Raw genomic sequence first — 54,546 nt, forward strand, 5'->3', positions numbered from 1 at the left:
TTTCCGCCCAAGCGCAAGCTAAGATGCTAGACCAAAGCTTCACAATAACAAACGATGGTTCGATAGTATTGAGCACTTTGGCTAGACGCCGTGCGGTCTCCAAGGTCCGAATCTGGCTATATAGGCCTAGATCGTGAACAATTACTTCTTCCGCGAGCTCCGAAACCAGGCCGCCTTTTGCTTCATGTAAAACAACGTGGCACGTGATGCCTCGACTGACCAGTTCGTTGGCGAGCAGTACTGTCTGCCGTTCCGCGCCGCCATAACGCAGGTGCGGTTGAATGATGGTGATAGCTTGCACGTGAATTCCCCAGTTAGTTCGATATGCATCAAGGGTGCATAAAATTGCTTTGCTACGTTCGATGTAGCTGACGCGCCGGATTTCCGACAACAGTTGCATTGGTCGGCACACTCTTTAGTACAACGGAGCCGGCGCCCACAATGGCACCATCGCTTACCATGATCGGTCCAAGAATTTGTGCTCCGGCCCCAACATTTACGTTGTTTCCAAGGGTGGGAGGACCGTCGGGTTTTCCTTGAACCCCTCGTATACCCAACGTCACTCCGTGTCGCAGAGTACAATCGTGCCCAATTTTCGATTTTCCGTGAACTACAAGACCGGTTCCATGCATTATTCGCAAGCCTGGCCCGATGACTGTTTCGGGCGGAATATCTATCCCAATGATCCACCCGACAGCTACTTTATATATTGTTCGGACTGGAAACAAAAGTCTCCGCCCCATCCGTGGCAGGGAGAGCGACCAACTCGATATGCGATAGAGGACCAGGGCTGCCCTTACCTTAGTATTGCCCGGGTTAGCTGCCCAATCGCTCCGGCACGTTCGAATCAGGAAGCGAATTCCCTCGTTACGGGTAAACGGCGCGTCGTGGCTGGCAGTATTAGTCTTCATCAGCGAAGCGGCTAGAGCGGAATCGCGCCGGGGACCGTTGTCCAGTTAGCGAGGAAATATGAATTCCATCTTCTTCGTAGGACGACTCGAGAGACCCATATCCGTTCGTGGAATACGGCTGGCTTGAATTTCGGCTGTCCCTGCGGCGGGTGCCCTGCTGCCGTTGAACGTCTGACCCGTAATAGCTATACGAATAGGCATCCGGACCCTTGACAGGCAGCCTATTGAGGACCACGCCGAGTATAGGTGCGGCCACCATCTCGAGTGCGGATATCGAGCGTTGGATCTCAGCGGTTTTAGTCGCCTGCGCCTCTATTATTAGCACCACGCCTCCCACGTGCTGGGCTAGAACGGCAGCGTCCGTCACTGGAAGAAGCGGCGGCGCATCGATGACGACGATGTCATATTGCGCCTCCACATACATCAGTAGGTGCTTCATGGCTTCAGAACCCAGGAGTTCGCTGGGGTTGGGGGGAATCTGCCCTGAAGTCAGGACCGCCATTCCCTGCGGTCCCCAGGGTTGGAGAAGGTCCTCAACATCCGCGTTCCCAACCAGTGCCGTCGTCAGCCCTGCGTTTCGGTCTAGACCTAGATACTCACCGATCTTCGGCCTTCGTAGGTCTCCATCCACAAGCAGAACGGACTGCCCAGACTCGGCGAGAGATATTGCAAGGTTTGCGGCGGTCGTGCTCTTGCCTTCCCCCGGTGTGGACGAGGTCACCAACAGGGTCCTAGAGGACTGGCCAACGTGAGCGAACTGCAAGTTTGTGCGAATCTGCCGAAAAGCCTCAGCACGGATGCTCTGGCCTTGCGAGTCCGAGATAAGAGGCGACTTAGCCGCGTCAGTATCAAAGGCAACTCCGCCAAGCAGTGGGATGTCGGTCAATCGGCGCAGATCCTCCTCCGTCCGGATCGTATTGTCACTGAGGAACCTAATGATTGCGAAGGAGAGTCCAGCGAGGAGACCGGCAACAAGACCGATGATGAGGTTGTTACGCACATTTGGGGACGACGGTGATTCAGGTGCAGCAGCCGGACTCAATATGGTCAGCCGAACTGGAGAGGTTCCGCCCGTTTTCGGCTTTTCTAGTTCGTCAACGACCTGAACAAGGCTTGAGGCCACACCTTGGGCTATTGCCGCAGCTTGGACAGGTGACGCGTCCGAAGCTGAAATCTCGATGATTACTGTGTTGAGTTCACTGCTCGCTTTGACTTTCTTAGCCAGGTCCGCAGACGTGGTTGAAACACCAAGCGAAGAGATCACAGGGTCGAGGACAAGTGGCGTGGTGACTGTTTCAATGTATGACTGCACGCGTGCTTGACTGAATGTATTGCCCTGCTGTAGCTCAGAGACACTCCCCGTACTCTGAATCGCCACGAAGAGTTTCGTGCTCGCGGTGTATGTAGGTTCGACTACAAACGTGGAGACGCCCCCCACGAGCACACCAACAAACGTCAAAGCGCTAATTCCGACCCAGTGCCTACGGATGACCCGTAGATAGTCGCTAAAATTCAATCGAGGTCCCCCTGTAGAGCTCTGATATGAGCACGCCACCTGGCCTACTCCCAGAACGGCAAAAATGGTCGGCTACATCATCATACTGGGCGTCGTACAGGGTGGCACATTGTGGCAGAGTGCCTTCAGGTTCATCCTGGTTGAGGTGTGTAGCTTCAGGACCCAGCAGGTTTGAACTAGATCGCGAAGATCAGGCGCGGGCTGTTCCGTTCCCGGCTTACATTCCACTCGACAGGTGACGCGCATGAACATCTGGTTTGGTTCTTTGAGCTGTGTATCCCGGGCGTGGGTGGCGACGACTACTACGTCCGATCGAGTGGACTTCACGGTTGACCGATCTCCCGAAGTCGGAAGTTAGCCCTGAATCCCCTTCAGCATCATTGGATTGTTGACTGTAGCCCAGAAGCGCCAGCCCCACTCCGAAGAAGACAAGAGAATGGGTGTCCCCATACAGGGCAGTGTTATCGCCTTGCCCGTGAATGAAGATCCACCCAGCCATTGCAAGTAAACAACACGCTACTGCAGAATATCTGTCACGGCCGGAACGAGACAAGGTAATGCAGACAGCAAAGATTGCGCCAAAAAACAAAAGAAGAGCTGCAACACCCGGAATGCCGGTGTCGAGCCAAGTTTGCAAAATCAAATTGTGAGCGGGTCGAACGCTGAATCCAATTTCGCTTCCAAACTTTTCGTACTGCGAGAACCATCCACCGTAACCCAAGCCGAGAAAGGGGCTTTCCGAAAGGCCATCAATTGCGACATTCCACATCAATTGACGTGATCCGAATGTGTGGCTGGAATCCATGGCAAATTCGGGCACCTTGTCAAGAATATAAGCTAGACCGGCCTGCAGACCCAGCACGGCAACCATGATACCTGGAAGGAAGAGATGGGCTTTCTTAGCTGCTGCATAAAGCAGCACACATGCCCCCACCCATGCAACTCCGATGAATAGCGCTGTCTTAGATCCGGTCAACAGTGCCCCGGCGTACGCCATGACGGCCACAAGCAGATACGCCTTGGACTTAAACTTGAAGAATGAAGCCATGAACAAGGCCGAACAAACGCCCATGAACATGGACGCCGTGTTTCCATTTACAAAAAATCCACCCGCTTTCCCGTCGAGTACAACGTTGTTAAACAGATCCGAATATATCCGAGTGACGCCTTCTCCGGAAAAGTATCGCGCAATCGAAGATCGCAAGTAAGTTGATTCGATTTTTGGGAATAAGAAGAAAGTAGCAATCAAGACAGCGTGAAAACTGACGAACAACCCCGAGATATCCAAGACCTTGCGAAATCGATTTGGAGCAAACGTAAGGACATCTGTGGAGGCTACGAGCACAACAAGTAGAGTGAATGTTGTTCCGGCTGATCGGATGGCTTGGAGTGGATCCGGCGACCAGGCAGCAGAGAAGGCCTGAATTAGAACGATTGCCCCGATTGCGATTGTAAATTTGGGCAATGCTATTATTTTTTTACTAAGGAGAACGAACGGCGACATTATCAAGATCCACCATATCGACAAGGGCAGAAACGGCAGGACATACAATTGCAGTACACCCAAGACCATTGCGATCAGCAGGAACCAGAACATCAAATTCATTCGTCCTGAAGACTGCCTCCGTACGAACATCTGACCCGACATATGTGTCGCCTTTCATAAAAGCACGGGCGGCTCGCCTCGTTCTGTTTGGACCATGTCGCATACGTAGCCAGTCGAACAGGACTCTTTCGACCGTTCACGGGCGTCATTAGGTCCAGCAACGGCAGTGACAACACGAGGTTCGAGACGGATAAGCCCCAGTGCGCAACATTCGGAGAGCGCCTTCGAAGGCTGTACCCTGTGTGATGATGACCGCAGTATCAGTTTGCGGTATTTCACAACGAGGCACAATTTGGGGATCGAACTTGGGGACTGTGTCTGATTGGCGGGCCGTAGCATCTCGGCGTCTTAAGGTGGTTGACGGCCTGGTGGTCGCCTGGGCTGTGACGGGAGCTTTTGTGGTCCGGTTTGGAGTCGAACCGGACTTTGTCGTCTCGGGCCAAGAATTTAGTTACGTCTGGCTGTCCGTCGCTTTGGGGGTAGCGTGGTGGCTCATGTTGGGCGCCTGGAACAGCCGGCAAACTCGGATTCTAGGCTCCGGAGCCGACGAATATAAGAGAGTTGCCGCTGCCTCTCTCTGGCTTTTTGGCCTCTTGGCAATCGTGTCATACGTACTAAGAGTCGACACAGCTCGAGGTTACGTCGGGATAGCTCTGCCTGTTGGCCTGGCAGGGCTTCTGTTGGCTAGATGGCTGATCCGACAGCACCTAAACGTTGCCCGTCAGGATGGGCGCGCCATGTCACGACTCCTGATACTCGGCGGACCGAGCGCCGTAGCACATTTGGCCGCCTCGCTCGAAGGCGCCAGGCACGCTGGTTACCTCCCCGTCGCCGCTTACACACCAGGATCCCCTGATTCGGGATCCCTGCACGTGGCATCCGCGCTGCCGGTCTTGGGTCACAAGCCAGATACTTCGTCAATTCTTGAAGCTATTGATAGATGTTCCGCCGACGCTGTGGCGGTTTCCGCTGGCGTCCAGCTGCACCCACAAACAATCCGTCATCTAGGGTGGGAATTGGCCTCCAAGAATATCGGCTTGATCATGGCCCCGGCACTCACGGACATAGCGGGCCCTCGGATTCACACACAGCAGGTAGCAGGTCTCCCCCTTATTCATGTCACAACTCCGACCCTCGAGGGTGGCCAGCACATAGCAAAGCGCCTATTTGATATAGCAGTTTCAACCTTTCTGCTCGTCCTCGCCTCGCCTGTAATGATCATCGTTGGCGTCCTAGTCAAAGTTGGTAGCCGTGGGCCTGTGCTCTTTAGGCAAGAACGCGTCGGAATAGGCGGCAAGCCTTTCTACATGCTGAAATTTCGATCAATGGTGGTTGATGCGGAACAGCAAATATCGAACCTAGCTAGCCAGAATGAAGGCAGCGGCCTTCTGTTCAAGATACGCGACGATCCAAGGGTTACACCGGTTGGCAGGGTAATTCGCCGCTACAGCCTTGATGAGTTACCGCAACTTTTCAATGTGTTAGTAGGTTCAATGAGCCTTGTTGGACCGCGTCCCCCCCTTCCCCGCGAAGTAGAGGCCTACGAGCGTGACGTTCGGAGAAGACTGCTTGTGAAGCCCGGTCTAACCGGTCTGTGGCAAGTAAGCGGAAGGTCAAACCTTTCTTGGCAGGATTCGGTCCGCCTTGATCTTTACTACGTAGAAAACTGGTCTCTAGCTGGAGACCTAGTCATTCTCCTGAGGACATTCCGTGCCGTCTTCCACAGCACCGGAGCGTACTAGGCTTCCCTGCTAATAAACTTTCCCGGAAGGATTTCATAATGAAAATATCTGTAATTGGGTGCGGGTACCTCGGAGCCGTTCACGCCGCCTGTATGGCTAAATTGGGCCATGAAGTCGTGGGTATTGACGTAGACGAACGCAAGGTCACAGAACTCTCGGCTGCTAGAGCGCCTTTTTTCGAGCCAGGTTTGGAAGACCTTCTCAAGGACGTGCAATCAACTGGTCGGTTATCATTTTCCTCGGACATCGCGTCTGCGGAAGGTAGCGCAGTGCATTTTATCTGTGTGGGCACTCCGCAAAAGAAGGGTGAAAACGGCGCCGACATGGCTTACGTAGACGCGGCCGTGTCTGATCTCTTACCCCACCTTTCACCTGGCGACCTGGTAGTTGGCAAGTCAACGGTTCCGGTAGGCACAGCAGCACGCCTGTCAACGAAAATCCGAGAATCCCAGCCAGCCGCGCATCTGCTTTGGAACCCTGAATTTCTTCGTGAGGGTCATGCAGTTTCCGATACCCTCAATCCCGACAGGCTTGTTTATGGCGTCACGGGCGGATCAGAAGAACACCCCTCAGTTGAGACACTCGACTTGGTTTATTCAGCGCCTTTGGAGGCTGGAACTCCACGTCTCGTTATGGATTTGCCCACGGCTGAACTTGTAAAGACAGCGGCCAATTCATTTTTGGCAACCAAGATCTCTTTCATCAACGCTATGGCTGAGCTTTGCGACGCGGTGGGCGCTGACGTCACGCTCCTAGCGGATGCCATTGGCATGGATGACAGGATTGGCCGTAAGTTCCTAGACGCAGGGATTGGCTTTGGCGGAGGTTGCCTCCCGAAGGACATACGAGCATTCATGGCACGTGCCGGTGAACTAGGTGCGGACCAAGCTTTGACGTTTCTTCGAGAAGTTGATGCTATCAATATGCGGCGTAGAACACGGGTAGTGGAGATAACTCGAGAGCTATGCGGAGGCTCGCTGCTGGGTAAGCGGCTTACAGTGCTCGGCGCGGCCTTCAAGCCAAAAAGTGACGACGTGCGGGATTCACCAGCACTGAGCGTGGCTGCACAGTTGCAGCTGCAGGGGGCAGTCGTGACGGTCACGGACCCAGAAGCGCTGACCAACGCAGCCCGCCGGTTTCCAGAACTGCACTACGAAGAGTCAACCGAGGCAGCACTTCGTAGGGCCGACGCTCTGCTCCTACTAACAGAATGGCCGGAGTACCGCGATCTAGATCCTTACGACGCGGCGAGGTTAGTGGCTTCACCCAGGATTCTCGACGGGCGAAACGTATTGGACTCCAACAAGTGGCGTGCCGCTGGTTGGACTTACCGCGGACTCGGCCGCCCCTGATGACGGCCTTTGGCGTCCCTCAAGATTCGCCCACGAAGCACGGCATTGCACGTCCTACCAAGCCAAAGAGTCAACGGCGTTCGAAAAGGCTTTGGGTTGCAATCCTGTTATTGCTCTTAGTTGCGGTCGGGGCGGCCGCTTGGTTGGGACTTAGGGCGTCTTCCTTGAAGACTGAACTGGTGACGGCTGCTAGTCTCGTTTCTCAGCTGAAAGAGGATATTTCCAAGTCCGATGCAACATCGGCGGAAAGAACTGTCGCCAGTATCCGTGAGCACACCTCAGCCGCAAAACGAATGGCAGGAGATCCCCTATGGACCTTGGCCTCCGGCGTGCCGTTGGCGGGTCCGAATTTTAGTGCTGTAGCGGAGATCGCTCGGGCCTCCGATGACGTCGCTGTCTTGGGACTAAGTCCGTTAGTCAGCGTCTACGACTCACTAAACTGGGATACGTTGCTGCCCAGCAACACTGGTAACAACTTAGAGGCGATCAAGAGTGCAGCCCCAAAAGTGGCAGCATCCGCCTATGCGGTTCGTGCCTCGTCCGAGAGGCTCGAACGAATTGATGCGTCTTTACTTCTGCCTCAGGTGGCAGATCCTCTACGCCAAACCACGGACGAGCTGAACCGCGCGTCCGGTGCACTAGATTCTGCCGCTGACGCCGCACTCGTAGCACCACAAATGCTTGGCGCGAACGGTCACAGAGACTATTTGCTTATGATCCAAAACAGCGCCGAGACCCGAGCCTCAGGTGGTATACCAGGTGCTCTGGCGGTGCTGACCTTCGACCAAGGCAAGCTCACGCTAGGTTCTCAGAGTAGTGCGGCTGACCTCGGGGTCATGGCGCCAACGTTGCCGGTTGATGAGCAACAACAGCAGATATACACATCTCGTCTGGGCAAATATATGCAAGACGTTAACCTCACCCCTGACTTCCCTACAGCTGCCGGAACAGCACACGCGATGTGGAAGGCCAAGACTGGACAGGACGTTGACGGTGTAATTTCCATAGATCCGGTCGTGCTCAGCTACATCCTTCAAGCCACGGGGCCTGTCGCTATAAACGGTCCTGAACTCAAGGCAGTTAAGGCTGCAGGTTTACCAACAGAGCTTACCGGAAGCAACGTGGTGCCCACACTTCTTTCGGACGTGTACGCCAAAATACAGGAACCCAAACTACAAGATGCTTACTTCGCCGGGGTGGCAAAGGAAGTATTTGCCGCCCTTTCAGGCGGAAAAGGGGAAGCCAAAGGGCTAATTACCGGCATTACCAGAGGCACGGAAGAAGGACGCGTCCTTCTGTGGTCTACAAGTTCCGAGGAGCAGTCAGTCATCGCTAAGTACCCAGTCAGCGGTTCAATCGCTGGCCCGAGTGTCTCGCCTGCACAGTTCGGCGTTTACTTTAACGATGGAACCGGCGCGAAAATGGACTACTACGTCAAGCACACGGTCCAACTCGTAAGAGAGTGCCCCAAGGATGGTTACGAACAGACCACCGTCCGTGTCACCACGATTAACAGTGCACCAGCAGACGCGGCTACGTCATTGCCCGCCTACGTCACTGGAGGAGGCTACTTCGGTGTGCCTCCTGGATCGGTTCAAGGCAACATAATTGCGTACGGCCCTGTCCAGGCCAATATCGAATCCGCGAGCGTTGATGGGCATCGCACAGAGTTTGCTCCTTACCAACACGCTAACCGACCCGTCGGCGTCTTGGCTCAGCGTCTGGCACCAGGACAAAGCAAAACAGTGGAGTTCACTTTCGGAAAAATTGTTCAGCACACGGAACCTGACCTGGTTGTCACACCCACTGTGCAGCCAGTAAAGGACGTTGTCCTTCCCACGCAAAACGCGTCCTGCGATCAGGGCCAGTGACGGTCGCGTTAACACTATGTAAACCGACTGGATTGAGGTTGGTTACAACCTATCCGGGATGGTACCTTCTACTTGGGATATCTATCCGTAGTTCTGCACATGGTCTCGTGTGGAGGGGACATTTCCCCAAAATCGGGTAATCAAAACTGAAACGTCTCCGGGGGGACACACATGAAGAAAACACTCGCCGCACTCGCACTTGCCGGCTCAATCGCACTCGTTGGCTCCGCGCCCGCCATGGCCGCAACCTACCCGGCACTTCCGCCGGCGGTTGGTGTCTCTGACGGAACTCCCGCACCGGGCCAGACCTTCGTCTTCACCGCACAGGGCTTCCTGCCCGGCGAAACCATTACCATCACGATCACCGTGGCCACCACTGGCGCGGCAAACGCTGGCGGAACCGCCGTCTCCGCCAAGATCCCCGTGTTCCAGGCTCCGCAGACGCTTAGCGCGACCGCTGACGCCCAGGGCAAGATCTCCGTTCCGCTGGCAATCAGCGAAGCTGGCACGTACAGCATCACCGCCAAGGGCAACACCTCAGGCGTAACCGTCGGTCCCGTCACCGTCACCGTTGCAGCAGCACTGGCCAACACCGGCGGCAGCGGCAGCACCGTTGCAGGCAACGCCGGCGGCGCTCCGCTGGCCAACACGGGCGGCCTGGCCAACACCGGCGCCGACTCCGGCCTGATCCTGTGGACCCTGGTGGGCGCAGGCGCACTGGCCGCCGGCGCAACCTCCGTTGTGGTGGTTCGCCGCCGCGCCAAAGCTGAGGTTGCCGCCTAACCGCAGCAACTCCTAGCACCAAAGAAGGTGGGTGCATCTCCGGAAACGGAGATGCACCCACCTTTTGCTTTGGGGCTGATGCTGCGGGTTTCCGCAACCTTGACTTCGACAAGCTAAGCCAACGCTTGTTTTGTGGTAACTATTAGGGCTATGGGGAGACATTGGCGCAGGGCACCACGCGAATACGACTTTTCCATCCCGCTCCCCCGGCCACAGGTGCTCGGCTACGCCCTCCTCGTTCTCCTCGCGGCCTGCGCCCTCGCCACCGCCGCTTTTGCCCTTCTACGGACGTCCTGAGGCCCCTTTGAGAATCCTCAACAACCACCGGCTGTGGCAGCTCATCCTCGCGGCCATGGTGGTTCCGTTGGCGCTCGTCGCCTTCTGGCCGACACCCGTAGACCAGCCCATCTCAGGGCAGCTGGGCATCGTGTTGAATTTCCTCCACCACCACGGTATTCCCCGCTGGTTTAACTATGACTTCGTGGAACGGTCCGCCAACGTTGGCCTCTTTCTTCCCGTCGGATTTGTAGCCGCCCTGGCATTTCCCAACAAAAAATGGTGGCAAATCGGAGCTTTCGGAATGCTCGTTTCCGGCTGCATCGAACTGGGGCAGCTTTTGTTTCTTCACAGCCGCTTTGCAAGCCCGTCAGATGTCATGACCAATACGTCAGGGGCTGTCATCGGCGCCCTGGTGGCACTCCTGGCCATGCAAGAAAGGAGGCCCGTCGCCTTCCGGCAACGGGCCTCCCAAAAACAATAGAACGCCAAGACTACCCGACGAAGCCCTTCATCCAGGTCTTCAGGTCCTCACCGAACTCCACACGCTCGGACGCCAGCGTGATGACGGCCTTGAGGTAGCTCAGCTTGTCACCGGTGTCGTAGCGGCGGCCCTTGAAGACCACACCGTACACGCCCGAACCTTCGCCTTCGCCGGCTGCGAGGGTCTGCAGGGCGTCGGTCAGCTGGATCTCATTGCCACGGCCCGGAGCGGTGTTCTCCAGGACGCCGAACACCGAGTGGTGCAGCACGTAGCGGCCGATCACGGCCAAGTTGGACGGTGCGTCAGCGACCGCCGGCTTCTCCACCAGGCTGTTGACGCGGACGTAGTCCTCGCCTTCAACAACCGAGATGTCCGCGCAGCCGTAGGCACTGATCTGGGAGGGGTCAACCTCGATCAGGGCGATAACGGAACCGCCGGTCTTCTGCTGCACCTCCATCATGGCGCCCAGCAGGTTCTCAGCCTCATCGATGAGGTCATCACCCAGGAGCACCGCGAAGGGCTCGTCCCCTACGTGCTGCTGGGCGCAGAGCACAGCGTGGCCCAGGCCCTTGGCTTCGCCCTGGCGGACGTAGTGGATGGGACCCAGGTTGGAGGCGTACTCCACCATGCCCAGCTTGTCCTTGTCCCCCTTGGCCTCCAGCGCAGCCTCCAGGCCGGGCTCGCGGTCGAAGTGGTCCTCCAGGGCGCGCTTGTTGCGGCCCGTGATCATCAGCAGGTCGGTGAGACCGGCATCCACCGCTTCCTCGACCACGTACTGGATGGCCGGGCGGTCAACCACCGGCAACATTTCCTTCGGCATTGCCTTGGTGGCGGGCAGGAAGCGAGTTCCCAATCCGGCAGCAGGAATGACGGCTTTGGTGATAGCTCTCCCCATAGTCATAGCTGAACCTTAACAAATTTGATGGAGCGGCGGGCAATTATGATTTCGTGGACCAGGTTTCGGTGGTTTTCGCCAAGCTCGATGTCGACAAGCTCACTCACCGCGGAATTGGGGTTCGCGCTTCTCCTGGAATGCCCGGAAACCCTCCGCGTAATCCGCGGTCTTGCAGAGGCGTGCCTGTTCCTCGTTCTCCTCCTGCATGGCCTGCCACAGGCCCAGGCGCTGGTCGCGGATGTGCGCCACCAACTCCTTCGAGGCAACGAACGCCCCGGTGGCACCGGCAGCGACGCGCGAAACGATCGCCCGGGTGGAGTCCAGCAGCTCGGCCGCCGGCATGGCACGGCTGAACATGCCCTGCGCCACGGCCTCGGCCCCCGAGATCAGGTCCGCTGTGTAGATCAGGTCCAGCGTCCGGTGCATGCCCAGCCGCTCCGTGAAGTACCAGTGTCCGCCCGAATCCAGCGTGGCGCCCAGCTTGGCGAAGGGTGAACCAAACTTGGCGTTCTCTGCCACGTACACCACATCCGTGGCCAGCAGCAGCCCCAGCCCCACGCCCAGGCACGCGCCTTGGGCCGCGGCGAACGTCGGCGCCGGGAACGCGGCCATCTTCTTCAGCAACGGCTCCACCAGCCCGCCCAGGTACGCTGCGGCGTCGTCACTCTCCGGGGTGACCCCGGCAATGTCCCGGCCCGCGCAAAAGGCCCGGCCCTCTCCCCTGAGCAGCAGCGCCCGCACCTCACCGCGCGAGGCGGCGGCAGCAGCGTCGTCGTACGCCTGGGTTAAATCCAGCAGCGCCTGCTCATCAAGCGAGTTCAGCTTGTGCGGGGCGTCCAGAACGACCTCTGCGATGCCGTTGCTGATGGAAAGGGAAATCATGGGGCTCCTTTGTGTGAAACGGATTAGACGTCGAAGTCGACCGTGACTTCCTTGCTGGTGGGGTGGCTCTGGCAGGTGAGCACGTAGCCCTTGTCCAGCTCGTCCTGCTCCAGCGCGTAGTTCTCGTCCATGGTCACGCTGCCGGTGACCACCTTGGCCCGGCAGGTGCCGCACACTCCCCCGGCGCACGCGAACGGCACGTCCGGGCGGACCCGCAGCGCCGCGTTCAGGATGGACTCGCGGGCGTGCGTGGGGCTGGCCACCTCGCCCTGCAGGCCGTCCAGCTTGAACGTGATCTTGTACGTCTCCTTGGACTCGTCCACCACCACGGGCCGGCCTGCCTGGCCCTCCGGGCGGTCCGGCTTGCCCGACGTGAAAAGCTCGAACCGGACGTTCTCCGGCTTCACCCCGCGCTCGGCCAGGGTGTCCCGGCACAGCTGCACCAGCTCGAACGGCCCGCACAGGAACCACTCGTCCACATCGTCCGCGTGCAGGGCGGTGCCCAGCAGCTGCTGCAGCTTCTCCGCATCGATCCGGCCGGAGAGCAGCGGCGCGATCCGCTGCTCCCGGGAGAGCACGTGGTGGATGGCCAGCCGCTGCGGGTACTTGTCCTTCAGGTCCGCCAGCTCCTCCAGGAACATCACGTCCATGGCGGCTTTGTTGGCGTAGATCAGATCGAACCGGGTCTCCGGGTTGGCGGCCAGCAGCGTCCGGGCGATCGCGATCACCGGGGTGATGCCGGACCCGGCGGCGATGGCCACGAAGTTCCCGGCCTCCCCCGCGAGTCCTGTCTCCATGTCCTTCGGACTGTTCATGGAGGTCATCACGTTCTGCTCCACGGCCACGCCGTCGCGGCCGTGCTTGGACACGAACGCGCCCATGGGGCTCATCACGTCCAAGGTGTCCCCGGCCTTCAGCTCGGCGTTGGCCCAGGTGGAGAACAGTCCGCCCAGGTCCTTCTTGATGGCCACGCGGATCTCGCTGGTGCCGTCCTCGAAGCTGCGCGGCTCGGCGCAGATGGAGTAGCTACGGCGGATTTCCTTCGGCTCGCCGTCCTCGTCCGGAAGCGTGGTGCGCAGGGCAACGTACTGGCCGGGCAGGTAGTCGAACTTGCCGGCGAGCTCCGCGGGGACGTGGAAGCTGACCTCGATGGCGTCCTCGGTGAGCCGGCGCACCTCCTGCACGGTGAGGGTGTGGAAGGACGGACGACGGCGGCCGGTCACCTCAGCCTCTTCGGCAGCGGTCTGGCGGACAACAGGCATGGGGGTTCCTTACAGGACTTTGAAGTAGTCGAACGGTTCCTTGCAGTCCTGGCACACATAGAGCGCCTTGCAGGACGTGGAACCGAAGCGGGTGAGTTCCTTGGTGTTCAGGCTGTTGCACTGCGGGCACTTCACCGCCAGGCTCAGCCGGACGGGGCCGGAGTGGCCGCCGGCCTTAGAGTGGCCACTGGGCGGGGCGATGCCGTACTCCTGCAGCTTCTGCTTGCCGGCCTCCGTCATCCAGTCCGTGGTCCACGCCGGGGCGAGGACCAAGTCCACGTGCACGTCCCCGTAGCCCTCCTTCTTGAAGGCCGTGTAGAGGTCGTCCCGGATGGCGTCCATGGCCGGGCAGCCCGAGTAGGTGGGCGTGATGGTGACCGTGACGCTTCCGTCCGTGCCGACGTCGACCTTCCGCAAAATCCCCAGGTCCGCGATGGTGAGCACCGGGATCTCCGGGTCCACCACCGTGGCGGCGATGTCCCACGCCTTCTGGCGGGGCGTCTGCGTCCGGGTTTCGAAGTCCGAGATGTACATGGCAGTCACCAGCTGGCCCCGGGGTGCTCGCGGGCCAGCACCTGCATCTCTGCGAGGATGTAGCCCAGGTGCTCCGAGTGCTTGCCGTACCGGCCGCCGCCCGGGGCTGCGGGCACATCCGGGACCTCCAGCTCGGCCTCGGTGAGGACGGCGGTGACCAGGCGGTCAAAGTCGCCTCTCAGGCTGGAAGGTACGACGGCGGCACCCGCCTCAGCGAGGCGCCGCGTCAGGTCATCGTCTTGGAACAGTTCGTTGACGTACGGCCACATGAGGCGCAGGCCGTGGATCATCCGCTTGCGGGATTCCTCGGTGCCGCCGGCCAGGCGCAGCACCCACTGGCTGCTGTGGTCCCGGTGGTAATCCACTTCCTTCACGGCCTTGGCGGCAATGGCTGCCAGGGTGGCGTCCGTGGATTCGGTGAGCCGGCGGTAGAGCTCGTACTGGTAATAGCTCACCACGAACTGGCGGGCGATGGCGGCCGCGAAATCCCCGTTGGGCTGCTCGAACAGCTGGACACTCCGGAACTCGTGCTCGCGGCGGAAGTAGGCCAGCTCGTCCTCGGACGTGGCCGTACCGTCCTCCTTGGGCATGCCGGCGCCGGCGTAGGTGAGGAAGCTGCGGGCGTGGCCCAGCTGGTCCAGGGCGATGTTGCCCAGGGCGATGTCCTCCTCCAGCTCCGGTGCGCGCGAGATCCAGTGGCCCAGCCGCTGCGCGAGGATCAGGGCGTCATCGCCCAGCCTCAGTGCGTACTCGGCGACGTCCCCGCTGGGCTTCACCAGGCCGGTCTTGACCTCCAGGGCGATGTCCTCCGGGCGCAGGGCGTTGCCGGGGGTGATTCTTGTTGCCGATGCGTTGGAGTCGCCGCCGGCCACGCCGGTGGAGATGTCGCCGTGGCCCGTGCTTTCGTGGGTGCTGGTTTCGGGGCTGCTCACAGGTGCTTCACCCCTTCGCTCTTGGTGTAGTACGTGGCGTGCCGGTAGTCCTTGCCCTGGGGGGACTCGAAGAAGGAGCCCTTGGAATCGGGGTCGCTGGCCGCGATGGCGTCCGCCGGGACCACCCAGATGGAGACGCCCTCGTTCCGGCGGGTGTAGAGGTCGCGGGCATTGCGGAGGGCCATGGCGGCATCCGGTGCGTGCAGGGACCCGGCGTGGACGTGGCTCAGGCCGCGGCTGGACCGGACGAAGACCTCCCAGAGGCCCCAGGCACCGCGGTCGTGGTGCTCCTGCGGCGCGGGGGATGCTTTGGGGGCTTCGCGGTTGATTTCGGTGGCGGAGCTGGCCGGGGTTTCCGGGTTGCCGTGGGGGCTCATGCTGCGTGTTCCTTCTGCTGCTTTGCTGACTGTTTTGCTCGCTGCTTGTCCGCATACGCGGCGGCTGCCTCGCGGACCCAGGCGCCGTCGTCGTGCGCTGCCCGCCGGCGCTCAAGGCGCTGGGCGTTGCAGGGGCCGCGGCCGGCCAGGACTTCCTGGAACTCGTGCCAGTCCAGCGGGCCGTGCTCCCACTTCTTGGTGTCCTCGTTGAAACGGACCTGGTCATCGGGGAGGGTGAGGCCCAGGACCCGGACCTGCTCCACCATCATGCCCACGAAGCGGCTGCGGAGCTCGTCATTGCTGAACCGCTTGATGTTCCACGCCATGGACTGCTTGGAGTTGGGCGAATCGTCATCCGGCGGGCCGAACATCATCAGGGCCGGTGCGTACCAGCGGTTCACCGCGTCCTGGGCCATCTGTTTTTGCGCGGGCGTGCCGTTGGAGAGTTCCAGCAGGATCTCGAAGCCCTGGCGCTGGTGGAAGGACTCTTCCTTGCAGATGCGCACCATGGCCCGGCCGTAGGGGCCGTACGAAGCCCGGCACAGCGGGACCTGGTTGCAGATGGCTGCGCCGTCCACCAGCCAGCCGATGGCGCCCATGTCCGCCCAGGTCAGGGCCGGGTAGTTGAAGATGCTGGAGTAGCGGGCCTTGCCGGCGATGAGGTCGTCCATCATCTTGTCCCGCGACTGGCCCAGGGTCTCGGCGGCGCTGTAGAGGTAGAGCCCGTGGCCGGCTTCGTCCTGGACCTTGGCCATGAGGATGGCCTTGCGCTTCAGGCTGGGGGCGCGGGAGATCCAGTTGGCCTCCGGCTGCATGCCGATGATCTCGGAGTGGGCGTGCTGGGACACCTGGCGCAGGAGGGTCTTGCGGTAAGCCGCCGGCATCCAGTCGCGGGGCTCGATCCGGGAGTCCTCGGCGATGATGCGGTCGAAGTGGGCCTGGCCCGCGGCGTCCGCTTCTTGGGTTAGCTCAGCCGGCACTGACTGCAAGTTCTGCGCTGCCATGGTTGCTCCTATGCAAAGACCTGTCGGGCGGCTCGGAATTATTTACCGACCGTTCGTTCAGGATATGCGGGCGCGGCGGAACTCGTCAAGCGTGCACCCTCCCCCACGCGCGCTCACCTTCGACCGCTCCTCCCCCAACGCCCGCTCACCTTCGACCGCTCCTCCCCCAACGCCCGCTCACCTTCGACCACCCATCCCCCAACGCCCGCTCACTTCTTGCCGCTCTCCCACCAACGCCCGCTCACCTTCGACAGCCTTCCCACCGACGCGCGCTCACCTTTTGCGCGTGGCGCGTGCCGCCGTCGTGCGCTGACTTCCTAAGGCGAGGCCCGCCGTGGTGCGCCACCGCGACCCGTGCGCACCCGCGCGAAGCACTTAACTGATTACCGCCGCAATCAGCGATTTTGGTCTTAAACTCAGGCTATCGACGTGGAAGGTGCGTGGTTCTAGTGTCCGAGGGAACGATGGCAGATCCGTGGCAGCTGGTGACGGCGCCCGGGTCATCCGAATACCAGATGTACCGGGACCCTGAGGCAGCCCCACCGGCACTGGTCTGCCAGGTGGGCTCAACCACCCTGAAATACCACCTCCGGGCGATCGAAGACCTGCATGCGTGGCTGACCGAGCAAGGGGACTGGGTTCCCCTGGGCGCCGCCGATGAATCGAAGCCGGCCCCGGAAGGCAGCGTCGAGGCATGGGGCCGGGATCCCGGGAACCCGGTGGGCGGTTGGTACGGGTTGCGGAAAGGCTACCGCGGACGGTTCGGAATGTACCTCCCACCGCTGCTGGAAGCTCTGGGACTGGCCGAGCTCACCCACGAGAAACGCAATAACTCAGTCCGCGCCCTCCCCAAGGACTGACAGCACCAGCCCAGCCCGTACTCGGCGCGAGTGTGTTTTGCGCGGACCAGGTACCAGCCGCGCCGCTGTCCGTTGGGTGGCTCATCCGGGACCAAAGTTCCCTGTTCATTGTCAGTGACCCGGAGCACAATTGGCCTTGCCTGACCACGAACGGAGCCATCCCATGTCTGAGCACACCAACCCCACCCCCGAGCACGCAGAGAGCCGTGTCCCCCTCCCCGGCTCAGAACGCCCCGCGGCGGCACGGATCCAAAACACCCTGGGTCCTGCCAATCCCGCGCACAGGATCGAGGTCACCGTGATCCTGCGCCGCCAGGAACCGCTGCCGGAGGCCTCCACCGAGCCCGCCCAGCCCCTGACCCGCGAGGAACTGGCAGCACGCCACGGCGCCTCCGACGCTGACCTGGGCCTTGCCACCGAGACCTTCACCCGGCTCGGCGCCGAGGTTGTCGAGGCCGACGCCGCCTCCCGCCGCATCCGCCTCGCCGGGACGGTGGAGGTGCTGAGCCGGATCTTCGGCACCAGCCTGGAGGAAGTCACCAGCAGCGGTCCGCACGGCCACGATGTCACCCACCGGCACAGGACCGGCGGTCTGGAGATCCCCGCGGAACTGGACGGCGTTGTCACGGCGGTACTGGGCCTTGATGACCGGCCCCAGGCGCGCGCCCAGTTCCATGCCATTCCGCGGGCGGCGTCCGGGACCAGCTACACACCGCCCGAGCTTGCCCGGATCTACAACTTCCCCGCGGGCGGCGGCGGCGCCGGCCAGACCGTGGCCATCATCGAACTCGGCGGCGGCTTCGCCCAATCCGACCTGGACGCCTACTTCGCCGAACTGGGCATCACCGGGCCCACGGTGGTGCGGGCAGTGGGGGTCGACGGCGCCGCGAACCATCCCGGACAGGACCCCACGGGCGCGGACGGGGAAGTCCTCCTGGACATCGAAGTGGTGGGCGCCCTGGTGCCCCAGGCGGACATCCCGGTCTACTTCGCGCCCAACACCGACGCCGGATTCCTCGACGCCATCATCAACGCCTCCCACGCCGCCCCGGCACCCACGTCCATCAGCATCAGCTGGGGCCAAAGCGAGGACGACTGGACCGCCCAGGCCCGGACAGCCTTCGACCAGGCCCTGGCCGACGCCACGGCACTCGGCGTGACCGTCACCGCCGCCGCCGGGGACAACGGCAGCGCAGACGGCGCCACCGATGGCAAAGACCACGCCGATTTCCCCGCCTCCAGCCCCCACGCGCTGGCCTGCGGCGGAACCCGCCTCGACGCGGACCCCGCCACGGGAACCATCACGTCCGAGACGGTGTGGAACGACGGCCCGCACTCAGCCACCGGCGGCGGCTACAGCGACACCTTCCCCGTCCCCGCCTGGCAGTCCGCGCACCACGGCGGCCACCACCCCACAGGGACTAAAGGCCGCGGAGTGCCCGACGTCAGCGCAGTGGCGGACCCCCAGACCGGCTACAAAGTGCGGGTGGACGGCACGGACATGGTCATCGGCGGGACCAGCGCCGTGGCACCGCTCTGGGCGGCACTCATCGCCCTCCTGGCGGAGTCCACCAGCCGCACCTTCGGGCAGATCCAGCCGCTGCTCTACCGCAACAAGGCGGCCTTCCGCGACATCACCGCCGGAAACAACGGCACCTACAAGGCTGCCGCCGGCTGGGACCCGTGCACCGGCCTCGGCAGCCCCGACGGAGTTGCGCTCCTCACCGCGATCTCGGCCGGCCCATGACCTGACAGGGCGACTTCCGCGGCCCTGCGGCGGTCACGTTTCTTAAGCCTTTCTTAGGAACCCTGGGGAAGGATCGAAACAGAGACCACGGACAGAACCCTGTCCGCCGCAGGACCATCCCGGAGGATTCGTGAACGGACCAACCCGAGCCCACAAGACAACAGCCGGCCCCCGCACCACCGCCGCAGCCCGCACCCGGTTCCCGGCGCTCCCCCAGGCCCGGCACTGGCTGCTGCTGGGCGCGCTGCTGTGCGCCGCCGTCGTCGCCCTCGGTTTCACGGTGCAGCTCCTGCCCGGCGACACCGCCGCCGAACTGCACGTGGACCAGGACCTCAGCACGCACCACGTTGCCGTGCTGACCGCCGTCGCGATGGGCATCAACCTCCTGTTCGGCCCGGTGGCCGGCCTGGGCCTGATCGCCGTCATCGCCCTGGTGGTGCTGCTGGTGCGCCGCGACCTGGCCACCGCCGTTGCCTTCGGCGTGGTGGCGTGCTCGGGCTGGGTGGCCAGCGAAGCCTTCAAGCTGATCGTCGCCCGGCAGCGGCCCAACCCGGCCCTGCTGTTCGACCCCCTCTCACCGGAGACCGGATCCAACAGCTTCCCCAGCGGCCACGTCAGCTTCGCCGTCGCCCTGGCCTTCGCCCTGTACTTCCTGTCCCGGGGCACCCGCTGGTCCAAGCTGGTGGCCGCGGCCGGCGCCGTCGTCGCCGTCATCGTGGCATGGTCCCGGCTGTACGTCGGGGTGCACTACCCCACCGACGTTGCGGCCTCGTTCCTGGCCGCGAGCGCCGCCTTCGTGCTGCTCGCCGGGCTCTGGAACCGCTTCGCTCCCCGGCTCTTCGACCGCCTGCCCGCCGCGCTCACCACCCCTTCCAGCCGACGCTAAAGGACCCCCATGCACAGCTTCCTCACCCCTGACCTGGTCTCCGCCATGGCCACCACCGGACCACCGTCCCTGCTGGACCCCGCCGGCCTGCTCAGCGGCCTGGGACCGGCAGCCCTGGGCGTGATTGCCGGGATGGTCTTCATCGAATCCGGCGTCCTGTTCCCGTTCCTGCCCGGGGATTCGCTGCTCTTCACCGCCGGGCTCCTGCACCAGCAGCTGCAGCTGGCCCTCCCCGTCCTGATCGGCGTGATCACGGCCGCCGCGATCGCCGGCGACCAGGTGGGCTACCTGCTGGGACGTCGGTTCGGCCGGCGCTGGTTCAAGGACGACGCCAAGGTCCTGAAAACCGCCCACCTCACCGCCACCGAGGACTTCTTCCGCCGGCACGGTGGCGCTGCCGTTGTCCTGGCCCGCTTCGTCCCCATCATCAGGACTTTCGCTCCGCTGACCGCCGGCACCGCCCGTTACGGGTACAAAGCCTTCACGCTGTGGAACATTGTGGGAGCCGCCGCCTGGGCCACGTCCGTGACCCTGCTGGGCACCTGGCTGGGGCACTACGAAATCATCGCCAAGAACATCGACGTCATCGCCGTGCTCATGGTCCTGGTGTCCGTGGTTCCCTGGGCCGTGGAATACCTCAAGCACCGCCGCGCCGCCGCAGAGCCGTCCGCAGGGTACGACGACGACGCTTCGGCGGGTGCCCGGCCGCACCCCGACACGGTGGGCACCAGCGCCCGGCAGGACGCTTTCACGGAAGAATAGGCCGCATGACCACCGCGGACCGGCCTTCCCTGCTGCTCGCCGAGGACGATCCCGCGCTGGGACCAATGATCGCCGAACTGCTGGAGCCGGACTACCGGATCCGGCTCACCGCCACCGGCCAGGAAGCCCTGCACCTGGGGCTGACGCAGCCCTGGGACGTGATGGTGATTGACCGCGGCCTGCCCGTCATGGACGGACTGGCCGTCATCGCGGCGCTCCGGGCCAAAGGCATCGCCACCCCCATCCTGATCCTCACCGCGCTGGGCGAGACGGACGAGAAGGTCCGCGGGCTGGACACCGGCGCCAACGACTACATGACCAAACCGTTCGACGCCGGCGAGCTGGCGGCGCGGCTGCGCGCCCTGACGCGCACCTTCGCTCCGCCCGCGGGGCCGGTGGGCATCGGCAGCTGGGACTTCGATCCGGCGTCGCGCGCTGTCCGTTCCGCCTACGGCGAGGTGGTGACGCTGACCGCCAAGGAAGCCGAACTCCTGGCGGCGCTGGCCGCCGAACCCGGCAGGGTGTTCACCCGCGACGACCTGCTCGCCGCGCATTTCCAGTCCACGGACCAGCCCGGCGTCATCGACACCTACGTCCACCACCTGCGCCGAAAGATCTCCCGGACCGTCATCCGCACCGTCCACGGCGTGGGCTACCAGATCGGCGACCCCTCATGACCTCTTCCTCCTCCAGTGTTGGCTCCTCCGGCCCTGGCTCCACCGGCGTGTCCCACTCCGGCTCCGGGGACGCGGACCAGGACATCCTCCGACGCGCGTCGCTGAAGGTGGCACTGCGGATCAGCGCCGGCGTGGCCGTCCTGGTGCTGGTGCTGCTTACCGCCGCCACCGTGTTCCTCATGAACAAGCTGGCCCATCCCACGCCGCCCGGTTCCACCGCCGGCAAGGCCTACACCTACCTGGACTCGAAGGACCTGATCGAGGGCATGATCCTGGCCGGGCTGGCGGGCATCGTGCTGGCCGGCGTGGTGGGCTGGATCAGCGCCCGCAGTGCCATCCGGCCTCTGGGCGAGGCCCTGGCCAGGCAACGGCGCTTCGTCCAGGACGCCAGCCATGAACTCCGCACGCCGCTGGCGATCCTTGATACCCGTATCCAGCTGGCGCAGCGCAAGGCCGAGCCCGGGTCCGAGCCGGCGCAGGCGTTGGCGAAGATCCGGGAGGACACGGCCACGCTGACGGGCATCGTCAACGAACTCCTTTTGGCGGCGACCGGCTCCCCCGGCGGATCCGCCGGCGCGTCCGGGGACGTTGTCCCGGAGCCGGTGGACGTCGCGGCGGTTGCCCGGTCCGCCGCCGAAAGCCTCCAGGACCTGGCCGGCCAACAGGGCATCCGGCTGGACTTCTCCGGGGCCGGTACGGCGTGGGTGCGCGCGGATCCCGGCTCGCTGCGGCGCGCCATCCTGGCCCTGGCCGATAACGCCCTGGCCCACACCCCCTCCGGCGGAAGCATCACCATCAGCACCAGTGTTGAGGGATCGCGGGCCGTGGTCCTGGTGGCAGACACCGGAACCGGGATCACCGGCGTGGACCCCGGCCGGATCTTTGACCGGTTCGTCCGCGCCCCGGGGTTGGACGGATCCGGGGGCAGGCGCAGCTTTGGCATAGGCCTGGCCCTGGTCCGCGACATCGCCACCGCAGCCGGCGGCACCGTGGACGTACAGCGGACCGGATCCGACGGCACGACCATGAGGCTGGCACTGCCGCTGGCGCGGGACTGAAGCATGCAGTCAGGGGGTATTGACCCCTCACTTGTTTTTTGCAAGTATCGTGGTTATCCACTCCATCTTGGGAAATGAGACTGTGATGACCGCAATGTTCGTAAACCTGCCGGTGACTGACCTGGAGCGCGCCAAGGCGTTCTATACGGCGGTGGGTTTCACCATCAACCCGCTCTTCACCGACCACAACGCCGCGTGCGTGGTGGTGGAGGAAGACCACAGCTATTTCATGCTCCTGGTCCGCGAGTACTTCCAGACCTTCAGCGACCGGCCCATCGGCGACCCGTCCGCGACCGTATCGGCCACCACCGCAATTTTCCTGGAGAGCCGGGATGCAGTGGACGCCAGCGTTGCCAGTGGCCTGGCAGCAGGCGGGACCGAGGCCCAGCCCGCTTCCGATTACGGCTTCATGTACCAGCGCCAGCTGACGGACCCGGACGGCAACATCCTTGAGTTTGGCTACATGGAAGCCGCCGCCGCCGAACAGGGCCCGGAAGCCTTCATGAACCAGCAGGCCTGAGGTTCATGGCCGCACGCGACTACGGACAGTACTCGGGCATCACACGGGCCATGGAAATCGTCGGCGAACGGTGGGCCCTGCTGATCGTCCGCGACCTGCTCGTAGGGCCACGCCGCTACGGTGAGCTCGCCGAGGGCCTGCCACGGATCCCGAGCAATATCCTGGCCGCGCGGCTCAAGGAACTGCAGGCGGCCGGCGTGATCCGCCGTGCGCCACGCTCACGGGTCATCGTCTACGAACTCACGCCGTACGGACGGGAACTCGAACCGGTGGTTCTCGCGCTGGGCGCCTGGGGCTTCAAGGCCATGGGCGACCCACGCGGGGACCAGGTCATCAGCCCCGACTCGATGACCATGGACCTCCGAACGGCGTTTCGGCCGGACGTGGCGGCCGCCCTTCCTGCCACCGCCTACGCGGCCCACTTTGGGTCCGCCGACCTCCTGATCAGGGTCCAGGGGCCCAGCCTCGACGTCATTCGCGGTGATGGTGCGGCGGACCTCGCCTTTGCCGCCGGGCCGGACATCCGGCTGCTCATCTCCGGTGACATGGCACCGGACCGGGCGATCGAAAGCGGCGTGATCCGGGTGCTGAGCGGGCCCGGAGACCTCCTCCGCCGCTTTGCGGACACCTTCCACCTGGCGGCCTGACAGTGTGCGGCGGCTCCTTGTGGCCGACGCCCACCCAGCTAACGGGGCGTCATGGGGCACGTCGCGGGCCGGCGTCGTGCGTCAACGGCCGGCGAAGAACTCCTTGACCAGCCTTTTGGGTGCCCGGGCCGCCCAGGCTTCCACCAGGATCTCCGCCAGCTCTTCGCGTGACATCTCGCCAAGCCGGGACTCCTGCACCAGGACGGCGTTGTACCCGTTGAAGTGGGGCACGGTGAAGAACGGCAGCGACGGGTCCTCCACCAGGGCTGACTTCGCGGCATCGTCCGGGACCACGATGACCAGCAGGTCCTGGTACGGCTCGCCCGATTCCGGATTAATCGCCGTCTTGTGCGGGGCCCGGTACAGCACGAAGCCCCGGCCCTTGGGTCCGTGCGGCACTCTGTAGGTGGGACGGTCACCCCAGGAGGTCCCCAGCACAACCTCGGGAAGGCCCCTGCAGATGGCATCAATGTCGCCCGGTGTTGCCTTGCGCTCCATCGCCACAACGTAGCCCCGCGCCGTGACCGGCCGCAATGCCCTGCCCCGGGCTCTTACTCGGTGGCGCCCAGGAACTCAGCCACCAGCGGCTGCCCGCAATTTTCCACCACGGCCAGGGCGTGCGCCGCGTTGGCCTGCCGGGCCAGGATCGCCAGTTCCTCGGCCGGGTCGGGGGACGACGCGACCGCATCCAGGTCCCGGGCCACGCCCTCCAGCGCGGACTTCAGCGCCTCCCGGTTCGCCTCTATGGCGGACTGGATGTGCTGGAGCAGCAGGGCCATGTCGCGCCGGTGGTCCAGCAGGAGCTCGCCCCAGATGCCTTCGGGCGCCGCCGCGGCCAGGCGCTGAAGGTCCGGTTCGCCGGGAACGCCCCACTCAGCGGCGACCGCGGCGGCCTCGACATTGCGGGCGAGGGTCTCGAAGCGGAGCTTCTCCAGGACGGCTTCCAGGTCCGCGGATGTGAACGTTAACCATTGGGTTTTGCCCGTGCCCAGGTACAGGAGCTGCGTTTCCAAGCGGAAATTCAACAGCTCGAGTTGCCGTCTTTCGCGCCACAACGTCGCGGAAAGTCCATCTGCCCCCAATGGTTCCCCAATCACTATGGAGTTCTGCCGCCGCGGAGATGCGAAATCCGCGGCGTCTTTTGCATGACAGTACACGTAAGGGGCCGCTTTGAGGTGATAGTCTTCGCTCAGTGCTGCGCGGCAGCACCATCACTACAGTCTCGTGGGGGGACTTTTTTTGGATCGCGAACACCGCAACGAGCTGGTCCTCCAGCACCTCCCCTTAGTGGGTTATCTGGTTTCCGAGGTGTGCGCCAAAGCCTCCCATTTGTCGCGTGACGACCTCGCGTCGGTGGGGTCCATCGCGCTGATCACGTCCGCGGAGTCCTTCGATCCTGCCCTGGGCGTTCCCTTCGGAGCCTTCGCCCGCCGTCGTATCATCGGTGCCTTCGCGGACGAGATGCGCTCCCAGGACTGGGCCACACGCTCGGCCCGCAAACGCATCAAGGAAACCATGGCCGTGGAGGAAACCCTGCGCGGACTCCTGGGCCGGAACCCCACGGTGTCGGAGATGGCGTCATCCCTCGGAGTGGAGCGAAGCGTGGTGGAAGCCGCCCTGGCCGACGCCGCCCGGACCCTCACTCCGCTGGACGACGTCATTGTGGAAACGTTCGCTGCGGAGACGGCGTCCCCCGAACACGCAGTGCTGGCGGATGAACGCGTCAAGTACCTTCGCGCCGCCGTCACGGCGCTGCCCGCCAAGATGCGCTACGTGGTGGAAGAGATCTACCTCGCCGGCCGCACCGTCAAGGAGCTTGCCGCCGAACTCGGATCCACCCACGCCGCCGTCTCCCAGCAGCGTGCAGAAGCCATCCGGCTGATGCGCGACGGCCTGGCCGCGCACTACGCCGACGACCCCGGCACCACCCACGCGCCGGAGTCACGAATCAACGCCCGCCGCCGGAACGACTACATGGCCCAAATGGGCGCCGCCACCCACGGCGGCATCACGCGCCCGGTCCTCTCGGCGTAAGGCTTTCCGCCGCACGTGCCAGGGACCCAACCCCGGCGGAAGCGTCAGTCCGCGGGCGGGAGGAACGCCTTCAGGAGCTCTTCGGTTTCCGGGCCCGCCTGCGCTGCTGCGACGTTTGCTGCTGCGATGGCTTCCACCACCTCGCTGCGCTGGATGGTGACGCCGCGGGGGGCTTCGATCCCGATCCGCACGCCGTCGCCGCGCCCCTCCATGACGGTGATGACAATGTCATCCCCGATCATGATTTTCTCGCCCGGCTTGCGCGTCAGAACCAACATGTACTCAATCTACCTTTCTGCCGTCCAGCCAACCGACGGGCAGCCCCAAACCGTGCACTGTTCCCGGGGTCAGGGTGTCCTGCGAACCCACGACGGCGAGCGCGTCCACAGCGGTCAGGTTCCGCAGTGCCGTCAGCCAGGCAGCGGTATCGTCGGTTTTCCGGCGGGCGTCCGCCACCACCCAGGCCTGGTCAGCGCCGAGGCTTGCGATCACGGCTGCGTGGCCGGCGACGTCGCGCGGGCTGCCCAGCCCGAACGCCAGCAGCACCGCCTGCCCGGTGGCCACGGCCGAAGCGCGCGCCGCCGTCGCGCCCTGCCGGTCCGCCACGTGCAGGTGGCCGAACGCGGTCAGCTTGCCGCTGGTCCGGACATCGCAGCCCCCCGCGGCCAGGGACATCTCCAGGGCCGGGCCCAGGGCGTCGTCGCCAAGCCCCAGCAGCAGCACCAGGTCCCCGGCACCGGTGAGCGGTGCCGGAGCTTTCGGACGGGTCTTTGCCTGGCCAACGGCCTCACCCGGAGCACCTGCGGGAAGCGCCAGGGAAGGTTCGACGGCGGCAAGCGGCTTGCCGTAGTCGGCACCCAGCTGCGCCAACAGTCCGGCGAAGTCGGCCCGCGCCGTCGAAACCGGCACGGGCTCAATCGGCTCCGCGGCCTGCGCGGCAGCGGACGGGACGTGCGCAGAACCTGAAGCAGCGCCAAGCCCGCCACCCCGGCCGTGGAGCCGCAGCTCGCTCCGGTCCGCCTGCTCCAGCAGGGCGGCAATAGCGGGGCGCCGGAGTCCGGCGTGGGCGTCGGCAGCCGTCCCCGGTGCCGGCGTCGCGGTTGCCAAAGGCGCCTGCACAGACGTGTCAACGCCAGCGGAAGCAGCACCGTCCGGCACCTCCACCGTGGCCTCGAACCGGTCCTTGGCGAACAATCCGCCGAACCCGGGGTTGGTCACTTTCTCGGCCGCGACAATCCGGGCGCCGGCGCCGTACTGGGCCACGGCCTTGTCCCGGATGGCCTCCAGCGAGGACCCCTTAAGCCTGAATTGCTTCGGCATGCCGCACCACCCCCATCGTCTCGATGCCCACGTTCGCGGCTGTCACCTCGCGGTAGGACAAAACCTGCACGCCGCCGTCGGGCCCTGCCACCAGCCGCCGCACCGCCGGCCGCAGCGCCGGAGCGCACACCAGCACCGGCTGGCGACCGGCCGCCGCGGCGGATTCCATGGACTGCTTGACCGAGCCCAGCACGGCGTCGAGCCGGGCCTGGTTCATGACGATCTGCGTGCCGCCCTCCCCCGGGCGGAGGTCCTCCAGCATGGACTGCTCCAGCAGCGGATCGATCATGATCACGTGCAGCACTCCGCCGTCCAGGAACTTCGCGGCGAGCGCCGGGCCCAGCGACTGCCGGGCCGCCTCGATCAGCGCCTCGGGATCAGTGGAAGCTTTCGCCCGCAGCGCCAGGGCCTCGTAGATGCGCGGGAGGTCGTTGATGGCGACCTGTTCCTCCAGCAGGCCCTGCAGCACCCGCTGGATCTCCGCCAGGGACAGCAGCCCCGGGGTGAGTTCCTCCACGGCCGCCGGGCTCAGCTTCCGGACACCTTCGGTGAGCACCCGGACATCCTCCCGGGAGAGCAGCCGCGCCGCGTTGGCCGTGACGATCGAGGACAGGTGTGTCACCAGCACCGAGACGCGGTCGATCACGGTGGCGCCGGTCATTTCCGCGCTGTGCCGCATCTCGGACGGGATCCACTTCCCGGCCAGCCCGAACACGGGTTCCACGGTGGAGGCGCCGGGCAGGGCGTCCAGGAAGTCGCCCAGGGCAAGCATCCGCCCGGCCGGTGCGGTGCCGCGGCCGGCCTCCACCCCGGCGATCCGGATCACGTAGGTGGCCGGCGGCAGCTCCACGCTGTCCCGGGTGCGCACCGGCGGGATCACCAGCCCCAGGTCCATGGCGATCTTGTGCCGCAGGGAACGCACCCGGGCCAGCAGGTCATCCGAGGCGCCGGAGACGATGTCCACCAGGTCCGGGGCCAGCAGGATCTCCACCGGGTGGACCCGCATGTCCTCGAGCAGCCGCTCGTTCGGGTCCTCCTCCGGCAGCAGCGAGGCTTCCTCCGCCGCCGCCGCGTCGGCCCGGACCTTCTGGTCCGCGGCCAGCCGCCGCGAACCGAACAGCAGCAGCGCGGCCACCAGCAGGAACGGCAGGATGGGCATGCCCGGGATGAAAGCCATGGCGGCCGCGGCCAGCCCGGCGATCATCATGGCCGTGGGCGACTGCATCAGCTGGGAGGACGCGGTGCGGCCCATGTCCTCCTCGGCGTTGGACCGGGTGACGATCATGCCGGTGGACACGGCCATGAGCAGCGCGGGGATCTGCGTGACCAGGCCATCGCCCATGGTGAGCAGCCCGAAGGTGCCCAGCGCGTCCCCCACGTCCATGCCGCGCTGCAGCACCCCGATGGCAATGCCGCCGATGAAGTTGATGATGATAATGATGATGCCCGCGATCGCATCGCCCTTGACGAACTTGGACGCACCATCCATGGCGCCGTAGAAGTCCGCCTCCGCCGAGACGTCCGCGCGCCGGCTGCGGGCCTGCGCGTCCGTGATGAGGCCGGCGTTCAGGTCCGCGTCGATGGCCATCTGCTTGCCGGGCATGGCGTCCAGGGTGAACCTGGCACCCACCTCCGCCACGCGCTCGGCGCCCTTGGTGACCACCACGAACTGGATGACCACCAGGATCAGGAACACCACGGCGCCAATGATCATGGACCCGCCCACCGTGACATGGCCGAACGCCTCGATCACCTGTCCCGCGTACCCCTGCCCCAGCACCAGCCGGGTGGAGGCCACGTTGATGCCCAACCGGAACAGGGTGGCCACCAGCAGCAGCGAGGGGAACACCGAGAAGTCCAGCGGCTTCTTGACGAACATGCTGGTCAGCAGTACCAGGAGCGCCAGCAGGATGTTGCAGACAATCAGGACGTCCAGCAGCGGCGCCGGAACGGGGACCACGAGCAGCAGCACGATGCCCACGATCCCCACCGGAACGGCCAACGGGCCAAGCGGCTTCTTCATGCGGAGGTCCTTTCGCGACGGTCAGGTTCAAGCAGTGCGGCGGTCATGGAACCTCCGCCATCCGGTGCATCCCGCGGGCGGCGCCGCGGGCTTTGAGGGACATCACGAACGCCAGCACCCCGGCCACCGCCCGGTACAGCTCCACCGGGATCTCCTGGCCGAGCCCGCACGCCGAATGCAGCGCCCGGGCCAACGGGATGTCCTGCACCATGGGCACCTCCTTGGCCTCCGCCTCGGCCCTGATCCGGGCGGCGATGACCCCCGCCCCCTTGGCCACCACCCGCGGAGCCGACGTGCCGGCGTCGTACTTCAACGCCACGGCCACGTGCGTGGGGTTGACCAGCACCACGTCGGCGTCGGCGATGGCGGCGATCATGCGGTTCCGGCTCATGGCCAGCTGCCGGGAACGCCGGTGCGAGCGGACCAAGGGGTCGCCCTCCGTGTTCTTGTTCTCGTCCGTGACTTCCTTCTTGGACATCCGGGTCTTCTTGCGGTTGCGGCGCATCACCACCAGCACGTCCGCGGCGGCCAGTACCAGGCCCGCCGCCACGGCGAACTGCACCAGGGAGCCGATGCCGTCCGTGGCCGCGGCGATCACCCCGGACACCGGCAGCCCGCCGGCGGTGAGCAGCACCGGTATAAGGCGCTGGACCACGAAATAGAGGACGACGCCGACGACGGCCGCCTTCAGGAGCGCCTTCAGCCCACCCCACACGGCCTGCATCCCGAAGAGCCGCTTGAGCCCGCTGAGCAGGTTGAAATGGCCGAACTCGGGGCGGAACTTCTTGAAATGCACCCCGCCCTGCACGGCGGATCCGGCCAGCACCACCAGGAACACCACCAGCAGCAGGGGCCCCAGGATGCCGGCCAGCGCACCCAGCCCCAGTTCCAGGGCGTGCAGGGCCTTGCCGGGGTCCGGGCTTTCCATCACGGAACGGATGCTGAACACCTGGTCCACGGCGGCGTTGGCGGCCCGGTCGATGGTGGCCGGCAGCATCACGGCGCAGGCACCGACACCCAGCCAGGCGGTGAGGTCCTGCGAGCGGCTGAGCTGGCCCTTGGACCGGACCTCGCGCATCCGCTTGTCCGTGGCCTGCTCGGTGCGCTCCTGCGAGTCCGCCATTCAGCCCACCCCCATCAGCGAGTTGACGGCCTGCCCCGCCAGGACGGCCACAATCCGCGGCAGCCCCAGGAACAGGAAACCCGCCAGGGCCAGGGTGAGCAGGATCTTCAGCGGGAAACCCAGCGCGAACGCGTTCAGGGCCGGCGCCACGCGGGTCAGCAGGCCCAGGCCGACGTCGGCCAGCAGCAGGACCACCATCAGCGGCCCGGCGATCTGCACCGCGCACAGGAACATCCCGGTGACGGCCTGGACCATTGCCTGGACGGGGCGGGCGAGGTCGATTCCGCCGGCCAGGGGGAAGGCCGTGAAGCTGCCGGTGAGGCCGCCGATCACCAGCTGGTAGCCGTCCGAGGCGAACAGCAGGGCCAGCGCCGCCATCTGCAGGAGCCGGGTGAACTGGGCGCCGTTGACCATCATCTGGGGATCGAACGCCTGGGCCATCTGGAATCCGCTGGAGAGGTCGATCAGGCTGCCCGCGGACTGGACGGCGGCGAACACCAGGTACACCAGGAACCCCAGGGCCAGGCCGGTGGCCAGCTCCAGGACGATCGCGGTGAGGAACCCCGCCGTATCCAGGGGCACGTACCCGGCTGCCAGGCGCCCGGACACGGCAAGGCCCAGCCCGATGCCCAGCATGGCCTTGACCTGCGCCGGGATGGCCTGGTGCGCGAACGGCGGCGCCACCACCAGGAACGCGACCATCCGGACGGAGGCCAGCAGCATCACTTCCAGCCAGCCTTGGTCGATGGGGATGTTCACGCTCCCCCGATCAACCCGGGCAGCCGGGCGAAAAGCTCGTTGGTGAACGAGACCATCTCGGTGATCATCCAGTGCGCGCACACCACCAGGGCGATGGCCACGGCCACGGCCTTGGGCACGAAGGACAAGGTGGCTTCCTGCAGCTGGGTGATGGACTGCAGCAGCGAGATGGCCAGGCCCACCACCAGCGCGGTGACCAGCACGGGTGCGGAGAGCTTGGCCGCCACGATCATGGCCTGGAGGCAGATGTCCAGGACGGCGTTGGTATCCATCAGCCGTAGCTCTGGATCAGGGAGGTGATGACCAGTCCCCAGCCGTCCACCAGGATGAACAGCAGGATCTTGAACGGCAGCGAGATCATCACCGGCGGCAGCATCATCATGCCCATGGACATCAGGGCGGCGGAGACCACCAGGTCGATCACCAGGAACGGGATGAAGATGACGAACCCGATGATGAACGCCGCCCGCAGCTCGGAGATCATGAACGCCGGGATGAGGGTCTGCAGCGGCACCGACTCCGGGTTGGCCGGGTTGGCCATCTTGGCTGCCCGCGTCATCAGGGCGATGTCCTCCTGCCGGGTGTGGCCCAGCATGAACCGCTGCAGCGGCGCGGCACCGGCGGACACGGCCCCGCCGAAGTCGATGCTGCCGTTCAGGTACGGCTGCACCGCGGCGGTGTTGATGTCCTGGATCACCGGCCACATGATGAACAGGGACAGGAACAGGGCCAGCCCGGCAAGCACCTGGTTGGGCGGGATGGACGGCAGCGACAGGGCGTTCCGGGTCATGGCCAGCACCACGAAGATCTTGGTGAAGGACGTCATCATCAGCAGCAGCGCCGGCGCCACGGACAGCAGGGTGATGCCGATCAGGGTGACCACGGCGGTGGAGGGCTGGCCGTCCAGGCCGTTGATGTTGATGCTCACGTTGCCGTTGCCCGGTTCGGCGGGGGCCGCGGGCGGGGTGGGCGTGGGCACCGGGACGGGTGCGGCGTGCGCGGGGGTTCCGGCCAGGGCGGCGCCCAGCCAGAGGACGACGACGGCGAGCAGCACCGCTGCGGCGGCAGCCGCCAGCAGCCGGGTTGCCGTGGCGGCCTGGCGGGGCCGCGGGCGGGCGGCCGCGGTTCCGGTCAACTCCGGCGTCCGCGGAGCGCTTCGGCGGCCTGCCGCCAGGTGGAACCGGCCAGGAGGGAGCCGTGCAGCTTCGATGCCGGCACACCGGGACCGGACACCCTGGATCCGGGCAGGGCCGCGGGGCCCACGCGGCGGTGCAGCTCGGCCCGGCGGGGCATGCCCGCCGCCTCCTGGAACACGGCGGCGAAACTCTCCGACGGCGCCGCCGCCACCCGCCCGGGTGCCGGGAGCGCGGCCCGCTGCTCCGGCGTCGTGATGTCCACTGCTTCCACCGGGATCTCCCCGGCATGCAGGACGTTGATGCTGTGTTCGGTGACGCCGAGCAGGAAGCGCTTGTCCCCGGCGTCGATCACCACCACGGAGGCCTTCTGGCCCACGCTCTGGCGGCTGACCACGCTCAGGGTGCCGTTGGCGCGGCGGCGGCCGTGGCCTTTTGCCTTGCCCAGGCGGCGCTGCAGGTACCACATCAGGCCCAGCACCGCACCAAGGGCCACGAGCACGCGCAGCCCCAGGATGACTGAATCCATCTACCCCAGTCCCTCGGCGGTATCCAGGATGCGGGTGATGCGGACGGCGTAGTCCTGGTCCACCACCACCACTTCCCCGTGGGCGATCAGGCGGCCGTTGAGCAGGACGTCGGCGGGGGCACCGGCGGAGCGGTCCAGTTCAATGACCTTGCCCGGTTCCAGTGCCAAGGCGTCCCGGACGGACATCCTGGTGCGGCCGATCTCCACGGTCAGGGACATTTCCACGTTGCTGATCAGGCTGAGCCGGGCCGGAACGCCGGAATCCCGGCGGGAGCCGCGGCCGGCGTCATGGACGGTGCCGTGCTCGCGCACCCGCACCGCGAACCAGCCGGCCGGGCTGGTGCCGTCCGTCAGTTCGAACACCGCGGTTTCCGGGTCCGAGAGCAGCCCGGCGGCGTCCTCTTCCCTTAACTCCCCCAGCACGCCGGCGTCGAACACCGCGGCAGCCGCCTCCATGGCAGGGCGCAGGATGTCGACGGCGGACACCAGGCCCGGTGCCCCGCCGCCGGCAGCCGCTCCCGCACCGCCGGCCGCAGCCAGGAACGAACGGTCCGCCAGGACCAGGGCCAGGTCCGCCGTCACGGCGCCCACGAACGTGGCCGCGATGCCCTGCGGCGCGTACGCGGCGGCCGCCAGCGGCGGGACGATGCCGGAAACGGACAGCACCGCCGGATGCGGCAGGTGCAGGGCCAGTTGCTGCGCCGAGGATTCGTGCAGGTTCAAAGTGATGGTCATCGCTGGTTCTCCTCGGTGGTGACAATGACGGCGGCGGCACGGGAACCGTTCCGGGCCGGGGCCGCGGTGGCCAGCCGGGTGCCGTTGATGGTGACGTCGAACGGGCTGTTCTCGCGGTGCGGCAGGGGCAGGATGTCGCCCACGGCCAGGCCAAGGATCTGCCCGGGCGTCACCGGCGCGGACGCCAGCTGCACGGCCACGTCCACCGGCACCTGCGCCACCTGGGCACGGACCAGGGCGCCGGCGTCGGCCGCGGGAACCATCGGGTTGACCGCACCCAGGCCCGGGAGCAGCACGTCCGCCGGGATGGCAAGCGTGGCGGCGCTGTGGTTCTCGCCCACCTTGACGCTGAACGCGGCCACGATCATCAACTCGCCGGGCGCCGCCGCCTGGGCGAACTGGGAGTTGTACTGGACCACGTCCATGGCCAGCGGCGCGGACAGCAGGGAGCCCAGCGAATAGCGCAGGTCCTCCAGCCCGTCCTCCACCATGCGCCGCACCAGGGCGTGCTCGATCTGGGTGAACTTGCGTTCCGGGACCACCGGGTCCGTGGCGCCGCCCAGCATCCGGCTGATCCAGGACAGGGCGGCGGTGGCCGGGAACTGCAGGACCAGCCGGGAATCGCTGCCCTCGATCCGGCACAGGACCATGGCGGTGACGGCCGGCAGGGAGGCGGCGTATTCGTCGTAGCTCTGCATGCTCAGCTGGTCCAGGGTGGCGGAAGACTTCACCCGGACCTTCGCGGTGAGCTGGGTGCCCCACTGCCGGGCGAACGTTTCAAACGCCACTTCCAGGACCCGGCTGTGCTGCCGGGGCAAGGTGGTGGGCCTGCGGAAATCGTAGACGTCCACGGTCCGTTGCCGTGGCGCCTGCCGGTCCTCCAGTTCACTCACGGGTGGGACTATCGGCAGCGGTTCCCGGCGCGTAAGCGGGTTGGGCCGGTGTTCTTGTCCCTTACGGGGCAGGTTTCGCGGCCTCCACTTTGATGGCTTCGGGGATGAGCGCCCGGATGGCCTCCGCCTTGTCCGAGAGGACCACCACATCCACCCGGCGGTTCAGTTCCATGAGTTCCTCGGTGGAATCGTCGTTGACCTGGCGGGCGGACCCGAACGCCACCGCCCCGATCCTGCCCGGCGGCACTCCCCCGCGGTCCACCAGGTAGCGCAGCACGTTGACGGACCGTGCGGAGGACAGCTCCCAGGTGGACGGGAACGAGGTGATGCCGTTGGCGGCGTGGCCTTCCACCATGATCTCCAGGCCGGCCGGGGCCAGGGTGGGGCTGATGGTGTCCAGAACCTGGCTGGCGCGCGGCGTGAGCTCGGGCCGGTCCGGCAGGAAGAAGGCCTGCGAGCCCACCAGTTTCACGGTCAGGCCACGCTCGGTGACCTGGAACTGGACATTGGCGTCCAACTGGCCGGCCTTGAGGTCCGATTGCATTTTCTGCTGCAGGGCGGTGAGCCGGTCCACCTCTTTGATGGCCAGTTCCAGGGAGGAGAAGGCTTCGGCATCTTTGTTGATCTGCTCGGGCGGCACCACGGTTCCGCTGGCGGTGTCCACCGTCTGCGTGGCCACGGCGCCGAATCCGGTGGCCAGGGAGTTGCGGAGTTTGTCGAACTTGGCCTGGTCCACGGTGGACATGGCGAACAGGACGATGAACATGCACATGAGCACGGTGACCATGTCCATGTAGGACGCCATCCACCGTTCGTCCACGTGTTCTTCCTCCGGCTCGTGGCTCCGGCGGCGGCGCCTGCTCAAGCGGCCCGGCCCAGGTCCGAGAGCTCGCCGGCGGCCGGGGCGCCCTTGGTTTTGCCCTTGCCTTTGGCCTGCCCGGCCGGAACCATGGCGTTGAGCCGTTCGGCGAGCAGCAGCGGCTGGGTGCCGTTCTGCACCGCGAGCATGCCTTCCATCAGCAGGGTCATCCGCTCGATTTCCAGGTCCGAGAGGCGCTTGAGCCGGGAACTGAACGGCAGCCACAGGAAGTTCGCGGACACCAGGCCCCACAGGGTGGCCACGAACGCGGTGGCGATCATGGGGCCCAGGTGGTCCGGGGTGGAGAGGTTTTCCAGGACGTGGGTCAGCGACACCACCGTGCCGATGATGCCGATGGTGGGTGCGTACCCGCCCAGGCTGGCGAAAAACTTGCTGGAGATCCGGTCGCGGCGCTGCTTGGTGTCGATCTCGTCTTCCATGAGCATCCGCAGCTCTTCGGCGTCCGTGCCGTCGGCGATGTTTTGCAGGGCACGGGCCAGGAACGGGTCCTTGGCCTTGCCGGCCTCATCCTCCAGGGCCAGGAGGCCTTCCCCGCGGGCAGTCTCCGCGAACCCCACCAGCTGGTCGATGCTGTCCTGCGGTTTGGCCGGCTTGGCCACGAATGCCCGCGGCAGGTCCTTGAACGCCTGGAGGGTGTCCCGGAGGGTGTTTCCGGCCAGGCCCACCGCCAGGGTGGCACCAAACACCAGGACCATGGGCGCCGGCAGCAGGAGAGCCTCCACGCTGGCGCCTTCCAGGGTGACCATGGCAAAGACGGAGCCGAAGGCCAGCAGCAGCCCGATGATTGTTGCGGGATCCATGGGTTACTCCTCGGGCGTCCGGACAAGGCTGAGCGAATGCCCGGGGGCTGCGGGCAGGTCACGTGCCCGGCGGAGAACATAGGCCCGGTAGTTCGCAATCAGCTCCACAACCTCAGCCAGGCTTTCGCGCACAACGTACGTGGCGCCGTCGAGCGTGACCAGGTGTGTGTCCGGGCTCTCGTGGATCCGCTCGATCACATCCGGATTCACGGCAAAGCGGGTGCCGTTGAGGCGGGTGACAACGATCATGGGCCGTTTCTGCTCTGTTGGGTGGGCGTTCCCTCCCTACTGTCGGCCGCCCGGCCCGGGCCGTTAGGCAGGGGTGATCCCGGCGCCGAGACGCGCGGACACGCACCGAAGCCCGGCGCAGCTGGCGGCGGACACACCAGGTAAGCGCGAGGCCGAGGATGACGAGCGGGAGCATCTCGGGCGCCAGGGCAAACGTGCCGAAGAGGATCTCGAATGCTTCGAATCCAATCAGCGAGCCGGCGGCGAACCACACCCACCCGCCGAACAGCGTGGCTCCCAAGGCCACACGGCGGCAGGCCCGGCGGCACAGCAGCCACAGCAGCCCGAGGCGGCGGGAGGTTGCTGCCCGGTATCTCGGGGGCTGGTTGCGGAGGGCAGAGAACAACGTATTACGGGACATGGCGATGGGCTCCTTGTGGCGGCTGTCAGGGAAATGTCCTGAAGTCGCCCGGGAGGAGCGGCGCAGGCAGCACGCAGCCGCGGTCCTGCCATGTGCGGACTGAACCCGGCGGTGGGTCCTAGAGTGCTGCGGGGAGGCTCCCGGGGCGACGGCGGCGCGCGCCCGGAGCGCGGGGACCCGCCCCGCCGACGGGCACGGAGCAAACCAAAGACACGGAGAGCGAACCGCGCCGGACCTCCAGTCCCTGTGCCGCGGCGTGGCCGCGTCCGGCCAGGAGGGTGCGGAGCAGCGCATGCGAGGCGCAGGCCATGAGGCCTGTCAGGGCAACGACCAGGGCCACGAGGACGAGGGCGGTCACCGGGGGCACTCCTGCACTGAGCGTTGTGCGGATTGCGACGTCGGCGCAGACAAAGTGCTCCAACATGACCCACCCGAGCAACAACACCATGCATCCCCCAATCGGGCCCCACGGTAACACCGCCCGGCCGCCCGATCAACGCATGGCCAGGCGTTTGACCTGGCACAATGCGGGGCGACGGTTTATTTGAGGATCCGGTCCACCAGTTCGTCCACGACGGCGTCGAGGGAGAGTCCCGTGGTCAGCGGGACGGTGAGGTGGTCCAGCATGAGCCCGTCGATGGCGTAGTGGAACAGGGCCAGCTCTGTTCGGCCTCCGGGCAGTCCGGCCCGGTCATTGAATTTCACGTCGTCTTCGAAGGCGCGTTGCCGCCACTTGCCCAGCGAGTCGGCAACAGCCGGACGCCGGGCAGCTTCCAGCCGCAGCTCGAAAAGCGCGAGGGACACGTGGGGGTCGGCACCGAGCCGCCGCACAACGTCACGCAGGTACGCGGCGAACAGTGCCCTGTCCGGTTCCCGGCCCTGCCCCGGGTTGGCGGCCGGATCAGGAGTCAGCCGCTCTCCGATCCGGTCAACCAACGCGGCGATGAGGTCGTCCCGGGTGGGGAAGTAGTTGGAGGCAGTCCCCCGGGGCGCACCGGCCGCGGCGTCGACGGCCCGATGCGTGAGGCCGCGGGCGCCTTCCTCGGCGAGGACGCGGATGCCGGCGTCGGCAAGGGTGGAACGTCGTTCATCGTTTCGGGCCATACGGATCATGCTAGCCAAACCACGACGCCTGTTGTACTTTAACTACGACAGGTGTCGTGATTGGAGAAACCATGCGAGAACTCGGTTACTACGTTGCCGTGAGCATCGACGGATACATTGCCGACCCAACCGGCGGATTCGATGCCTTCCTTGCCGACGGCGACCACATGTCATTCGTGTTCGGCGATTACGCCGACGCCCTGCCCGCACACGTACACAGTGCACTCGGCACGGAGCCACCCGGAACACGGTTCGATACGGTGATCATGGGGTGGAACACCCTGGCCCCGGCACTCGACGCCGGAATCAGCAGCCCGTATCCGCATCTTCGGCAAATTGTGGCCAGCCGGAGCCCGCGCACGCTGGACCCCGCCATTACCGTGACCGCCGACCCATTGGCCGCCGTCGGAGCACTGAAACGGGAAGAGGGCCTGGACATCTGGCTGTGCGGGGGCGGCGCGCTGGCCGGCTCGCTCCTGCCGGAGATTGACCGGCTCGTGCTGAAGCGAAACCCCGTGGTGTTCGGGTCGGGCATTCCGCTGTTCGGCAACAAGCCCTTCGCTGCACAGTCGTTCGCCCTGACGGGGACCCGTTCGTTCAAGTCGGGCGTGGTGATCGAAGAGTACGGCGCGCACGGGAATTAAACCGCGGCAACAGGTGCCGCCTGGGGACGCGCCGGCCTGCCCGGCTAGAACAGGCTGCCGAGCGCAAGCCCGGCGGCAGCAGCGGCCACCGCGGCCACCGCGGTGCCGATGCCGTTGAGGAGGGCCAGCCCGGTACGGCGGGACTGGATGAGCCGGACGGTTTCGAAGCTTGCTGTGCTGAACGTGGTGTACCCGCCCAGGAAGCCGGTGCCGGCAATAGCCTGCAGCTCGACAGGGGCGGCATGGACGATCACGGCGCCGGCGAGCAAGCCAAGCAGGAACGAGCCCGTGACGTTGATGATGATGGTTCCCACCGGCAGGGCGGTGCGGGCCCTGGACCGTACCAAGCCGTCCACCACGAACCGGGTGGCTGCCCCGAGCCCGCCGGCGACGCCGACCAGGATAATGGTGGCGACGTTCACCGGTTCTCCTTCTTCAGAGCCTTCCGGCTGCCGGTTGCCCGTGCGTGGGGGCCCGCCGCCAGCCAAATTCCCGCCACGGTGGCAGCCGCGCCCGCCACCACGCTGACCGCCACGTAGAGCAGCGCGTCCGCGACGCGGCCGGCTCCGAACAGGGTGTTCGTTTCCAGCGCCAGGGTACTGTACGTGGTGAACGCGCCCAGGAACCCGGTGCCGACGAACAGCCGGATCAGCCGAAGCCGACCCGAGTCAGGGCCCCGCCGCACCAGGGCCTCCAGCAGGAGGCCGAGCAGGAAGGCGCCGGAAAGGTTGATGGCCAGGGTGGGAACCGGCCAGCCACCCGGTGCAGGCAGGATGCCCGCCAGTCCAAAACGGGCCAGCGCCCCCAGGATGCCGCCCGCAATGACGACCAGCAGGAACCCGGGATGCAGGTGCACCGGCCGGTGCGGGCGCGCCGTACCAAGCGTCCCCTGGTCCGCCGCAGCCTCCCGGCCGCCGGCCTCCGGACGCCCGGTCCCGTCGTCGTGCCCCCGCTTGTCCGCGTTGCCCGCCTGCGCCTGGGCGCCGGGGACAGGCGGTTCCATCATCGGCCCGCCTTGGGCTGGTGCTTGTGCGGCGACAGCGGGACCACCAGCACGGGCCGGTGCTGGCGGTGGGTGAGGTGCACCGCCACGGATCCCACCAGCATTTCCTCAAGCCGGGCCCCGAGTCCGCGCTCGCGGGTGCCCACCACGATGACGGACGCATCGGCGGATTCCGCCAGGCGTCCCAGCGCCCGGGCCGGGTCACCGGCAAGGGTCACGAAGGACCAGTCGATCCCGGAGCCGTCCAAGGCTGCGCGGAGGTCCGCGGCAATGGTGGCACCGATTCCTTCGATATCGTCATCCACCCCGTCGGGGTCGATCGGCCGGGCCTCCGCCCTGCCGTCCGGCTCCCCGGCAAGGTAGGTGGTGACGTCCACGTAGGCACAGACCAGCTTCACTCCGAGGCTGAACGCCAGCTCCGCGGCACGGTGCGCGACGGCAAGCGGCTGGCCGGGCACGACGCCCATCAGCACCGGCCCGCTGATCTGCCGCGGGACGTACGGCGCAGGGCTGGATGGTTTCGCTGCGTCAGTCATCTGTTCTCCTGTCAGATCCGGATTCTACTGCGCAGCCGGACCTCGGGAAGAAACGCGCGTCAATTGCCCCGCGGCGGGGGACGCCTGGCCCCAGCCCGGTTCGGCGTCGTCAAACCCCTGCGGTCAGGAACCGCCGGCGGGGCGGGCAGCCCGCCCCATCCGCTGCTTGGCGGTGTTGGTGCCTGCTCCGACCGGGACATGGTTCGTGGCCTTGGCGAGCCCGAAGAGCGGCATCCCGCTGTAGATGACCTCGATGCCGGCAGCGGGCACCTGATAGGTCTCATGCCAGACGCCGACGTCCCCGGTTCCGGCGAGCTCCTTCATGAAACGGCGCCAGGGTTCCAGATGGGGCGCATCCCTGTCCGCCGCAAACTTCCGCAGGTGCTCCGGACTTTCCCAGTAGCTGAGCATCATGGTGGTGCGCCCCACCCATTGCTGGTAACCGAGCATCCCCGCCGCCGGGTCATCTCCCAAATGCTGAAGCATCCGCCCCATGGCGGCACCGACCCTCCCCACGGTCCCCACCTTCCACCACCGGTTGGCCCGCATCCCGATCAGGAAAACCGTGACGGACTCCCGGCCCGGATCGGCTGTATAGCGGCCCGGAAATACCTTCTGCGACATGGGAACCCCTTCGGCACGGTGTTGTGTAACGCTGTTACAAAACAAGGTTATGAAACAATGGGGTCCATGGCAAGACCTGTTGTTCATAACGATTCCCTGAGGCAGGACCTGTTGGCCGTCACGGCTGAACTGGTGGACCGCACTGGTCCGGCGCGGGTGACGGTGCGGGACGTGGCCGCGGCCGCGGGGACCTCCACCACCGCCGTTTACTCTCTGTTTGGAGGGAAATCAGAGCTGCTCACCGCAGTCGTGGAGGACGGTTTCCGCTCGTTCGGCGAGTCGCAGGCGGCCGCAGCCGCCGGCGGCCTGCAGGGGCTTGGCACGGCGTACCGGGCCTGGGCCCTGGAGCACCAGGCACTCTACCGGCTGATGTTTGGCGGCGTGCTGGCCGCCTACGTCGAGTGCCGGCCAGACCCGGACGTTGCCCTCAATGCCATGCAGCCGCTGATGGACGCCGTCGCTTCTGCACAGTCCGCGGGGACCCTTCTGGAAGCGCCCGTGGAACTGGTCGCCGCCGCCATCTGGGGCCAGGTCCATGGCCTGGTCAGCCTGGAACTGGCACAAGTCGGCCCACCGGATGCCGACTGGGCCGCCGTCTACGCCGCCGCCCTGGACGCCGTTGCCCGCGGCTGGGCCGCCTGAAGCACAACTAAGCACCGCGCCGAAGCGTCGCCGCTGGGCCCAAGCATGGCTGCGCCGCGGGCGCCGCGGCCCGGCGTCGGATCCGGAGCGTCATCGCTTCAGGTTGGACAGTTCCTGGAGGACCTCATCCGAGGTGGTGATGATGCGAGCGTTGGCCTGGAACCCGCGCTGCGCCACGATCAGGTTGGTGAACTCCTGGGACAGGTCCACGTTGGACATTTCCAGGGACCCGGTGGCCAGGGTGCCCATCCCGGCGGCTCCCGGCGTTCCCACCTGGACCGCACCTGAATTTCCCGTCGCCACGAAGGAGGACCCGCCGGCCTTTTCCAGGCCGCCCGGGTTGGCGAACTTGGCCAGCGCCACCCGTGCCAGGACGGCCCGGCTGCCGTTGCTGAAGGACCCCACCACGGACCCGTCCGGGGCCAGGGTGTAGGACTGCAGGGTTCCGGCCTCGGCCCCGTTCTGCCCGGCGACGGTGAGCGTGCTCATCCCCGCGTACCCGGTGACGGTGCCCAGGGTCACGGTGATGCCGCCAACGGCCAGGGTGCCGCCCGTGACCAGGGCCCCGTTCTGGAACGTCAGGGCGGAGGCACCGGTGGCGCCGTTGGCGTCCTTCCCGGCCACGTCCCAGCCGCCCGCCGTCCGGCTAAAGGTCAGATCCAGGGTGCGGGAGGCGCCGTCGGCATCGAACACCTTGACCTGGCGTTCCAGCACGGTGCCCACCGCGGCGTCCGACGGGAGGTTTCCGTCCAGCAAAGCCGTGGTGGTGGCGATGGCGGGCGAGGTGGTGTTGGGCGAAACCACGATGGCGCCCAGCGCTCCGCCGGTGTTGACCACCCCGTTGACCGCGGTCCAGCCCTGCAGGATGCCGCCGTCCGGGCTGACCAGCCGGCCCGCGTTGTCCGGTTCGAAGGCGCCCGCGCGGGTGTAGAACGTCTGCGCACCCTTGCCGGTGACGAAGAAGCCGTCGCCCGAAATCATCAGGTCCGACGCCTTGCCGGTGGTCTGCGCCGAGCCCTGCCCGAAGTTGGTGCTGATGCCCGCCACCCGTACGCCCAGGCCGATCTGGGCCGGGTTGGTACCGGCGCCGCCGTCCTGTCCCGCGGCGGCAGGCTGCGTCATCTGCGAGAGCGTGTCCTGGAACTGGGTGGCGGAGGCCTTGAAGCCGGTGGTGTTCACGTTGGCGATGTTGTTGCCGGTGACGTCCAGCATGGTCTGGTGGGCGCGGAGTCCGGAGATGCCGGAGTACAGGGAACGCAGCATGGGTGGGCCTTTCGTCGGGTGGGGCGGGTGGGTAGGGCGGTGTCGTGGAGCTATTGCTTCGGGGCGGGGGCGCTGATCCCGGTGAGGGAATCGAGCGGGACTTTGGCGGCCCCCACGGTGACCAGCGGCACCCCGGTGGCGAAGGACACGGCGCTGGCCACGCCGCTGCCGGTGGTCCCGTCAGCCAGGGTGTAGCCCACCTCCGATCCCACGATCTGGGCCGCAGCGGTGCGCATCTGGAGCGAGAAGCTTTCCTTGGCGCCGCCGGAGAGCTCGGTCATTTTCTCCATCATGGACAGCTGCACGGACTGGGCCATCATCTGGTTGGTGTCCATGGGCGCGCCCGGGTCCTGGTACTTGAGCTGCGTGACCAGGAGTTTCATGAAGACGTCCGAATCCATGCTCTGGACGGGCTTGCGCGCGGACGCGCCTGTTTGGATGCCGGTGGTGGCGCCGACGGCTTCGACGGTCATGGGTGGCTCTCTTTCATGGGTTGCGGGCTAGGCCAGGATGTCCAGGACACCGGGGCGGTTTCCGGAAAGGACGACGCCGGCGCGGAGCCGGGAAGGGCGGGCAGCATCGGACGGTGCCGCGGCGGGCTGTCCTGGCCGGGGCTGGCCGGCCGGTTCACGGTGCTGCCCGGGCGCCTGGCCGCCGGGTCCCCCCGGGTTCGGGTCCGGCGGGGCGCCGTGCTGCGAGAGGTTGAGGTTGGCGGCGAGGCCGGATTCGGCCAGGCCGCGGCGCAGCTCGGGCAGGATGGTCCGCAAGGCGTCGCGTCCGGCGTCCGCCGGGGCGAACAGCTCAATGCGCACCCCGGTGGCGTCGATGTGGGCCCGCACGGTCAGCGGACCCAATGCCTCCGGGGACACCTTCAGGGTCATCACATGTTCCCCGGGCGCGGCGCTGGCCAAGGAAAACAACGGGCCGGCCAGCTGCGGCGTGAGCCTTGCCGGGTGGGTGAACGGTGCAGGGCCTGTTGTGGCGGAAGCAAGGGCGCCGGGCGCGGGCTGGGTTGCGCCCGCAGCCTGCGCGGGCACAGCCACCGGGGCCGGTCCGCCGGTGCCCGGGGCAGGGTTGGCTTGAACGGTTCCGGAGTCGGCGGGCGGCTCCAGTTCCCCGGGCCGACCCAGGGGTTTACCGGTGCCGGCGGCATCAGCCAGGGCCGGCGCGGCGGGGCCGGAAGCCCCTGCCCCCATGGCGGCAGCCGGCTCAGGAGCCGTGGTCGCAGCCGCCTCCGGCACCGATCCTGCAATACCGGGGGCCGGGGCGTGAAGGCTTGTAGCGCGCGCGGCCGCCGGGCCTGCAGTCACGGGAGGAAACACGCCGGCGTCAGGCGCAGCGCCAGCCACGACTTCGCCTGCAACCACTGCACCGACCTCCACAGCACTGGCTGCCACAGCGCCGGGGGCCGCCGGCGGAGCGGGCTGCTGCCTGCCGTCCCAGGCCGCTGGCGCAACAGGGGCCGCTGCCGTGGACCCGGACGCTGCAGCGCCAGCGACCGGATCTGGTGCCGGGACTCCTACCGTCCCTGGCGCCGCCGTGCCTGGTGCCGTGGCTGCCGCCATGCCTGGTGCCGTGGGGGTTGCGTGGGCCTGAGCCGGAACCATCCCGGCAGCAGCCAGCAACGCCGCAACGGAACCCTGCACGGGGGCGGGCTGCCCGGCCACCGCGGTACCGGCGTCGTCCGTGGTGTCTTTGGCATCCCCGCCGTTGCCTTGCACAGGAACGTTCGGTTGAGGGGAAGGGCCGGCCAGCACGCCGCCGAGCACCGCGCCGAACCCGGCCCCGCCGTCCCGGTCAGGCGCCGCCCCTGCAGATGCCCCGGCCCGCGCCGCCGCGGGCGGCGCGGTGGGAAGAAGGACCGCCGCCGGCATCAGGCGCCCTGCCCAGCAGGGACGATGCGGCGGATGGCCGTCAGGTTCGACTGCTGTTCCCATGCATCCCGGACCTGGATGGTCTGGCCGGGGACGGGCGCGTCGATCGCCTTGCCGTTGCCCAGGTAGATGGAGATGTGGTTCCCGCCGAAGCTGACCAGCAGGTCTCCCGGTTTGGCCTCGGCGAGGGACGCCACCGGCGTGCCCACCTTCATCTGGTCGCTGACCACGCGCGGGAGTTCCACGCCCAGGTCCTTGAAGACCCGCTGCACGAACCCGGAGCAGTCCATGCCGGTGGCCGGGTTGGTGCCGCCCCACACGTAAGGGACGCCGATGTACTTCCTGGCGGTGGCCACCACGTCGGTGCCGGTGGCCTTTCCGGGCGCTGCCGGAGCGGACGCCGCAGCCGTCCCGGAGGGCCCGGAGATTCCGGTGAGCCCAGTGTTTCCGGCAAGCCCAGCGGTTCCGGCAATGCCGGACAGGCCCGTGCTGCCGCCAAGTCCCGTGACGCCGCCCGGCCCCGCCAGCCCCGCCAGCCCCGATGAAGCAAGCAATCCCGCCCCGGCACCCGCATCCGTACCGGCAGCGGCCAACGCTGATTCGAACGCCGCCGCATTCGCCGCTGACGTGCCGGAGGCGGCCGCCGCCGGAGCCGCCGTAGAAAGGGGCCGCGAGAGTTCGCTGATCATGGACTCGATGGTTCCGATCCGCCCAATGATTTCGGCCATGCTCATGACGTCGCCTCCCCGGCCTTGCGGTGCCACGAGGTGGCGGCGATCTCGTCAAGGACGCCCTGTTCTGCGTGCAGTTCTGCGGCGGCCAGCTCGGCATCGTGGCGGAGCTCGAGCTTCTCCAGCCCCACCGCCATCCGCCGGGCCTGCGTGTAGTCTGCGCGGGCCTCGGCCAGGTCCGCCTCCGCCGCGGCGGACAGCGCGTCGAGGTCCGCCAGCATGCTCTGGGAGGATGCCCGGGCGGCCGCGAGGGCCAGCAGGGAGGACGAACTGACCGCGGAATCGACGGAATCGCCGAGTTCCTTCCGCGCCGCAGCGCGCCGGCCGTGGGCATCCTCGGAGCGGGAGGCGGCACGCGCCATGCCGGTGGCTGCCTGGTCCTGCTGCAGCTGGCGCAGCCTCAGCAGTCCGGCGAGGGGAAACTGGCGGTTCATGCGGCTCCTTCGAGGGGCGTGCCCAGGCGGTTGGTCAGGGAGGTGAGCGCCTGCCAGGCCATGTCCGGCGGGGTGGAATCGTCCATGCGCTGCTGCAGGAAGGCATTGATGGCCGGCTCGTTGTCCAGCGCCGCATCCACCAGGGGGTTCGTGCCGCGGTGGTAGGCGCCGACGTCGATCAGGTCCTGGGCGGCCCGGCGTGCGGCCAGCACCTTCCGCAGTGCGGCCGCCACGGCCGTCCGCTCCGGCGGGTTGACCTTTGACGCCACGCGCGACACCGAACCCAGCACGTCAACGGACGGAAAATGCCCGGTCACGGCCAGCTTCCGGTCCAGGACCACGTGGCCGTCCAGGATGGAACGGGCGGCGTCCGCGATGGGTTCGTTGTGGTCATCGCCGTCCACCAGTACGGTGTAGACACCGGTCACCGAGCCAGCCCGGGCCGTACCGGCGCGTTCCAGCAGCCGGGCCAGGATGGAAAACGTCGACGGCGGGTAGCCGCGGGTGGCGGGCGGTTCACCGGCGGACAGGCCGATCTCGCGCTGGGCCATGGCCACCCGCGTCAGCGAGTCCATCATCAGCACCACGTCCTGCCCGGCTTCCCGGAAGGATTCGGCGATCCGGGTTGCGGTCACGGCGCAGCGGAGGCGCATCAGGGCGGGCTCGTCCGAGGTAGCGACCACCACCACGGACCGTGCCAGTCCCTCCGGTCCCAGGTCGTCTTCGAGGAACTCGCGGACTTCACGGCCGCGCTCCCCCACCAGGGCAATGACGGACACTTCGGCGTCGGTGCCGCGCGCGATCATTGACAGCAGTGAGGACTTGCCCACCCCGGACCCGGCAAAGAGCCCCAGGCGCTGCCCCCTGCCCAGGGTGGCCATGGTGTCCAGGACCCGGACGCCGGTGTGCAGGGGCGCGGACACCCGGGCCCGGTGCATGGCGGAGGGCGATTCGTTGTCCGCGGGCACGTACCGGCCGGCGGCCAGCGGTCCCTTGCCGTCGATGGGCCGTCCCAGCCCGTCCAGCACGCGCCCCTTCAGGCCCGGGCCGGTGGGAACCAGCAGCGGTCTGCCCTTTGACCGGGCGGGATCGCCGGCGGCCACCCCTGCCAGCCGTCCCAGCGGCATGCACCGGATGGCGCCGCTGACGGAAGCCACCACCTCGGCGTCCAGCCCGGGGCCGTCACCCACGGTGACCAGGTCCCCCACCGCGCACTCGAGCCCGGTAATTTCCAGGCCGAGGCCCAGGACCGCGGTCACGGTGCCCACCCGCTCCGGGGCGGCCGCTCCCACCGCTGCGGCGAAGCGTGCGCCGTAGGGTCGCCAGGAGATGCTCATGCCGCGCCTCCGGGCACGTTGTCCGGGCCGAGGAGCGCCGCACGGGCACGGGCCACTGCGGTGTGGAGCCGGGCGTCCAGCCAGCCGTCCGGGTAGACCGCGATGGCGTCGCCGCGGGCCAGGGAAGGATCGGGAACAAGGTCGACGGCGGTGTCCGCGGTGGCGCCGTCCAGGAGCGCGATGTCGGCCGGGTGGAGGCGGACGGCGGCCGGTGCGGCGGACGTGCTGCCGCCCAGCGCCCGGTGAAGCGCCGCGCGGGCGGTGCGGTCGCCGTCGTGCATTTCATAGCCGAGCACTGCCTCCGCCAGTTCCAGGGCACCGGCGGCCAGCACCTGTTCGCTGTCCTGCAGCACCAGCGCGAACCGCTGCTGGAAGGCGGCAGCCGCGGCCTGGAGGACGGCGGTTGCCCTGGCGGCGGACTCGCGGGCGTGGGCCAGCACGGCGTCATGCTCGACACGCATGGCATGGGCCTGGCGTTCCTGATCCGCGGCGGCTGCGCGCAGGCCGGCCGCGTACCCCGCCGCGTGGCCCTGCACGTAGCCGCGGTCGCGGGACTCGGTCGGGGCGGACTGCTGCACGCGCGGGAAGACCACCGCGGCCGGGGCGGCGTCAGTAGACAAGGTCGTCCTCCTCGCCGCGGCGCACCACAATGGCGCCGCTGGCTTCCAGCTCGCGGATGGACCGGACAATGTCCGCCCGGGCTTCCTCCACCTGCGAGGCCCGGACCGGACCGGCGTTGGCCATCTCGGCCTCGAGGATCTCCTGGTTGCGGCCCGAGACGTTGCTGCGGACGGCATCCAGGACCACGGCCGGGGCACCCTTCATGGCCAGGGCCAGCACCTCGGGCGCCACCCCGCGCAGGATCTGCTGGATGTCCCGGCGTTCCAGTTTCACGATGTCCACGAACGTGAGCATCCGGGCCCGGACTTCCATGGCAAGGGCCGGGTCCAGGGTTTCCAGGCCGTCCAGCACGGACCGTTCGGTGGCCACGTCCGAGCGGTTGATGATGTCCACCAGCGGCTGGATTCCGCCCACCGTCTCGGTGGATTTGCCTTGCGACACCACCGCTCCCGAGCGCTGCTTGAGCGTCTCCGCCACGATGCCCACCGCCTCCGGCGTGGGCGAACCCATCACCGCGATGCACCGGGCAACGTCGCTGCGCTGCGCCTCGCCCAGGCCCGCCATCACGGCCGAGGCCTTGGCCGGGCGCAGGTGCGCCAGGACCAGGGCGATGGTCTGCGGCAGCTCGCCGTCGATCAGCGCCAGGATCTGCCCGGCGTCCATCATCTCCAGGAACTCGAAGGATTTCCCAGCCATCGTGGAGGCGAGCCGGTCCATGAAGCCGGCAGCCTTGTCCGCGCCGAATGACGCTTCCAGGAGCCCGACGGCCAGTTCCTGCCCGCCGCGGGCCGTGCGGCGGCCGCTGATCGCGATGTCATGGAATTCGCCCATCACCTGGTCCGCGACGGCCGGCGGGACCCGGCGCAGCCGGACGATCTCGGCGGCTATGTCCTCGGCTTCCGCCTCGGAGAACTGGGCCATGACGGCTGCCGCGTTTTCCGGGCTCATCTGCATCAGGACCACGGCCACCTTCTGCGGACCGGATAGCGGCGCGCCGGCCTTCACAGGGGCGGCCAGGCCCGTACCGGGCTGGGCGGTCATACGGATTGCCTGTCGTCCATCAGGCCGCGCAGGTAGTCGGCGGTGCGGGCCGGGCTCTCAGCCACCATGGCCTCGATCTGCGCGCGCCGGCGTTCGACGTCGAGGGCTTCGGCGTCCGGGAGCGGCAGCGGTACCGGAGCGGGCAGCGGGATGGCGGAGGTGGCAGGCGCGGTTTCGAGGGCCTGGACGGCGCCGCCGGGAAGGGCGGGGTATTCGATGCCCACGCCCAGGTCCACCGGCTCGCGCAGCTGGCGGCGGCGCCAGGCGATGAGCATCACGACGATCAGGGCGAGGGCGGCCAACAGGATGCTGCCGGCAATGACCAGCGTCTTCATCAGCTCGGCCTGGCGGGCGGCCTCGGCGTCGGCCTTGGCAGCGTTGAGGGAAGCGGCGGCATTGTCGGCGGCAGCCGTGCTGAACGGCAGCATCTCCACGGTGACCACGTCGCCCCTGGCGGGATCGGCCCCGGCCGCGGCGGTCACCAGGGACCGCACGGACGTGAGGTTGACCCCGGCGGCCGCGGCCTGGTTGATGGCCACGGAAATGGTTTGCCGCTTCACTGCACCCTGCGGGATGGTCCGGTCCTCGGTGACTTTGTTGACGGCGTTGTTCTTGGTGGTGTCGGAGGAGTCGAACGTGCCGTTGCCGTTGGTGCCGCCCGGCACGGCGATGTTGTCCGGTCCCAGCACGCCGGCCGCTCCCCCGCCGCCGGTACCGGTGAACTTCTCGCTCTTGGTGGTCTCGCTGAGGGCGGGGACGCCGTCGGCGGCAGTGAACGTCTCGCTGCGCTGTTGTGCCGATTCCCCGGTCACGTCCGCTGCCACGGCCACGGTGGCGTTCCCCGGGCCCACGACGCTGTCCAGCACGGCCTTGACGGAGTCTGTGGTGCGTTGCTGGTACTCGGCGGCCTGCTTGGAGGAGGACCCTGCGGCAGATCCGCCGATGGCAGAGAGCACGTTGCCCTGCGAGTCCACCACCGACACGTTGGCCGGTTTGAGGTTCTCGATGGCCGCCGAGGTCAGGTGGACCACGGCCTGCACCTTGTCCGGGGACAACGTGGTGCCCGGCTGGGTCTCCACGAACACGGACGCGGTGGGGTCCGGGGTTTTGTCCACGAAGACCGACTTTTCCGGGATCGCGAGCCGCACGGCGGCCGTCTTGACCCCGTCCATGGCCTGGATGGTGGAGGCCAGTTCGCCTTCCAGGGCGCGCTTGTACGTGACGGACTGCTGGAACTCGGAGGACGTGACGCCCAGCTTGTCCAGCAGCGAGTACCCGGTGGCCGCGGCGGACGGCAGCCCGGCGGCGGCAGCCTTGAGCCGCTCGTCGTAGACCTTCTCCTCGGGCACCAGGATGGTGGAGCCGCCGTTGGCGATCTCGTAGGGCACGTTGTCCTTGCGCAGCTGCTCCACGATGCCGTTCGCGTCGGTATCCTTCAGCCCGGAGAAAAGGGGCGAGTAGGCTGGCTTGCCCAGCCATGCACCCAGCGCCACGGTACCCAGGACCAGGACAGCGACGCCCAGGATCGCCAGGGTCCGCTGCGCCGGCGTGAACCCTTTGACCCCGGAGCCCAGTCTGCGGAAGAACGCGGCAATCTGCGGGGGCATCAGGCCTGCATCCTCATGATCTCGTTGAAGGCGTCAACGCCCTTGTTGCGCACGGAGGCCACCAATTCCAGCGTCACCTGCGCGCGGGTGGCGGCGATGGTGGCGGCGTGGATGTCGTCGAGGTTGCCGGTGACGGCTGAGACGGCCAGGGACTTGGACGTGGACTGCAGCTGCTGAAGATTGTCGACGGCGCCGGTCAGGGCCGAGGCGAAGGCACCGCCGGAGGGGGTGCTTCCGGCGGCGGCCGGGCCATCAACGTAGCCGGTCCCCTGCACTGCCTGCACGCCCCGGCCGGTGGTGGCTCCGGCTCCGGCGATATTGCTGATTGCGCTCAGCGCATCGAATGCCATCAGGACTTTCCAATCTCAAGTGCAGCCAAATAGGTTTCGCGGGCGCGGTCCACCACCTGGGCGTTGGCCTGGTATCCGCGCTGGGCGATGATCAGGGCGCCAATTTGCTCGGACAGGTCGATGTCCGGGTAGCGGACGTACCCCTGGGCGTCGGCCAGGGGGTGATCCGGCTGGTACACCAGGCGGCCGGTGGCGTCCCCGGCAGGGGTGCTCTTGACGTAGACGCCGGTGCCGTTTTGGCCTTCGGCGGCCTCGATGTAGCGCGCGCGGAACGCCGGGCCGTTGGTGCTGGTTGCCGTGTTCATGTTGGCCAGGTTGTCCGAGACGGCGTCCAGCCACTTGCGATGGACGGTCAGGGCGGTTCCGGCAATGCCGATGGCGTCGAAGGTCATTTCAATTGGTCCTCATCGCCGCGCGGAGGGCCGTGAACTCGCCGTTAACTGCCCGGGAGGCGAACTGGTAGCGCAGCACGGTGTCGATGTTGGAGAGGGTTTCGGTATCCAGGTTGACGTTGTTTCCGTTGAGCTGCGTGGGCTCCAGTGACGCCTCGACAGAAGGCGCCGCCTGCCCGTTGCCGTTGCGCACCGAGGCGGCGAGCGCCTCCTCGAAGGAGACGCGCTTGGCCTGGTAGTTGGGCGTGTTGATGTTCGCGATGTTGTTGGCGATGGTGCGCTGGCGCAGCGCCAGGCCGTCCAAGGCGCTGGAGAGCGCCGCGGAGGTCACGGATTCGAGCACGACAAACCTGCCTGGTGGTGTTTCAGAGGCCGATCCGTGGCCGTGGCATCGAGCGATCCGTGCTCTGTCAGGAGTTATCGGCACAGGTCAGCGGGGCGTTAGGAGGAAAACCCGCCCAGTTTTCCAGCCCGTCCTGCCTGCCCGGTCATGCGGGTACGTCAGCCCGTGACGTCCAGGTAGACGGCGGCCGCCGGCGCCCCGATACCAGGGATGGAGGACACCGCCTGCAACTGCCGCGCCACATCCGCCCGAGCCTCCTCAAGCTGGCGGATCAGGGCTTCCTGCCGGGCGGCAAGCGCCACCGCCCGCGCGCGGACCGCAGCCGCCGCAGGGTCCGGGAGCGCGGCGAGCGGCGGCAGCTTGGCCTGCTGGTTCGGCTGGGTCCGCTGGAGCTGCTGGGCCCTCACCGGCCTTGGGGATGTGCCGGGGATACCCCGGGTGTGCTGGTGGATCAGGGCACCGGCCGCATCCGCGGTCCGCTCCAGGGAGTCCAGCACTGCCGTCCAGCGTGCCAAGGCGGCGTCCGCTTCCGCGGCGGGGTCCGTCGTCGGGCTTTCAGCCAACGCCGAGCATCCCGTTGCCAGTAGGGAACAAAGACTCCCTGGTCCCCCGGATAGCGGCGGGGGCCGCCACAGTCGCGGCCGCATTGGCTGCCGGGACGGGGGTGGCCGCCGGCACCATCGCGGCAGCTTCGTGCCAGGTCTGACGGAGGGGTTCCAGCAGGCTGATCGCTTCCTTGGTCAGTGCGGGGTCGCGCTGGATGTTGGCGTTGATGAGGGCGGTGGAGGCGTAGTTGTAGATTCCCAGGAGGCTGCCGGCTCCGTCCCACGCCTCGACTTTCAGCGAGGAGGAAAGTTCGGTCAGGATGGCCTGGGCGTGCAGCAGGTGGACCGATGCCATGGCCCAATTGCCTGCTTCCTGGTCCGCTTCGGCGCGGGCCAGGTCCACCAGCAGCCGGTCATACAGCATGGTGAGCAGCCGGGCCGGTGGCGCCGAAAGCACCGACTCGGCCAGGTACTGATTGCGCTGGGCCGCGTTGCCGTAGCCGCCGAAAGGGGTGGAGGTCATGATGAGGAGCTTCCTGAGGAGGTGGAGAGGCCGGCAAGTTGGGAGGACAGCCAGGATGACTGCGCCTTCATGCCGCTGAGGGCCACTTCAAGGGCGGAGTAGGTGCGCTGGAGGGTCTGCTTGCGGTCCTCAAGCCGGGTGTCCCAGTCGCTGATTTGGTCCGCCAGGTCCCGGACCGTGGACTGCTGTCCCGAAATCCTGGTGGTCAGGGTGCCGTCATATTTGTCCGACGCCGTGGTGGCCGCTGCCGCGAGGCGTCCGGCCAGTTCCTGGACCTTGGCCTGCACTCCGGCGGGGTCTGCGGCCAGGGCTGCTGCGAACTTGTCCTGGTCGAACTCCATGGTGCCGGCTTTGGTGATGCTGATGCCGATTTCAGAGGGCGAGCGCGGCGGGATGCCCACGGGCATGGAGGCTGCGGACAGGAGGTTCTGGCTCACGTCCCGGACCGTGCTGTCGCCGGTGAAGATGCCTGCGCTGGTGGTGGTGCCCGAGGTACTGACGGCGCTCCTGGCGGAAACGAAGGCCAGGACGCCATTCAGTCCTGACACCAGGTCGGAGGCCAGTTTGCCGATTTGGGCGTCGTCGCGTGCCACGGTGACGGTAACCGGGGTTGCCGATGCTTCCTTGACCGTCACCGACACTCCGGGCAGCAGGTCGGTGAAGGTATTGGTGGCGGAGGTGATGGACTGCGGGGTTGCCAGCCCGGACCAGAGCTGGATCTCGGCGTCCTGGGCGGCTTTGGCATCGGAAACAGCGGCACCGGAGTTGGTCACGGTGAATGCACCGGTCTGGCCGGGGGTGGTGGAAGTGAACTGCAGGCGGTACTGGCCGCCGCCTACGGCGACCTTGGCGGCGGTGACTCCGGCGCCGGCAGCATTGACGGCGGTCACCACATCATCCAAGGACGTGGAAGCCGCGGTGATATCCACGGCCTTGCCGCCTTGGGTGATGGTCAGGGTGGTTTGCGGCCAGGCCGTCAGGGCATCCGAGACGCTGACTTGGGTCTGGGCCAGCCTGGTCACGGTGAAGTCGATGGACCCGGCTGCCGCTGCAGCGGTGCCGGTGGCCGTGACTTTGTCGCTGCTGCTGGTGGCTGTGTTCAGGTTCAACGCGCCGGGTTTGGCGGCGGCGGAGGCCTGCGTGGCCAGGGCGGCCACCTTGGAGTTGAGCCCTTGGAGCGCGGAAACCATCGACTGGATGTCAGCCGATTTGTTCTTCAACTGGGTTTGCGGGATCGCTTCGACCTGCATGAGGGAGCTGATCAGGGCGGTGGTATCCAGGCCGCTGGCCAGTCCGTCGAGGGATATGCCCATCGCTGCTGCTCCTGGGTGCTGTGGGTGGGTGGCTGGGACAAGGGAGGCGCTGCAGGTGAGGGCCGGGCGGAGGATCACTCCGCCCGGCCCTCACCGGTACAACATTGCTACCGGACGGTGGCCCGGAGCGGACTAGCGCAGGAGCTGCAGGACACCCTGGCTGGACTGGTTCGCCTGGGCCAGCATGGCGGTGCCTGCCTGGGAGAGGATGTTGTTCTTGGTGTACTTCACCATTTCCTCCGCCATGTCGGTGTCGCGGATGCGGGACTCGGACGCCGACAGGTTTTCCTTCGAGACATTGATGTTCTTGATCGTGTGCTCAAAGCGGTTCTGAACAGCACCGAGCTCGGATCGGGCCGATGACACAGACTTGATGGCCGTATCAATGGACCCAATGGCCGACGCTGCACCCGTGGCGGTTGAGAAGTCCAAAGTGCCCATCGCAGTGACGACGTTCGATACGTTCGCCGACGCCAAATCGACCACGATCTGGTCGCCAGTGTTGGCGCCAACTTGGAAGCTCATCTTTCCGTCCGATGCCGAGCCCGCCGTACCATTCAACAGCTTTGCGCCGTTGAAGTCGGTCGAGCCGGCAATGCGCGTGAGCTCAGAGGTAAGAGCCGTAGCTTCGGTGGTGATAGCAGCGCGTGAATCAGTGTTGTTCGAGTCGTTGCCAGCCTGAACGGCGAGATCACGCATGCGCTGCAGGATCGAGTGAACTTCGTTGAGCCCGCCTTCAGCGGTTTGGACGACTCCGATTCCATCCTGCGCATTTCGCGCCGCCACGGTCAGGCCGCCGACCTGCGAGCGCAGTCCTTCTGAGAGAGCCAGGCCAGCCGCATCGTCCGAAGCGCGGTTGATGCGCAGGCCGCTGGACAGCTTCTCCAGCGACTTGGACAGGTCATTCTGCGTGTTGTTGAGGTTGCGGTACGCGTTGTTCGCAGCCAGGTTGGTGTTGATCTGCATTCCCATGGTGTTTCCTCCGTGATGTGGGACGTTGTGTCGAAGGCCCATCCGTGGGCCCTCACAACCAGCTATCGGAGCAGCGGCAACCCCGGTTAGGAAAAACGGCCGGGAAGTTTTTGGCAACCCCTTCCGGGCACCCCTCCCCCGGCTGCTCCTAACGCACCCACTCCGACGGCCGATAGCTTTCCCAT

The 54,546-nt window shown here is 66.5% G+C and carries 64 protein-coding genes (1 of these 64 only partly in view); 16 read left to right on the forward strand and 48 right to left on the reverse strand.

Features of this window, described 5'->3' with window-relative positions:
• The 4 genes from QRM96_RS09245 to QRM96_RS09255 all read right to left on the reverse strand — a co-directional run.
• Window positions 1-400, reverse strand: the start of a protein-coding gene (locus tag QRM96_RS09245; RefSeq protein WP_285319361.1) for a glycosyltransferase. The gene continues 800 nt to the left of window position 1, outside the view; only the first 400 of its 1,200 coding nucleotides appear in the window; it begins with the start codon at window positions 398-400; its stop codon lies off the left edge, out of view.
• Window positions 354-911 (reverse strand): serine O-acetyltransferase, encoded by a 558-nt coding sequence (locus tag QRM96_RS21010; protein ID WP_350224062.1) that lies wholly within the window; start codon window positions 909-911, stop codon window positions 354-356. Before QRM96_RS21010 ends, QRM96_RS09245 begins: the two co-directional genes overlap by 47 nt.
• Window positions 901-2,466 carry a tyrosine-protein kinase domain-containing protein gene (locus QRM96_RS09250; protein WP_350224063.1) on the reverse strand — a complete coding sequence of 522 codons (1,566 nt, stop codon included), beginning with the start codon at window positions 2,464-2,466 and terminating at the stop codon, window positions 901-903. Before QRM96_RS09250 ends, QRM96_RS21010 begins: the two co-directional genes overlap by 11 nt.
• Window positions 2,467-2,644: 178 nt before the next feature.
• The gene (locus tag QRM96_RS09255; protein WP_285319364.1) at window positions 2,645-4,033 is read right to left on the reverse strand and encodes an O-antigen ligase family protein; all 1,389 of its coding nucleotides are present in this window, start codon (window positions 4,031-4,033) and stop codon (window positions 2,645-2,647) included.
• A 248-nt stretch (window positions 4,034-4,281) separates the two neighbouring features.
• Here QRM96_RS09255 and QRM96_RS09260 point away from each other — a divergent pair, with 248 nt between their 5' ends.
• From QRM96_RS09260 to QRM96_RS09280, 5 genes are all read left to right on the forward strand, one after another.
• On the forward strand, window positions 4,282-5,775 hold the full coding sequence (locus QRM96_RS09260) for a sugar transferase (RefSeq protein WP_502934886.1): 1,494 nt from the start codon (window positions 4,282-4,284) through the stop codon (window positions 5,773-5,775).
• Window positions 5,776-5,813: 38 nt separating this feature from the next.
• Window positions 5,814-7,127, forward strand: a complete 1,314-nt coding sequence (locus QRM96_RS09265) for a UDP-glucose dehydrogenase family protein (RefSeq protein ID WP_285319366.1) — start codon at window positions 5,814-5,816, stop codon at window positions 7,125-7,127.
• A gap of 164 nt (window positions 7,128-7,291) precedes the next feature.
• Entirely contained in the window at window positions 7,292-8,998 is a 1,707-nt protein-coding gene (locus QRM96_RS09270; protein ID WP_285319367.1) for a DUF4012 domain-containing protein, read from the forward strand.
• A 171-nt stretch (window positions 8,999-9,169) separates the two neighbouring features.
• Entirely contained in the window at window positions 9,170-9,781 is a 612-nt protein-coding gene (locus tag QRM96_RS09275) for an LPXTG cell wall anchor domain-containing protein (RefSeq protein WP_285319368.1), read from the forward strand.
• A gap of 352 nt (window positions 9,782-10,133) precedes the next feature.
• Window positions 10,134-10,541, forward strand: coding sequence for a VanZ family protein (locus QRM96_RS09280; protein ID WP_285319370.1), 408 nt, complete (start codon window positions 10,134-10,136; stop codon window positions 10,539-10,541).
• A 10-nt stretch (window positions 10,542-10,551) separates the two neighbouring features.
• Here the strand turns inward: QRM96_RS09280 and galU are convergent, their stop codons facing one another.
• The 7 genes from galU to paaA form a co-directional block, all read right to left on the reverse strand.
• Window positions 10,552-11,442 carry a UTP--glucose-1-phosphate uridylyltransferase GalU gene (galU, locus tag QRM96_RS09285; protein WP_285319371.1) on the reverse strand — a complete coding sequence of 297 codons (891 nt, stop codon included), beginning with the start codon at window positions 11,440-11,442 and terminating at the stop codon, window positions 10,552-10,554.
• A gap of 93 nt (window positions 11,443-11,535) precedes the next feature.
• Window positions 11,536-12,318, reverse strand: coding sequence for an enoyl-CoA hydratase/isomerase family protein (locus QRM96_RS09290; RefSeq protein ID WP_285319373.1), 783 nt, complete (start codon window positions 12,316-12,318; stop codon window positions 11,536-11,538).
• A 23-nt stretch (window positions 12,319-12,341) separates the two neighbouring features.
• Window positions 12,342-13,580, reverse strand: coding sequence for a 1,2-phenylacetyl-CoA epoxidase subunit PaaE (gene paaE / locus QRM96_RS09295; protein ID WP_285319374.1), 1,239 nt, complete (start codon window positions 13,578-13,580; stop codon window positions 12,342-12,344).
• A 9-nt stretch (window positions 13,581-13,589) separates the two neighbouring features.
• Complete coding sequence (paaD, locus tag QRM96_RS09300; protein WP_285319610.1) at window positions 13,590-14,114, reverse strand: 1,2-phenylacetyl-CoA epoxidase subunit PaaD; 525 nt, start codon at window positions 14,112-14,114, stop codon at window positions 13,590-13,592.
• A gap of 5 nt (window positions 14,115-14,119) precedes the next feature.
• Entirely contained in the window at window positions 14,120-15,046 is a 927-nt protein-coding gene (gene paaC, locus QRM96_RS09305; protein ID WP_285319376.1) for a 1,2-phenylacetyl-CoA epoxidase subunit PaaC, read from the reverse strand.
• Window positions 15,043-15,423 (reverse strand): 1,2-phenylacetyl-CoA epoxidase subunit PaaB, encoded by a 381-nt coding sequence (gene paaB, locus QRM96_RS09310; protein WP_018761633.1) that lies wholly within the window; start codon window positions 15,421-15,423, stop codon window positions 15,043-15,045. The genes paaC and paaB overlap by 4 nt, the downstream gene beginning before the upstream one ends.
• Window positions 15,420-16,427: a 1,2-phenylacetyl-CoA epoxidase subunit PaaA gene (paaA, locus tag QRM96_RS09315; RefSeq protein ID WP_285319378.1), complete on the reverse strand. Its 1,008-nt coding sequence runs from the start codon at window positions 16,425-16,427 to the stop codon at window positions 15,420-15,422. The genes paaB and paaA overlap by 4 nt, the downstream gene beginning before the upstream one ends.
• Window positions 16,428-16,891: 464 nt before the next feature.
• Here paaA and QRM96_RS09320 point away from each other — a divergent pair, with 464 nt between their 5' ends.
• The 8 genes from QRM96_RS09320 (at window position 16,892) to QRM96_RS09355 (ending at window position 23,584) form a co-directional block, all read left to right on the forward strand.
• Window positions 16,892-17,287 (forward strand): DUF6855 family protein, encoded by a 396-nt coding sequence (locus QRM96_RS09320; RefSeq protein WP_018761635.1) that lies wholly within the window; start codon window positions 16,892-16,894, stop codon window positions 17,285-17,287.
• Window positions 17,288-17,450: 163 nt separating this feature from the next.
• Window positions 17,451-19,034 (forward strand): S53 family peptidase, encoded by a 1,584-nt coding sequence (locus tag QRM96_RS09325; RefSeq protein ID WP_285319379.1) that lies wholly within the window; start codon window positions 17,451-17,453, stop codon window positions 19,032-19,034.
• Between the two features lie 130 nt (window positions 19,035-19,164).
• The gene (locus QRM96_RS09330) at window positions 19,165-19,920 is read left to right on the forward strand and encodes a phosphatase PAP2 family protein (RefSeq protein ID WP_285319381.1); all 756 of its coding nucleotides are present in this window, start codon (window positions 19,165-19,167) and stop codon (window positions 19,918-19,920) included.
• Window positions 19,921-19,929: 9 nt separating this feature from the next.
• Entirely contained in the window at window positions 19,930-20,682 is a 753-nt protein-coding gene (locus QRM96_RS09335; protein WP_285319382.1) for a DedA family protein, read from the forward strand.
• A 5-nt stretch (window positions 20,683-20,687) separates the two neighbouring features.
• Complete coding sequence (locus QRM96_RS09340) at window positions 20,688-21,359, forward strand: response regulator transcription factor (protein WP_285319383.1); 672 nt, start codon at window positions 20,688-20,690, stop codon at window positions 21,357-21,359.
• The gene (locus QRM96_RS09345) at window positions 21,356-22,417 is read left to right on the forward strand and encodes a sensor histidine kinase (protein WP_285319384.1); all 1,062 of its coding nucleotides are present in this window, start codon (window positions 21,356-21,358) and stop codon (window positions 22,415-22,417) included. Before QRM96_RS09340 ends, QRM96_RS09345 begins: the two co-directional genes overlap by 4 nt.
• 85 nt (window positions 22,418-22,502) lie before the next feature.
• Window positions 22,503-22,937, forward strand: coding sequence for a VOC family protein (locus QRM96_RS09350; RefSeq protein ID WP_018761641.1), 435 nt, complete (start codon window positions 22,503-22,505; stop codon window positions 22,935-22,937).
• Between the two features lie 5 nt (window positions 22,938-22,942).
• A complete protein-coding gene (locus QRM96_RS09355) occupies window positions 22,943-23,584 on the forward strand; it encodes a winged helix-turn-helix transcriptional regulator (protein ID WP_285319385.1) in 642 nt (213 codons plus the stop codon).
• An 81-nt stretch (window positions 23,585-23,665) separates the two neighbouring features.
• Here QRM96_RS09355 and QRM96_RS09360 read toward each other — a convergent pair whose 3' ends face one another.
• Both QRM96_RS09360 and flgN read right to left on the reverse strand, forming a co-directional pair.
• Window positions 23,666-24,082 carry an MmcQ/YjbR family DNA-binding protein gene (locus tag QRM96_RS09360; protein WP_285319386.1) on the reverse strand — a complete coding sequence of 139 codons (417 nt, stop codon included), beginning with the start codon at window positions 24,080-24,082 and terminating at the stop codon, window positions 23,666-23,668.
• A 53-nt stretch (window positions 24,083-24,135) separates the two neighbouring features.
• The gene (gene flgN, locus QRM96_RS09365; RefSeq protein WP_350224064.1) at window positions 24,136-24,741 is read right to left on the reverse strand and encodes a flagellar export chaperone FlgN; all 606 of its coding nucleotides are present in this window, start codon (window positions 24,739-24,741) and stop codon (window positions 24,136-24,138) included.
• Window positions 24,742-24,823: 82 nt separating this feature from the next.
• On the opposite strand from flgN, the gene QRM96_RS09370 reads away from it, so the two are divergent.
• On the forward strand, window positions 24,824-25,618 hold the full coding sequence (locus QRM96_RS09370) for a sigma-70 family RNA polymerase sigma factor (RefSeq protein WP_109045322.1): 795 nt from the start codon (window positions 24,824-24,826) through the stop codon (window positions 25,616-25,618).
• Between the two features lie 44 nt (window positions 25,619-25,662).
• On the opposite strand, the gene csrA is transcribed toward QRM96_RS09370, so the two are convergent.
• From csrA to QRM96_RS09445, 15 genes are all read right to left on the reverse strand, one after another.
• The gene (gene csrA / locus QRM96_RS09375) at window positions 25,663-25,896 is read right to left on the reverse strand and encodes a carbon storage regulator CsrA (RefSeq protein ID WP_109045321.1); all 234 of its coding nucleotides are present in this window, start codon (window positions 25,894-25,896) and stop codon (window positions 25,663-25,665) included.
• A gap of 4 nt (window positions 25,897-25,900) precedes the next feature.
• A complete protein-coding gene (locus QRM96_RS09380) occupies window positions 25,901-26,938 on the reverse strand; it encodes a hypothetical protein (RefSeq protein ID WP_285319390.1) in 1,038 nt (345 codons plus the stop codon).
• Complete coding sequence (locus tag QRM96_RS09385; RefSeq protein ID WP_285319392.1) at window positions 26,916-28,961, reverse strand: flagellar biosynthesis protein FlhA; 2,046 nt, start codon at window positions 28,959-28,961, stop codon at window positions 26,916-26,918. The genes QRM96_RS09380 and QRM96_RS09385 overlap by 23 nt, the downstream gene beginning before the upstream one ends.
• Before the next feature lie 43 nt (window positions 28,962-29,004).
• Window positions 29,005-30,084, reverse strand: coding sequence for an EscU/YscU/HrcU family type III secretion system export apparatus switch protein (locus QRM96_RS09390; protein WP_285319393.1), 1,080 nt, complete (start codon window positions 30,082-30,084; stop codon window positions 29,005-29,007).
• The gene (locus QRM96_RS09395) at window positions 30,085-30,843 is read right to left on the reverse strand and encodes a flagellar biosynthetic protein FliR (protein WP_285319394.1); all 759 of its coding nucleotides are present in this window, start codon (window positions 30,841-30,843) and stop codon (window positions 30,085-30,087) included.
• The gene (fliQ, locus tag QRM96_RS09400) at window positions 30,840-31,115 is read right to left on the reverse strand and encodes a flagellar biosynthesis protein FliQ (RefSeq protein WP_109045316.1); all 276 of its coding nucleotides are present in this window, start codon (window positions 31,113-31,115) and stop codon (window positions 30,840-30,842) included. Before fliQ ends, QRM96_RS09395 begins: the two co-directional genes overlap by 4 nt.
• Window positions 31,115-31,978 (reverse strand): flagellar type III secretion system pore protein FliP, encoded by an 864-nt coding sequence (gene fliP / locus QRM96_RS09405; protein WP_502934883.1) that lies wholly within the window; start codon window positions 31,976-31,978, stop codon window positions 31,115-31,117. The genes fliQ and fliP overlap by 1 nt, the downstream gene beginning before the upstream one ends.
• Window positions 31,975-32,505 (reverse strand): flagellar biosynthetic protein FliO, encoded by a 531-nt coding sequence (fliO, locus tag QRM96_RS09410; RefSeq protein ID WP_285319395.1) that lies wholly within the window; start codon window positions 32,503-32,505, stop codon window positions 31,975-31,977. Before fliO ends, fliP begins: the two co-directional genes overlap by 4 nt.
• A complete protein-coding gene (gene fliN / locus QRM96_RS09415) occupies window positions 32,506-33,240 on the reverse strand; it encodes a flagellar motor switch protein FliN (RefSeq protein ID WP_109045314.1) in 735 nt (244 codons plus the stop codon).
• Window positions 33,237-34,133: a flagellar motor switch protein FliM gene (locus tag QRM96_RS09420; RefSeq protein WP_285319397.1), complete on the reverse strand. Its 897-nt coding sequence runs from the start codon at window positions 34,131-34,133 to the stop codon at window positions 33,237-33,239. The genes fliN and QRM96_RS09420 overlap by 4 nt, the downstream gene beginning before the upstream one ends.
• 61 nt (window positions 34,134-34,194) lie before the next feature.
• Complete coding sequence (locus tag QRM96_RS09425; protein ID WP_109045312.1) at window positions 34,195-34,998, reverse strand: OmpA/MotB family protein; 804 nt, start codon at window positions 34,996-34,998, stop codon at window positions 34,195-34,197.
• A complete protein-coding gene (locus QRM96_RS09430; protein ID WP_285319399.1) occupies window positions 34,995-35,813 on the reverse strand; it encodes a motility protein A in 819 nt (272 codons plus the stop codon). The genes QRM96_RS09425 and QRM96_RS09430 overlap by 4 nt, the downstream gene beginning before the upstream one ends.
• Before the next feature lie 3 nt (window positions 35,814-35,816).
• Window positions 35,817-36,062, reverse strand: coding sequence for a flagellar FlbD family protein (locus QRM96_RS09435; protein ID WP_109045310.1), 246 nt, complete (start codon window positions 36,060-36,062; stop codon window positions 35,817-35,819).
• 518 nt (window positions 36,063-36,580) lie between these two features.
• Window positions 36,581-36,820: a hypothetical protein gene (locus QRM96_RS09440; RefSeq protein ID WP_285319400.1), complete on the reverse strand. Its 240-nt coding sequence runs from the start codon at window positions 36,818-36,820 to the stop codon at window positions 36,581-36,583.
• A gap of 182 nt (window positions 36,821-37,002) precedes the next feature.
• Window positions 37,003-37,566 (reverse strand): TetR/AcrR family transcriptional regulator, encoded by a 564-nt coding sequence (locus tag QRM96_RS09445; protein ID WP_109045307.1) that lies wholly within the window; start codon window positions 37,564-37,566, stop codon window positions 37,003-37,005.
• A 71-nt stretch (window positions 37,567-37,637) separates the two neighbouring features.
• Between QRM96_RS09445 and QRM96_RS09450 the strand changes: the two genes are divergently transcribed.
• On the forward strand, window positions 37,638-38,210 hold the full coding sequence (locus QRM96_RS09450) for a dihydrofolate reductase family protein (protein ID WP_285319402.1): 573 nt from the start codon (window positions 37,638-37,640) through the stop codon (window positions 38,208-38,210).
• A 44-nt stretch (window positions 38,211-38,254) separates the two neighbouring features.
• Here QRM96_RS09450 and QRM96_RS09455 read toward each other — a convergent pair whose 3' ends face one another.
• From QRM96_RS09455 to QRM96_RS09470, 4 genes are all read right to left on the reverse strand, one after another.
• Window positions 38,255-38,632, reverse strand: a complete 378-nt coding sequence (locus tag QRM96_RS09455; protein WP_285319404.1) for a fluoride efflux transporter FluC — start codon at window positions 38,630-38,632, stop codon at window positions 38,255-38,257.
• The gene (locus tag QRM96_RS09460; protein WP_350224065.1) at window positions 38,629-39,216 is read right to left on the reverse strand and encodes a fluoride efflux transporter FluC; all 588 of its coding nucleotides are present in this window, start codon (window positions 39,214-39,216) and stop codon (window positions 38,629-38,631) included. The genes QRM96_RS09455 and QRM96_RS09460 overlap by 4 nt, the downstream gene beginning before the upstream one ends.
• Window positions 39,213-39,749 carry a universal stress protein gene (locus QRM96_RS09465; protein ID WP_109045304.1) on the reverse strand — a complete coding sequence of 179 codons (537 nt, stop codon included), beginning with the start codon at window positions 39,747-39,749 and terminating at the stop codon, window positions 39,213-39,215. The genes QRM96_RS09460 and QRM96_RS09465 overlap by 4 nt, the downstream gene beginning before the upstream one ends.
• 123 nt (window positions 39,750-39,872) lie before the next feature.
• Window positions 39,873-40,373, reverse strand: a complete 501-nt coding sequence (locus QRM96_RS09470; RefSeq protein WP_109045303.1) for a DUF4188 domain-containing protein — start codon at window positions 40,371-40,373, stop codon at window positions 39,873-39,875.
• Between the two features lie 66 nt (window positions 40,374-40,439).
• On the opposite strand from QRM96_RS09470, the gene QRM96_RS09475 reads away from it, so the two are divergent.
• The gene (locus QRM96_RS09475; protein ID WP_240617747.1) at window positions 40,440-41,015 is read left to right on the forward strand and encodes a TetR/AcrR family transcriptional regulator; all 576 of its coding nucleotides are present in this window, start codon (window positions 40,440-40,442) and stop codon (window positions 41,013-41,015) included.
• Between the two features lie 90 nt (window positions 41,016-41,105).
• Here the strand turns inward: QRM96_RS09475 and QRM96_RS09480 are convergent, their stop codons facing one another.
• The 16 genes from QRM96_RS09480 to QRM96_RS09555 all read right to left on the reverse strand — a co-directional run bounded on the left by QRM96_RS09480 (window position 41,106) and on the right by QRM96_RS09555 (window position 54,361).
• A complete protein-coding gene (locus tag QRM96_RS09480; protein WP_285319407.1) occupies window positions 41,106-42,278 on the reverse strand; it encodes a flagellar hook protein FlgE in 1,173 nt (390 codons plus the stop codon).
• 50 nt (window positions 42,279-42,328) lie between these two features.
• Window positions 42,329-42,751, reverse strand: coding sequence for a flagellar hook assembly protein FlgD (locus tag QRM96_RS09485; RefSeq protein ID WP_285319409.1), 423 nt, complete (start codon window positions 42,749-42,751; stop codon window positions 42,329-42,331).
• Window positions 42,752-42,778: 27 nt separating this feature from the next.
• The gene (locus QRM96_RS09490; protein ID WP_285319410.1) at window positions 42,779-44,215 is read right to left on the reverse strand and encodes a flagellar hook-length control protein FliK; all 1,437 of its coding nucleotides are present in this window, start codon (window positions 44,213-44,215) and stop codon (window positions 42,779-42,781) included.
• Entirely contained in the window at window positions 44,152-44,886 is a 735-nt protein-coding gene (locus tag QRM96_RS09495) for a C40 family peptidase (RefSeq protein WP_109045298.1), read from the reverse strand. The genes QRM96_RS09490 and QRM96_RS09495 overlap by 64 nt, the downstream gene beginning before the upstream one ends.
• Window positions 44,883-45,317: a flagellar FliJ family protein gene (locus tag QRM96_RS09500; RefSeq protein WP_109045297.1), complete on the reverse strand. Its 435-nt coding sequence runs from the start codon at window positions 45,315-45,317 to the stop codon at window positions 44,883-44,885. Before QRM96_RS09500 ends, QRM96_RS09495 begins: the two co-directional genes overlap by 4 nt.
• Entirely contained in the window at window positions 45,314-46,654 is a 1,341-nt protein-coding gene (locus tag QRM96_RS09505; RefSeq protein ID WP_285319411.1) for a FliI/YscN family ATPase, read from the reverse strand. Before QRM96_RS09505 ends, QRM96_RS09500 begins: the two co-directional genes overlap by 4 nt.
• Complete coding sequence (locus QRM96_RS09510; protein WP_285319413.1) at window positions 46,651-47,274, reverse strand: FliH/SctL family protein; 624 nt, start codon at window positions 47,272-47,274, stop codon at window positions 46,651-46,653. The genes QRM96_RS09505 and QRM96_RS09510 overlap by 4 nt, the downstream gene beginning before the upstream one ends.
• Window positions 47,264-48,316, reverse strand: a complete 1,053-nt coding sequence (gene fliG / locus QRM96_RS09515) for a flagellar motor switch protein FliG (protein ID WP_285319414.1) — start codon at window positions 48,314-48,316, stop codon at window positions 47,264-47,266. Before fliG ends, QRM96_RS09510 begins: the two co-directional genes overlap by 11 nt.
• Entirely contained in the window at window positions 48,313-49,923 is a 1,611-nt protein-coding gene (gene fliF / locus QRM96_RS09520; RefSeq protein ID WP_285319415.1) for a flagellar basal-body MS-ring/collar protein FliF, read from the reverse strand. Before fliF ends, fliG begins: the two co-directional genes overlap by 4 nt.
• Window positions 49,923-50,273, reverse strand: coding sequence for a flagellar hook-basal body complex protein FliE (gene fliE / locus QRM96_RS09525; protein WP_109045292.1), 351 nt, complete (start codon window positions 50,271-50,273; stop codon window positions 49,923-49,925). The genes fliF and fliE overlap by 1 nt, the downstream gene beginning before the upstream one ends.
• Complete coding sequence (locus QRM96_RS09530; RefSeq protein WP_285319417.1) at window positions 50,273-50,665, reverse strand: flagellar basal body rod protein FlgC; 393 nt, start codon at window positions 50,663-50,665, stop codon at window positions 50,273-50,275. Before QRM96_RS09530 ends, fliE begins: the two co-directional genes overlap by 1 nt.
• Window position 50,666: 1 nt before the next feature.
• Window positions 50,667-51,008 (reverse strand): flagellar basal body rod protein FlgB, encoded by a 342-nt coding sequence (locus QRM96_RS09535; RefSeq protein WP_109045290.1) that lies wholly within the window; start codon window positions 51,006-51,008, stop codon window positions 50,667-50,669.
• Window positions 51,009-51,166: 158 nt separating this feature from the next.
• Entirely contained in the window at window positions 51,167-51,571 is a 405-nt protein-coding gene (locus QRM96_RS09540; protein ID WP_165838009.1) for a hypothetical protein, read from the reverse strand.
• A complete protein-coding gene (locus tag QRM96_RS09545) occupies window positions 51,564-52,076 on the reverse strand; it encodes a flagellar export chaperone FliS (RefSeq protein WP_109045289.1) in 513 nt (170 codons plus the stop codon). The genes QRM96_RS09540 and QRM96_RS09545 overlap by 8 nt, the downstream gene beginning before the upstream one ends.
• A complete protein-coding gene (fliD, locus tag QRM96_RS09550) occupies window positions 52,073-53,389 on the reverse strand; it encodes a flagellar filament capping protein FliD (protein ID WP_285319419.1) in 1,317 nt (438 codons plus the stop codon). Before fliD ends, QRM96_RS09545 begins: the two co-directional genes overlap by 4 nt.
• Before the next feature lie 132 nt (window positions 53,390-53,521).
• Window positions 53,522-54,361 (reverse strand): flagellin N-terminal helical domain-containing protein, encoded by an 840-nt coding sequence (locus tag QRM96_RS09555; RefSeq protein WP_206073911.1) that lies wholly within the window; start codon window positions 54,359-54,361, stop codon window positions 53,522-53,524.
• Window positions 54,362-54,546: the final 185 nt, after the last annotated feature.

Origin of the sequence: Pseudarthrobacter sp. lyk4-40-TYG-27, assembly GCF_030209295.1 — a bacterium.
Classification (GTDB): Bacteria; Actinomycetota; Actinomycetes; order Actinomycetales; family Micrococcaceae; genus Arthrobacter.

Bases quoted from the DNA above. Each gene is read 5' to 3' on its own strand.
- QRM96_RS09335 (WP_285319382.1), top strand. From the start codon at position 19,930: ATGCACAGCTTCCTCACCCCTGACCTGGTCTCCGCCATGGCCACCACC.
- QRM96_RS09360 (WP_285319386.1), bottom strand. From the start codon at position 24,082: ATGGAGCGCAAGGCAACACCGGGCGACATTGATGCCATCTGCAGGGGC.
- csrA (WP_109045321.1), bottom strand. From the start codon at position 25,896: ATGTTGGTTCTGACGCGCAAGCCGGGCGAGAAAATCATGATCGGGGAT.
- QRM96_RS09260 (WP_502934886.1), top strand. From the start codon at position 4,282: ATGACCGCAGTATCAGTTTGCGGTATTTCACAACGAGGCACAATTTGG.
- QRM96_RS09355 (WP_285319385.1), top strand. From the start codon at position 22,943: ATGGCCGCACGCGACTACGGACAGTACTCGGGCATCACACGGGCCATG.
- QRM96_RS09475 (WP_240617747.1), top strand. From the start codon at position 40,440: ATGGCAAGACCTGTTGTTCATAACGATTCCCTGAGGCAGGACCTGTTG.
- QRM96_RS09340 (WP_285319383.1), top strand. From the start codon at position 20,688: ATGACCACCGCGGACCGGCCTTCCCTGCTGCTCGCCGAGGACGATCCC.
- galU (WP_285319371.1), bottom strand. From the start codon at position 11,442: ATGACTATGGGGAGAGCTATCACCAAAGCCGTCATTCCTGCTGCCGGA.
- QRM96_RS09470 (WP_109045303.1), bottom strand. From the start codon at position 40,373: ATGTCGCAGAAGGTATTTCCGGGCCGCTATACAGCCGATCCGGGCCGG.
- QRM96_RS09265 (WP_285319366.1), top strand. From the start codon at position 5,814: ATGAAAATATCTGTAATTGGGTGCGGGTACCTCGGAGCCGTTCACGCC.
- QRM96_RS09320 (WP_018761635.1), top strand. From the start codon at position 16,892: ATGGCAGATCCGTGGCAGCTGGTGACGGCGCCCGGGTCATCCGAATAC.
- QRM96_RS09460 (WP_350224065.1), bottom strand. From the start codon at position 39,216: ATGATGGAACCGCCTGTCCCCGGCGCCCAGGCGCAGGCGGGCAACGCG.
- QRM96_RS09545 (WP_109045289.1), bottom strand. From the start codon at position 52,076: ATGACCTCCACCCCTTTCGGCGGCTACGGCAACGCGGCCCAGCGCAAT.
- QRM96_RS09290 (WP_285319373.1), bottom strand. From the start codon at position 12,318: ATGATTTCCCTTTCCATCAGCAACGGCATCGCAGAGGTCGTTCTGGAC.
- QRM96_RS09530 (WP_285319417.1), bottom strand. From the start codon at position 50,665: ATGACCTTCGACGCCATCGGCATTGCCGGAACCGCCCTGACCGTCCAT.
- QRM96_RS21010 (WP_350224062.1), bottom strand. From the start codon at position 911: ATGAAGACTAATACTGCCAGCCACGACGCGCCGTTTACCCGTAACGAG.
- QRM96_RS09435 (WP_109045310.1), bottom strand. From the start codon at position 36,062: ATGATCGTTGTCACCCGCCTCAACGGCACCCGCTTTGCCGTGAATCCG.
- paaA (WP_285319378.1), bottom strand. From the start codon at position 16,427: ATGGCAGCGCAGAACTTGCAGTCAGTGCCGGCTGAGCTAACCCAAGAA.
- QRM96_RS09555 (WP_206073911.1), bottom strand. From the start codon at position 54,361: ATGGGAATGCAGATCAACACCAACCTGGCTGCGAACAACGCGTACCGC.
- QRM96_RS09280 (WP_285319370.1), top strand. From the start codon at position 10,134: ATGGTGGTTCCGTTGGCGCTCGTCGCCTTCTGGCCGACACCCGTAGAC.
- fliO (WP_285319395.1), bottom strand. From the start codon at position 32,505: ATGGATTCAGTCATCCTGGGGCTGCGCGTGCTCGTGGCCCTTGGTGCG.
- fliG (WP_285319414.1), bottom strand. From the start codon at position 48,316: ATGACCGCCCAGCCCGGTACGGGCCTGGCCGCCCCTGTGAAGGCCGGC.
- QRM96_RS09445 (WP_109045307.1), bottom strand. From the start codon at position 37,566: ATGGCCCGAAACGATGAACGACGTTCCACCCTTGCCGACGCCGGCATC.
- paaB (WP_018761633.1), bottom strand. From the start codon at position 15,423: ATGAGCCCCCACGGCAACCCGGAAACCCCGGCCAGCTCCGCCACCGAA.
- QRM96_RS09385 (WP_285319392.1), bottom strand. From the start codon at position 28,961: ATGAAGAAGCCGCTTGGCCCGTTGGCCGTTCCGGTGGGGATCGTGGGC.
- QRM96_RS09505 (WP_285319411.1), bottom strand. From the start codon at position 46,654: ATGAGCATCTCCTGGCGACCCTACGGCGCACGCTTCGCCGCAGCGGTG.
- paaE (WP_285319374.1), bottom strand. From the start codon at position 13,580: ATGCCTGTTGTCCGCCAGACCGCTGCCGAAGAGGCTGAGGTGACCGGC.
- fliN (WP_109045314.1), bottom strand. From the start codon at position 33,240: ATGACCATCACTTTGAACCTGCACGAATCCTCGGCGCAGCAACTGGCC.
- fliD (WP_285319419.1), bottom strand. From the start codon at position 53,389: ATGGGCATATCCCTCGACGGACTGGCCAGCGGCCTGGATACCACCGCC.
- QRM96_RS09325 (WP_285319379.1), top strand. From the start codon at position 17,451: ATGTCTGAGCACACCAACCCCACCCCCGAGCACGCAGAGAGCCGTGTC.
- QRM96_RS09380 (WP_285319390.1), bottom strand. From the start codon at position 26,938: ATGCCGAAGCAATTCAGGCTTAAGGGGTCCTCGCTGGAGGCCATCCGG.
- QRM96_RS09495 (WP_109045298.1), bottom strand. From the start codon at position 44,886: ATGAGCATGGCCGAAATCATTGGGCGGATCGGAACCATCGAGTCCATG.
- QRM96_RS09500 (WP_109045297.1), bottom strand. From the start codon at position 45,317: ATGAACCGCCAGTTTCCCCTCGCCGGACTGCTGAGGCTGCGCCAGCTG.
- fliQ (WP_109045316.1), bottom strand. From the start codon at position 31,115: ATGGATACCAACGCCGTCCTGGACATCTGCCTCCAGGCCATGATCGTG.
- QRM96_RS09430 (WP_285319399.1), bottom strand. From the start codon at position 35,813: ATGGATCCCGCAACAATCATCGGGCTGCTGCTGGCCTTCGGCTCCGTC.
- QRM96_RS09465 (WP_109045304.1), bottom strand. From the start codon at position 39,749: ATGACTGACGCAGCGAAACCATCCAGCCCTGCGCCGTACGTCCCGCGG.
- QRM96_RS09450 (WP_285319402.1), top strand. From the start codon at position 37,638: ATGCGAGAACTCGGTTACTACGTTGCCGTGAGCATCGACGGATACATT.
- fliF (WP_285319415.1), bottom strand. From the start codon at position 49,923: ATGCCCCCGCAGATTGCCGCGTTCTTCCGCAGACTGGGCTCCGGGGTC.
- QRM96_RS09345 (WP_285319384.1), top strand. From the start codon at position 21,356: ATGACCTCTTCCTCCTCCAGTGTTGGCTCCTCCGGCCCTGGCTCCACC.
- QRM96_RS09490 (WP_285319410.1), bottom strand. From the start codon at position 44,215: ATGGGAACAGCAGTCGAACCTGACGGCCATCCGCCGCATCGTCCCTGC.
- QRM96_RS09255 (WP_285319364.1), bottom strand. From the start codon at position 4,033: ATGAATTTGATGTTCTGGTTCCTGCTGATCGCAATGGTCTTGGGTGTA.
- QRM96_RS09390 (WP_285319393.1), bottom strand. From the start codon at position 30,084: ATGGCGGACTCGCAGGAGCGCACCGAGCAGGCCACGGACAAGCGGATG.
- QRM96_RS09350 (WP_018761641.1), top strand. From the start codon at position 22,503: ATGACCGCAATGTTCGTAAACCTGCCGGTGACTGACCTGGAGCGCGCC.
- QRM96_RS09485 (WP_285319409.1), bottom strand. From the start codon at position 42,751: ATGACCGTCGAAGCCGTCGGCGCCACCACCGGCATCCAAACAGGCGCG.
- QRM96_RS09275 (WP_285319368.1), top strand. From the start codon at position 9,170: ATGAAGAAAACACTCGCCGCACTCGCACTTGCCGGCTCAATCGCACTC.
- QRM96_RS09480 (WP_285319407.1), bottom strand. From the start codon at position 42,278: ATGCTGCGTTCCCTGTACTCCGGCATCTCCGGACTCCGCGCCCACCAG.
- fliE (WP_109045292.1), bottom strand. From the start codon at position 50,273: ATGGCATTCGATGCGCTGAGCGCAATCAGCAATATCGCCGGAGCCGGA.
- paaD (WP_285319610.1), bottom strand. From the start codon at position 14,114: ATGTACATCTCGGACTTCGAAACCCGGACGCAGACGCCCCGCCAGAAG.